56 protein-coding genes (2 of these 56 only partly in view) are annotated in these 55,521 nt (G+C 63.4%); 24 read left to right on the top strand and 32 right to left on the bottom strand.

Annotation, left to right across the window (positions count from 1 at the left end; genetic code table 11):
• Positions 1–299 carry the 5' portion of a response regulator transcription factor gene (locus EN818_RS24755; RefSeq protein WP_095806965.1) on the bottom strand. Its footprint begins 421 nt before the window's first position, so the window shows 299 of its 720 coding nt (coding positions 1–299); it begins with the start codon at positions 297–299; the stop codon falls past the left edge of the window.
• Positions 286–819, bottom strand: coding sequence for a MarR family transcriptional regulator (locus EN818_RS24750; protein ID WP_095806964.1), 534 nt, complete (start codon positions 817–819; stop codon positions 286–288). The genes EN818_RS24755 and EN818_RS24750 overlap by 14 nt, the downstream gene beginning before the upstream one ends.
• Positions 820–1,079: 260 nt before the next feature.
• On the opposite strand from EN818_RS24750, the gene EN818_RS24745 reads away from it, so the two are divergent.
• Both EN818_RS24745 and EN818_RS24740 read left to right on the top strand, forming a co-directional pair.
• Complete coding sequence (locus EN818_RS24745) at positions 1,080–1,973, top strand: branched-chain amino acid aminotransferase (protein WP_095806963.1); 894 nt, start codon at positions 1,080–1,082, stop codon at positions 1,971–1,973.
• A gap of 184 nt (positions 1,974–2,157) precedes the next feature.
• A complete protein-coding gene (locus tag EN818_RS24740) occupies positions 2,158–2,799 on the top strand; it encodes an MBL fold metallo-hydrolase (protein ID WP_095806962.1) in 642 nt (213 codons plus the stop codon).
• 69 nt (positions 2,800–2,868) lie between these two features.
• Here the strand turns inward: EN818_RS24740 and EN818_RS24735 are convergent, their stop codons facing one another.
• The 3 genes from EN818_RS24735 to EN818_RS24725 all read right to left on the bottom strand — a co-directional run bounded on the left by EN818_RS24735 (position 2,869) and on the right by EN818_RS24725 (position 4,114).
• Positions 2,869–3,270 (bottom strand): BA14K family protein, encoded by a 402-nt coding sequence (locus EN818_RS24735; protein WP_095806961.1) that lies wholly within the window; start codon positions 3,268–3,270, stop codon positions 2,869–2,871.
• Between the two features lie 192 nt (positions 3,271–3,462).
• Complete coding sequence (locus tag EN818_RS24730; RefSeq protein ID WP_095807042.1) at positions 3,463–3,675, bottom strand: cold-shock protein; 213 nt, start codon at positions 3,673–3,675, stop codon at positions 3,463–3,465.
• Between the two features lie 226 nt (positions 3,676–3,901).
• On the bottom strand, positions 3,902–4,114 hold the full coding sequence (locus tag EN818_RS24725; RefSeq protein ID WP_006202520.1) for a cold-shock protein: 213 nt from the start codon (positions 4,112–4,114) through the stop codon (positions 3,902–3,904).
• 584 nt (positions 4,115–4,698) lie between these two features.
• On the opposite strand from EN818_RS24725, the gene EN818_RS24720 reads away from it, so the two are divergent.
• On the top strand, positions 4,699–6,321 hold the full coding sequence (locus tag EN818_RS24720; protein ID WP_095806960.1) for a tetratricopeptide repeat-containing sulfotransferase family protein: 1,623 nt from the start codon (positions 4,699–4,701) through the stop codon (positions 6,319–6,321).
• 97 nt (positions 6,322–6,418) lie between these two features.
• Here EN818_RS24720 and EN818_RS24715 read toward each other — a convergent pair whose 3' ends face one another.
• The 5 genes from EN818_RS24715 to EN818_RS24695 all read right to left on the bottom strand — a co-directional run bounded on the left by EN818_RS24715 (position 6,419) and on the right by EN818_RS24695 (position 14,015).
• Positions 6,419–6,772: a DUF1428 family protein gene (locus tag EN818_RS24715; protein WP_095806959.1), complete on the bottom strand. Its 354-nt coding sequence runs from the start codon at positions 6,770–6,772 to the stop codon at positions 6,419–6,421.
• A 174-nt stretch (positions 6,773–6,946) separates the two neighbouring features.
• A complete protein-coding gene (locus EN818_RS24710) occupies positions 6,947–7,363 on the bottom strand; it encodes a glyoxalase/bleomycin resistance/extradiol dioxygenase family protein (protein ID WP_095806958.1) in 417 nt (138 codons plus the stop codon).
• Between the two features lie 239 nt (positions 7,364–7,602).
• Positions 7,603–9,129 carry an ABC-F family ATP-binding cassette domain-containing protein gene (locus EN818_RS24705; protein ID WP_095806957.1) on the bottom strand — a complete coding sequence of 509 codons (1,527 nt, stop codon included), beginning with the start codon at positions 9,127–9,129 and terminating at the stop codon, positions 7,603–7,605.
• A 331-nt stretch (positions 9,130–9,460) separates the two neighbouring features.
• Positions 9,461–12,643: an excinuclease ABC subunit UvrB gene (gene uvrB, locus EN818_RS24700; protein WP_135904615.1), complete on the bottom strand. Its 3,183-nt coding sequence runs from the start codon at positions 12,641–12,643 to the stop codon at positions 9,461–9,463.
• A gap of 118 nt (positions 12,644–12,761) precedes the next feature.
• Complete coding sequence (locus tag EN818_RS24695) at positions 12,762–14,015, bottom strand: hypothetical protein (RefSeq protein ID WP_095807041.1); 1,254 nt, start codon at positions 14,013–14,015, stop codon at positions 12,762–12,764.
• A 159-nt stretch (positions 14,016–14,174) separates the two neighbouring features.
• Here EN818_RS24695 and EN818_RS24690 point away from each other — a divergent pair, with 159 nt between their 5' ends.
• Both EN818_RS24690 and EN818_RS24685 read left to right on the top strand, forming a co-directional pair.
• Complete coding sequence (locus EN818_RS24690) at positions 14,175–15,224, top strand: CapA family protein (protein ID WP_095806955.1); 1,050 nt, start codon at positions 14,175–14,177, stop codon at positions 15,222–15,224.
• An 81-nt stretch (positions 15,225–15,305) separates the two neighbouring features.
• Complete coding sequence (locus tag EN818_RS24685; protein WP_129553839.1) at positions 15,306–16,277, top strand: DUF3137 domain-containing protein; 972 nt, start codon at positions 15,306–15,308, stop codon at positions 16,275–16,277.
• A 9-nt stretch (positions 16,278–16,286) separates the two neighbouring features.
• Here EN818_RS24685 and EN818_RS24680 read toward each other — a convergent pair whose 3' ends face one another.
• From EN818_RS24680 to EN818_RS24670, 3 genes are all read right to left on the bottom strand, one after another.
• Positions 16,287–16,781, bottom strand: a complete 495-nt coding sequence (locus tag EN818_RS24680; RefSeq protein ID WP_095807040.1) for a DUF2314 domain-containing protein — start codon at positions 16,779–16,781, stop codon at positions 16,287–16,289.
• A gap of 52 nt (positions 16,782–16,833) precedes the next feature.
• Complete coding sequence (locus tag EN818_RS24675; protein WP_135904613.1) at positions 16,834–17,091, bottom strand: SemiSWEET transporter; 258 nt, start codon at positions 17,089–17,091, stop codon at positions 16,834–16,836.
• 114 nt (positions 17,092–17,205) lie between these two features.
• Positions 17,206–17,727, bottom strand: a complete 522-nt coding sequence (locus EN818_RS24670) for a hypothetical protein (RefSeq protein ID WP_095806952.1) — start codon at positions 17,725–17,727, stop codon at positions 17,206–17,208.
• A gap of 852 nt (positions 17,728–18,579) precedes the next feature.
• Here EN818_RS24670 and EN818_RS24665 point away from each other — a divergent pair.
• Entirely contained in the window at positions 18,580–19,518 is a 939-nt protein-coding gene (locus EN818_RS24665; protein WP_095806951.1) for a diacylglycerol kinase family protein, read from the top strand.
• 71 nt (positions 19,519–19,589) lie between these two features.
• Here EN818_RS24665 and EN818_RS24660 read toward each other — a convergent pair whose 3' ends face one another.
• From EN818_RS24660 to EN818_RS24650, 3 genes are read right to left on the bottom strand one after another with little or no spacing between them, the layout of a single operon-like run.
• Positions 19,590–20,510, bottom strand: coding sequence for an NAD(P)-dependent oxidoreductase (locus EN818_RS24660; protein ID WP_095806950.1), 921 nt, complete (start codon positions 20,508–20,510; stop codon positions 19,590–19,592).
• Positions 20,507–21,718 carry a mandelate racemase/muconate lactonizing enzyme family protein gene (locus tag EN818_RS24655; RefSeq protein WP_129553840.1) on the bottom strand — a complete coding sequence of 404 codons (1,212 nt, stop codon included), beginning with the start codon at positions 21,716–21,718 and terminating at the stop codon, positions 20,507–20,509. Before EN818_RS24655 ends, EN818_RS24660 begins: the two co-directional genes overlap by 4 nt.
• Complete coding sequence (locus tag EN818_RS24650; protein WP_095806948.1) at positions 21,715–23,331, bottom strand: GMC family oxidoreductase N-terminal domain-containing protein; 1,617 nt, start codon at positions 23,329–23,331, stop codon at positions 21,715–21,717. The genes EN818_RS24655 and EN818_RS24650 overlap by 4 nt, the downstream gene beginning before the upstream one ends.
• A 190-nt stretch (positions 23,332–23,521) precedes the next feature.
• On the opposite strand from EN818_RS24650, the gene EN818_RS24645 reads away from it, so the two are divergent.
• Positions 23,522–23,917, top strand: a complete 396-nt coding sequence (locus tag EN818_RS24645; RefSeq protein WP_095806947.1) for an acyl-CoA thioesterase — start codon at positions 23,522–23,524, stop codon at positions 23,915–23,917.
• A 450-nt stretch (positions 23,918–24,367) separates the two neighbouring features.
• On the opposite strand, the gene EN818_RS24640 is transcribed toward EN818_RS24645, so the two are convergent.
• On the bottom strand, positions 24,368–24,760 hold the full coding sequence (locus EN818_RS24640; protein WP_165350004.1) for a helix-turn-helix domain-containing protein: 393 nt from the start codon (positions 24,758–24,760) through the stop codon (positions 24,368–24,370).
• Between the two features lie 89 nt (positions 24,761–24,849).
• Between EN818_RS24640 and EN818_RS24635 the strand changes: the two genes are divergently transcribed.
• Complete coding sequence (locus EN818_RS24635; protein WP_095806944.1) at positions 24,850–25,455, top strand: NADPH-dependent FMN reductase; 606 nt, start codon at positions 24,850–24,852, stop codon at positions 25,453–25,455.
• A 143-nt stretch (positions 25,456–25,598) separates the two neighbouring features.
• Here EN818_RS24635 and EN818_RS24630 read toward each other — a convergent pair whose 3' ends face one another.
• The 6 genes from EN818_RS24630 to EN818_RS24605 all read right to left on the bottom strand — a co-directional run bounded on the left by EN818_RS24630 (position 25,599) and on the right by EN818_RS24605 (position 31,843).
• Positions 25,599–26,900 (bottom strand): glucoamylase family protein, encoded by a 1,302-nt coding sequence (locus EN818_RS24630; RefSeq protein ID WP_095806943.1) that lies wholly within the window; start codon positions 26,898–26,900, stop codon positions 25,599–25,601.
• A gap of 120 nt (positions 26,901–27,020) precedes the next feature.
• Positions 27,021–28,334, bottom strand: coding sequence for a hemolysin family protein (locus tag EN818_RS24625; protein ID WP_095806942.1), 1,314 nt, complete (start codon positions 28,332–28,334; stop codon positions 27,021–27,023).
• Between the two features lie 196 nt (positions 28,335–28,530).
• The gene (locus EN818_RS24620) at positions 28,531–29,238 is read right to left on the bottom strand and encodes an LssY C-terminal domain-containing protein (RefSeq protein WP_095806941.1); all 708 of its coding nucleotides are present in this window, start codon (positions 29,236–29,238) and stop codon (positions 28,531–28,533) included.
• Positions 29,239–29,386: 148 nt separating this feature from the next.
• Positions 29,387–30,211: an extensin family protein gene (locus EN818_RS24615; RefSeq protein ID WP_095806940.1), complete on the bottom strand. Its 825-nt coding sequence runs from the start codon at positions 30,209–30,211 to the stop codon at positions 29,387–29,389.
• Positions 30,212–30,319: 108 nt separating this feature from the next.
• Positions 30,320–31,342 (bottom strand): extensin family protein, encoded by a 1,023-nt coding sequence (locus EN818_RS24610; protein WP_135904611.1) that lies wholly within the window; start codon positions 31,340–31,342, stop codon positions 30,320–30,322.
• Positions 31,343–31,417: 75 nt separating this feature from the next.
• Positions 31,418–31,843, bottom strand: coding sequence for a DUF3775 domain-containing protein (locus tag EN818_RS24605; protein ID WP_095806938.1), 426 nt, complete (start codon positions 31,841–31,843; stop codon positions 31,418–31,420).
• 178 nt (positions 31,844–32,021) lie between these two features.
• Here EN818_RS24605 and EN818_RS24600 point away from each other — a divergent pair, with 178 nt between their 5' ends.
• A complete protein-coding gene (locus tag EN818_RS24600) occupies positions 32,022–32,564 on the top strand; it encodes a tetratricopeptide repeat protein (protein WP_095806937.1) in 543 nt (180 codons plus the stop codon).
• A gap of 272 nt (positions 32,565–32,836) precedes the next feature.
• Complete coding sequence (gene greA / locus EN818_RS24595; RefSeq protein WP_095806936.1) at positions 32,837–33,310, top strand: transcription elongation factor GreA; 474 nt, start codon at positions 32,837–32,839, stop codon at positions 33,308–33,310.
• Between the two features lie 290 nt (positions 33,311–33,600).
• On the opposite strand, the gene waaC is transcribed toward greA, so the two are convergent.
• The 3 genes from waaC to rfaD are packed head-to-tail and all read right to left on the bottom strand — an operon-like array spanning position 33,601 to position 36,544.
• Positions 33,601–34,617: a lipopolysaccharide heptosyltransferase I gene (gene waaC, locus EN818_RS24590; protein ID WP_095806935.1), complete on the bottom strand. Its 1,017-nt coding sequence runs from the start codon at positions 34,615–34,617 to the stop codon at positions 33,601–33,603.
• Positions 34,614–35,621: a lipopolysaccharide heptosyltransferase II gene (gene waaF / locus EN818_RS24585; protein WP_095806934.1), complete on the bottom strand. Its 1,008-nt coding sequence runs from the start codon at positions 35,619–35,621 to the stop codon at positions 34,614–34,616. The genes waaC and waaF overlap by 4 nt, the downstream gene beginning before the upstream one ends.
• Positions 35,594–36,544, bottom strand: a complete 951-nt coding sequence (gene rfaD / locus EN818_RS24580) for an ADP-glyceromanno-heptose 6-epimerase (RefSeq protein WP_135904609.1) — start codon at positions 36,542–36,544, stop codon at positions 35,594–35,596. The genes waaF and rfaD overlap by 28 nt, the downstream gene beginning before the upstream one ends.
• A gap of 235 nt (positions 36,545–36,779) precedes the next feature.
• On the opposite strand from rfaD, the gene EN818_RS24575 reads away from it, so the two are divergent.
• The 5 genes from EN818_RS24575 (at position 36,780) to EN818_RS24555 (ending at position 40,739) form a co-directional block, all read left to right on the top strand.
• Entirely contained in the window at positions 36,780–37,214 is a 435-nt protein-coding gene (locus EN818_RS24575) for a thioesterase family protein (protein WP_095807038.1), read from the top strand.
• A gap of 58 nt (positions 37,215–37,272) precedes the next feature.
• Positions 37,273–37,902, top strand: coding sequence for a LysE family translocator (locus EN818_RS24570; protein WP_135904607.1), 630 nt, complete (start codon positions 37,273–37,275; stop codon positions 37,900–37,902).
• A 144-nt stretch (positions 37,903–38,046) separates the two neighbouring features.
• Positions 38,047–39,537 (top strand): D-glycero-beta-D-manno-heptose-7-phosphate kinase, encoded by a 1,491-nt coding sequence (rfaE1, locus tag EN818_RS24565; RefSeq protein WP_095806932.1) that lies wholly within the window; start codon positions 38,047–38,049, stop codon positions 39,535–39,537.
• Between the two features lie 7 nt (positions 39,538–39,544).
• Positions 39,545–40,117, top strand: coding sequence for an SIS domain-containing protein (locus tag EN818_RS24560; protein ID WP_095806931.1), 573 nt, complete (start codon positions 39,545–39,547; stop codon positions 40,115–40,117).
• Positions 40,110–40,739 carry an HAD family hydrolase gene (locus tag EN818_RS24555; RefSeq protein ID WP_095806930.1) on the top strand — a complete coding sequence of 210 codons (630 nt, stop codon included), beginning with the start codon at positions 40,110–40,112 and terminating at the stop codon, positions 40,737–40,739. Before EN818_RS24560 ends, EN818_RS24555 begins: the two co-directional genes overlap by 8 nt.
• A 74-nt stretch (positions 40,740–40,813) precedes the next feature.
• On the opposite strand, the gene EN818_RS24550 is transcribed toward EN818_RS24555, so the two are convergent.
• Positions 40,814–41,290 carry an Lrp/AsnC family transcriptional regulator gene (locus tag EN818_RS24550; protein ID WP_095806929.1) on the bottom strand — a complete coding sequence of 159 codons (477 nt, stop codon included), beginning with the start codon at positions 41,288–41,290 and terminating at the stop codon, positions 40,814–40,816.
• A 276-nt stretch (positions 41,291–41,566) separates the two neighbouring features.
• On the opposite strand from EN818_RS24550, the gene trxB reads away from it, so the two are divergent.
• Both trxB and EN818_RS24540 read left to right on the top strand, forming a co-directional pair.
• Entirely contained in the window at positions 41,567–42,541 is a 975-nt protein-coding gene (gene trxB / locus EN818_RS24545; RefSeq protein ID WP_095806928.1) for a thioredoxin-disulfide reductase, read from the top strand.
• A gap of 72 nt (positions 42,542–42,613) precedes the next feature.
• Positions 42,614–43,510 (top strand): LysR family transcriptional regulator, encoded by an 897-nt coding sequence (locus tag EN818_RS24540; RefSeq protein WP_095806927.1) that lies wholly within the window; start codon positions 42,614–42,616, stop codon positions 43,508–43,510.
• An 805-nt stretch (positions 43,511–44,315) separates the two neighbouring features.
• On the opposite strand, the gene EN818_RS24535 is transcribed toward EN818_RS24540, so the two are convergent.
• Entirely contained in the window at positions 44,316–46,367 is a 2,052-nt protein-coding gene (locus EN818_RS24535; protein ID WP_095806926.1) for an elongation factor G, read from the bottom strand.
• 332 nt (positions 46,368–46,699) lie between these two features.
• A complete protein-coding gene (locus EN818_RS24530) occupies positions 46,700–47,482 on the bottom strand; it encodes an alpha/beta hydrolase (RefSeq protein WP_245518826.1) in 783 nt (260 codons plus the stop codon).
• 223 nt (positions 47,483–47,705) lie between these two features.
• Between EN818_RS24530 and EN818_RS24525 the strand changes: the two genes are divergently transcribed.
• Both EN818_RS24525 and EN818_RS24520 read left to right on the top strand, forming a co-directional pair.
• Positions 47,706–48,257, top strand: coding sequence for an isoprenylcysteine carboxylmethyltransferase family protein (locus tag EN818_RS24525; RefSeq protein WP_095806924.1), 552 nt, complete (start codon positions 47,706–47,708; stop codon positions 48,255–48,257).
• An 82-nt stretch (positions 48,258–48,339) separates the two neighbouring features.
• Complete coding sequence (locus tag EN818_RS24520; RefSeq protein WP_095806923.1) at positions 48,340–48,735, top strand: cupin domain-containing protein; 396 nt, start codon at positions 48,340–48,342, stop codon at positions 48,733–48,735.
• Positions 48,736–48,795: 60 nt separating this feature from the next.
• Here EN818_RS24520 and EN818_RS24515 read toward each other — a convergent pair whose 3' ends face one another.
• Positions 48,796–49,998 (bottom strand): pyridoxal phosphate-dependent aminotransferase, encoded by a 1,203-nt coding sequence (locus EN818_RS24515; RefSeq protein WP_095806922.1) that lies wholly within the window; start codon positions 49,996–49,998, stop codon positions 48,796–48,798.
• A gap of 203 nt (positions 49,999–50,201) precedes the next feature.
• On the opposite strand from EN818_RS24515, the gene EN818_RS24510 reads away from it, so the two are divergent.
• The 3 genes from EN818_RS24510 to EN818_RS24500 all read left to right on the top strand — a co-directional run bounded on the left by EN818_RS24510 (position 50,202) and on the right by EN818_RS24500 (position 52,646).
• Positions 50,202–51,098, top strand: a complete 897-nt coding sequence (locus EN818_RS24510) for an EAL domain-containing protein (protein WP_095806921.1) — start codon at positions 50,202–50,204, stop codon at positions 51,096–51,098.
• Positions 51,095–51,955: an EAL domain-containing protein gene (locus tag EN818_RS24505; RefSeq protein WP_129553841.1), complete on the top strand. Its 861-nt coding sequence runs from the start codon at positions 51,095–51,097 to the stop codon at positions 51,953–51,955. The genes EN818_RS24510 and EN818_RS24505 overlap by 4 nt, the downstream gene beginning before the upstream one ends.
• Positions 51,956–52,037: 82 nt before the next feature.
• A complete protein-coding gene (locus EN818_RS24500) occupies positions 52,038–52,646 on the top strand; it encodes a glutathione S-transferase family protein (RefSeq protein WP_095806919.1) in 609 nt (202 codons plus the stop codon).
• Positions 52,647–53,019: 373 nt separating this feature from the next.
• Here the strand turns inward: EN818_RS24500 and EN818_RS24495 are convergent, their stop codons facing one another.
• Entirely contained in the window at positions 53,020–53,232 is a 213-nt protein-coding gene (locus tag EN818_RS24495; RefSeq protein WP_095807037.1) for a cold-shock protein, read from the bottom strand.
• Positions 53,233–53,511: 279 nt separating this feature from the next.
• Here EN818_RS24495 and EN818_RS24490 point away from each other — a divergent pair, with 279 nt between their 5' ends.
• Positions 53,512–53,841, top strand: coding sequence for a hypothetical protein (locus tag EN818_RS24490; protein ID WP_095806918.1), 330 nt, complete (start codon positions 53,512–53,514; stop codon positions 53,839–53,841).
• Positions 53,842–53,875: 34 nt separating this feature from the next.
• Here EN818_RS24490 and EN818_RS24485 read toward each other — a convergent pair whose 3' ends face one another.
• The gene (locus EN818_RS24485; RefSeq protein WP_129553842.1) at positions 53,876–54,445 is read right to left on the bottom strand and encodes a methylated-DNA--[protein]-cysteine S-methyltransferase; all 570 of its coding nucleotides are present in this window, start codon (positions 54,443–54,445) and stop codon (positions 53,876–53,878) included.
• Positions 54,446–54,622: 177 nt separating this feature from the next.
• On the opposite strand from EN818_RS24485, the gene EN818_RS24480 reads away from it, so the two are divergent.
• Positions 54,623–55,521, top strand: partial view of a transglycosylase SLT domain-containing protein gene (locus EN818_RS24480; protein WP_095806916.1) — the 5' portion only. It continues 79 nt past the right edge of the window; the window shows 899 of its 978 coding nt (coding positions 1–899); its start codon is at positions 54,623–54,625; its stop codon lies beyond the right edge, outside the window.

Below are 55,521 nucleotides of genomic sequence, written 5' to 3'. Positions count from 1 at the left end.
GTCTCCGAGAGCGCCGTCAGCATCAGGATCGGCACGTTCTTCTCGGCCCGCAACGCCTTGGTGAGGTCGACGCCGGTCTCGCCGGGCATCATCACGTCCAGCACGAGCAGGTCGAAATCGAGCCCTGCGAGCTTGCGCCGGGCCTCGCTGGAATTGCCGGCGACGGTGACGCGAAAGCCATTCTCTGACAGATACTGCTTGAGCAGGTTGCGGATGCGGGTATCGTCGTCGACCACCAGCAGATGCGGCGCATCATCGTCGGGCGCCGCCGGATGATCTACCTTCTCACTGGTCTCCATGGTTTTTCCCCGATGTCTGCGCAGGCACAATGTCGATCTGCGCTCTTAGTTCCGGATTGACCATCGCCTCCAGAAATCTTTCGATCGAAGCGCGTTCGGCGGCACCGGAATCCTCCAATGCAGCACGGATGCGGCGCGACTGTGGCCGGGCGAGCGCTAGCGCCAGGGCGCGGCCCTTGGCGGTGGGGTAGAGCTCGCGCTGGCGGCGGTCGCGCGGACCCTGCAGCTGGACGATATGGTCGGTGTCGATCAACTGCTTCAGCACCCGCGCCAGGCTCTGCTTGGTGATCTTCAGCACGTCCAGCAACTCGGCAACCGTGAGGCCGGGCCTGCGGTTGACGAAATGCAGCACGCGGTGATGGGCGCGGCCGAAGCCGTAATCGGCCAGGATCTGGTCGGGATCGGAAGTGAAATCGCGGTAGGCGAAGAAGAACAGCTCGATGATGGCGAAGTCGATACCGTCCTCGTCGGTGACCGCCGTCCTGATCGGTTTTCCGGCTGCGGGGTTTCGATCCGTCATCTCTTCTCCATGCGAAACGGAAATTATGTCAGCACTGTTGACGTAATTTCCCGGTAATGGTAATTTTTGACAAGCTTTTCGGCGGATTGCGATCGAAAAGGCAAGCGGAAGTCGTTTTTCTGGAACTTCCTGAGTTTGCCATGCTTTGATTATCCGCCTACGCTTGCGGGCACCGGCTGACGTTCCAGACGCCGTCGCGCGGCTGACACGAAACGCTGAACGACACAATGATATGCGGGCCGCGCCCGCGGGAGGTTCCCATGGCATCCGTTCCCTTCGATCAACTGGACGGCTTTATCTGGATGAACGGCGAGTTCGTCAAATGGACCGACGCCAAGATCCACGTGCTGACCCATGGCCTGCATTATGCCAGCGCCGTCTTCGAGGGCGAGCGCGCCTATGGCGGCCAGATCTTCAAGCTGACCGAGCACAATGAGCGGCTGCACGAGTCGGCGCGCCTGCTCGGCTTCAAGATTCCCTATTCGGTGGCCGAGATCGACGAGGCCTGCCGCACGCTTCTGAAGAAGCAGGGTTTCCAGGACGCCTATGTGCGCCCGATCGCCTGGCGCGGCAGCGAGCAGATGGGCGTCTCGGCGCAGAACAACCGCATCAACTGCGCCATCGCCATCTGGCAGTGGCCGAGCTATTTCGATCCGGCGCAGAAGCTCAAGGGCATCCGTCTCGACATCGCCGAATGGCGCCGGCCCGATCCGCGCACCGCGCCCTCCAAGTCGAAGGCCGCCGGCCTCTACATGATCTGCACCCTGTCCAAGCATGCGGCGGAAGCCAAGGGCTATGCCGACGCCATGATGCTCGACTGGCGCGGCCAGGTCGCGGAAGCGACGGGCGCCAACATCTTCTTCGTCAAGGACGGCAAGATACACACGCCGACGCCCGACTGCTTCCTTGACGGCATCACCCGCCGCACGGTGATCGGGCTTGCCAAGGACCGGGGTGTGGAAGTGATCGAACGCGCGATCATGCCGGACGAACTCGAGGGTTTTGAGCAGTGCTTCCTCACCGGCACTGCTGCCGAAGTCACTCCGGTCTCCGAAATCGGCCCATACCGATTCGAGGTCGGCGAGATCGCCAAGACATTGATGAACGACTATTCCGCTGCCGTGCAACCAAAGCACGCGATCGCCGCAGAATAGAAACAGTCGCAGGTTCTGACGCAACGGGGCGGTTTTCGAGCCGCCCCTGTTTGTTTTCACTAGAGAATTCCAGGAATGGTGCGTAGCGGTTTCCGTCCGGAATTGTGCAAAAACAAACACTTAGAGCGGCTCAGCGATTCTGTGCAGAGCTGAGGCGCTCCAGCCAGACTTGGAAAGGAAAGCCATGGGTCAGCTCAACGCCGGCATAGTGCCGGTCACGCCCTTCCAGCAGAATTGCACCATCCTGTTCGACATGGACGACAAGGCCGGCGTCGTCGTCGATCCCGGCGGCGATGTCGACAAGATACTGGCGGTGCTCAAGGACAATGCCATCACCGCCGGGGCGATCTGGATCACACATGGCCATATCGATCACGCCGGCGGCGCGATGGACCTGAAGGATGCGCTCGGCCTCGACATCATCGGACCGCACGAGGCCGACCGGCCGCTGCTTGCCAATCTCGAAAACCAGGCCAGGCGCTTCGGCCTTACCGACCCGGTGCGCAACTGCGTGCCGGACCGTTTCCTCAGCGAAGGCGACATGGTGTCGTTCGGCGAGCATGTGTTCGAGGTGCTGCACTGCCCGGGCCATGCGCCCGGCCATGTCGTCTATTACAACCGCGTGGCTAGGTTCGCCCATGTCGGCGACGTGCTGTTCAGCGGCTCGATCGGCCGCACCGATCTGCCGGGCGGCGATCACGCCGCGCTGATCGCCTCGATCAAGGACAAGCTGCTGCCGCTCGGCGACGATATCGGCTTCATCTGCGGCCACGGGCCGGGCGGCCGCTTCGGTGAGGAGCGACGGACCAATCCGTTTCTCATCTGATCTGCGTAACCGGCAAAGAAAAGCGCCGCTCAATGGCGGCGCCTTTGCTGGGGCAGGGAACTTAAATGTTTAGTTGGCGACGCAGAAATGCTGCTCGCCGTCATTGCCGGTAAAGGTACCGGTGCGCGAATTGAAGGTGCGGTAACGGTCCGAGCAATACTCGTACCAGGCACGGGTCCACGGTTCGGCATAGCGGTCGGCATAGACCACGCGCGGCGCATAGTAGCGGCGGACCGGCGGGTCGACATAATAGCCATCATCATAGGCTGGATCATAATATCTCGGCCCGGGATTGCTGAGCGCGCTGCCGATCAAGGCGCCTGCCGCCAGGCCGACGACGCCGGCCGCGAGCGCATCACCATGGTGGTGACGATGCCAACGCCAGTCATCCGCATTGGCCGCGGAGAAGGTGGCCAAGGTGGTTGCGGCAATGCCCGCGGTCAAAATGGCGGTCTTGAGAATTCGGTTCATTTTCGGTCTCCTTCGCGCCGGCCCGGGTATGTTCGGGGATGCGGACCGGCTTTAGCAAAGATTAATAGAAGACCGTGGCTGAACGGAGGCTGAACGGAATTCGGCTGGACAACTTCGCGGCTTGGGCAAAATCTTACCCGGGCGAGAGCGTACCCGCCTCATCAACCTCCGTCCGATCTGTCCTGAGCCGGGTTAGCTGATCGACAGATTGACGGCCTTCGGACCCTTGCCGCGCTTGTCCGGCTCGGTGTCGAATGTCACTTTCTGCCCATCCTCAAGACCGGGAAGACCCGACGCCTGCACAGCCGAAATGTGGACGAAGACATCCTTCGCGCCATCATCCGGCGTGATGAAGCCGAAGCCTTTGGCATGGTTGAAGAATTTGACGGTGCCGGTCTGCGGCATGGGAAACTCCTTTGATCCCATCAAGTCAGTCTCGGGCCGGCAAATGCCCGAGAGGAAATTTGTCCTTTATTTTAGCGCTATCGGCAAGAGAAAGTTTTCGCTCCCTCGGGCGGGATTTTGCGGCCGCGAAAAAGGCGCGACGGAACCGCCGCGCCTTCGAAATTCAGCCCGGCACTGAAGCCGGTTCACGATCGTGCCGGGCCCTTGATCGCGGGCCGGCGGACAATCAGGCAGCGCGCAGATTGACCGCCTTCGGGCCCTTGCCCATGCGGTCCGGCTCGACGTCGAAGGTGACCTTCTGGCCATCGACGAGGGTGCGCAAACCCGAAGCCTCGATCGCCGAGATGTGGACGAACACGTCCTTGGCGCCGCCGTCGGGCGTGATGAAGCCGAAGCCTTTGGTGGCGTTGAAGAACTTTACGGTGCCGGTCTGGGCCATTGGGGAAACTCCTTCACCCGTATCAGTGTTGTGGTCTGCCCGCTGCCTTGCGCCTTGGGCAAGTCCTGGTGGTTGCTTCGGCAGTCATGCATTTGCGCATGGTCAAACCCCCCGCCGAAATACGGGGCCGTCAGAGATTCACACTATCGGGGAAAGGTCGTCCAAAACGTGCCGCTCTCCGGGTCGCAAATGCCCGAACACGAAATTTATTACACGGAAACGTGATAGTGGCAAGACAACCTTCGCGGGCGGCCCCCGGCACGCCTGACGCTGCCTCTCGAATAGACCTCATATCTGGGGTCAGCGCACGCTCAAGCATAGGTCAGTATAGCCCTCCTGGCGCTTTGATTTTCCGCGGCGCCAAACGTGCAAACTGGAGTTGCAACCGATGTCGGAACGACGAGGATCGGCGTGCCGTGCAGGCTCATACGTCAGGCCAGTCTTGAATCTCCGGCCCGCATGGCTTAGTTCGGCGGGCGGACAAACACGGCAGGTTTCCCATTAACAGAGATCAGAGAAGAGCGGCGGGCGCGAGTGGCAAAGCCGGTTCGGCAAGCCCGCTCGATCCTTATGCGCAGAGAGCGCTGCAACTGCATCAGGCCGGGCGCCGGCAGGAAGCCGAGTCGCTTTACCGGCAGGTGCTGGGACAGAAGCCGGACCACGCCGCAGCGCTGCACTTCCTCGGATTGCTGCTGCATCAGACCGGCCGAAGCGAGGAGGGGCTCGACCTCATAGAGCAGTCGGTGACGCTGCAGCCCAGGAATGCGGACTTCCTCAACAATATGGGGACCGTCATGCGCGACCTCGGTCGTGTCGCTGCCGCCGTCGATTTCTTCCGCGGCGCGGTGGACATCCGTCCGGACCAGCTTGCCGCGCGCGACAATCTCGGCTCGTCGCTGAAACAACTCGGCCAGTTCGAGGCGGCCGAGGAGATCTATCGCGGCACCATCGGCCGCAACCCGTTCCATGTCCGCGCCCGTATCGGCCTTGCGGAAACACTGCAGGAAGCCGGGCGGCTGGACGACGCGATCGCCCTGTTCCGCGAGTCGCTGTCGATCCGGCCCAAGGATGCGGAACTGCTCTACGGGCTTGGCGTGGCCATGATGGAGAAGGGCAAGCTCTCCGAGGCTGCCGATCTTGCCCGCCAGGCGGTGGCGATCGCTCCCGCGATGGCGAAGGCCTGGCTTTTGCTGACGCAAGTCAAGCGCCAGACGGAGCGCGATGGCGAGCTTGCCGGCATGGAGGCCCAGCATAGCAAGGCGCCGCAGGACAGCCTCGCGCGCATGCAGCTCTCCTTCGGCCTCGGTAAGGCCAATGACGATCTGAAGGACTACGGCCGCGCCTTCGACTATTTCGCCGAGGGCAACGCCATTCGCCGCAAGGGCATCGACTACGATCCGGCCAGGACGCGCGATGAGTTCGAGGCGATGAAGGCGGTGTTCGACAAGGCCTTCTTCGACAAGCACCGGCCGAGCGACATCTCCGACGACGCGCCGATTTTCGTGGTCGGCATGCCGCGTTCCGGCACGACGCTGGTCGAGCAGATCATCGCCAGCCATCCGCAGGTGTTTGGCGCCGGCGAGCTCAGCATCCTGAAGACGGTCGTCGGCAAGCAGTTCCCGATGAGCATGCCGGGCGGCTTTCCGTCGGGAATCGCCGACATGCCGGACACGGCTTTTGCCGAAGCCGGGCAGGCCTATCTCGACATGCTGCACACCCGCTATCCGGGCTTCCGTCATGTCACCGACAAGATGCCGGGCAACTTCCTGCTGGTCGGCTTCCTGCATATGATGCTGCCGAAGGCGAAGATCGTGCATTGCGCGCGCGACGCGGCGGCCACGTGTCTCTCGATCTTCAAGGTGCATTTCCGCGGCGACAGCCATCGTTATGGCTACGATCTCGCCGAGCTTGCCGACTTCCACAACCTCTACACCGACATCATGGCGCATTGGCACAAGGTGCTGTCCGGTGTCGTGCACGATGTGCGCTATGAGGATTTCGTCGCCGACCAGGAAGCGCAGACGCGGGCGCTGATGGCCCATCTCGGCCTGCCCTGGGACGACAAGGTGCTGTCGTTCCACGAGACCGACCGTGCGGTGCGAACGGCATCGGCGGCGCAGGTGCGCCAGCCGATGTATCAGGGCTCCGTCGACCTGTGGAAGCGCTACGGCGACCGGCTGAAGCCGCTGCTGGACAGGCTGAGCTAGTCACTCGTCGCCGTTCGGCCGACGCCTCTCGGCTTCGACGAGCATCTCGGCCAATCGCAAAGGATTGTGATCTGCCGACGCTGGCGTTGTCTCGCGCCTACAGCTCGATGAACGGCTGAAAGCCGCCGAAGATCATGCGCTTGCCGTCGAAGGGCATCGTCGCCCAGTCCGCCTTCAAGCGCTCGTCGGCCATCACCTTGGCCATCACAGCGTCGCGGTTCTGCCTGGATGCATAGACGACCCAGGCGAAGATAACGATCTCATCCTCCTTGGCCTGCACGGCGCGCGGAAACGAGGTGAGTTCGCCGTAGGGCACGTCGTCGCCGGTGCATTCGACATAGGCGAGCGCGCCGTGTTCCTTCCAGACGGCGCCGGCCTTTTCAGCCATCTTCTTGTATTGCTCGAGATTTGCCTTTGGCACGGCAAGCACGAAGCCATCGACATAGGACATTGGGGTTCCTTTCTTAGCGACCAACCTTCTCAGGTTCTTGAGAGAAGGCGATGCGAGGTCGAACGAGGATTGCAAGATGCGCCGCTACCTCTCACACGGATTGCCAGCCGAATTGCGAAGGGCTATTCAGGGCGATCCGGCCTCTCAAACTGGGCAGAGGCAGACAAGCCGAGTTTACTTCACCGGCGCATTCATCGCCCAGGCGACGCCGAAGGGGTCCTTCACCTGGCCCCAACGGTCGCCCCAGAACATCACCTGGAGCGGCGTGACGACTTCGCAGCCGGCGTCGACCGCGCGCTTCCACCAGGCGTCGATGTCGTCGCTGCCGAGATGGAGCTGCAGCGTGTAGCCCTGCGCCGCCTGATGCGGATGGCCGTGCTCGGGATAGGCGTCGCCCAGCATCAGCGTCGAGCCGTTGACGTGGAGATGGATATGCATGGTGCGGCCTTGTTCGTCCGGCGGATAGGCAAACACCTCCTCCGCGCCGAAGGCCTTCTTGTAGAATTCGGCGGCCTTGATGGCGCCGTCGACCTGCAAATAGGGGGTCAATCCGCCAAGCACTTTCGCCCGGGGTGGGGTCTGGTCAGTCATCTGCGGGGTCCTCTTCTCGGTTGATTGGCGTTGCGACCATAGGACGGACGAGGCGACACCTATCCTACACGGTCGCGAGGAATTTTTAGAAGGCCTGCGCTGGATGAGCCGGGCAACAACGGTTCGTTAGACCGAAAGGCGCAAAACGAACTTGCATCGGCAGGCTCCAATAAGAGCGCAATTGTCGCGCCGCGAGGGCTGGAGAAGTGGCTAGGCCCGCCGGAGTGCCGGCCGCTCGCTCAACTGGGCGTTTCAGCTACGGAGCGGAAGAACGCCTCCGGGCTGTCGATTTCCATCAGCCGCCGTTTGTCAATCAGCCAGAAGCGGTTGCCGACGGCGCGGATAAAGGAACGGTCGTGAGAGGCGAGCAGACAGCTTGCCTGATGCTTCAGCAATTCTTGTTCCAGCGCTTCCTGGCCGTCGATGTCGAGGTGGTTGGTCGGCTCGTCGAGCAGGTAGAAGTTTGGGTCGGTGAGCCTGAGCGCCAGCATCATCAGCCGCGCCTTCTGCCCTCCAGATAGCGCGCCGATCTTGCGCTCCTGCATCTCGACGGCGACTCCGGCGCCGGCAAGAAGCGAACGGGCGCGTTGCTCGCCGACGTCGAAGGTTCGCGAAAGCATTGCCAGCGGCGTGTCGGCGTCGCCGATGCTCGACAGTGCCTGGTCGCTGTAACCGAGCACCGTCGATGGCGTCACTTTGATGTTCTGCACTGCTCCGGGCTCGACGATGGCGTTGCGGATCATGGCGATGAAGCGCGATTTGCCGACGCCGTTGCGGCCGAGCAGCACGATGCGGTCGTCCTGGCAGATGTGGCGTTTGCCCGTCCTGAACAACAGCGTGCCGTCAGGCATTTCTACCGCCGCATCGTCGAGTGTGATAAGCACTTTGGCGTGGGTGCCGCGGTTCGCCAATCTGATCGCGCCGGCCGAGCGCTCGCGATGTGCCGGGGTGGCTGCATCTTCCAGCTTCTCGGCGCGTTCCTTGAGCTGTTTTGTCTTCACTGTCAGCAGGTCGCTGCCGGAATTGATACCTATGTTGTTGAGCTTGGCGGCCTGGCGACGCAATTGCCGGGCGATCTTCATGTCGCGCTTGAACCTGCGCGCCGTCGAGGCGTCGAGCTCGTCGAGCGCATGTTTGGCGCGAGAATAGGGCAGGGGGAACACCGGCGATTGTTCCGGGCGCAGGAACAGTGTGCGCTTGGTGGTGGCGTCGAGGAAGGCGCGATCGTGGCTGGCGACGATCACCGGCACCTCGCGCGGCAAAGCGTTGAGCCAGCCTTCCAGCTGACTGATCCTGGCAAGGTCGAGATGATTGGTCGGCTCGTCGAGCAAGAGCACGTCCGGATCGGTGACCCAGGCGCGGGCGATCAGCGCCAGCCGCTGCCAACCGCCGCTCAAGGCCCGCATCGGCCGGCCGCGCATTTCCTCGGGCACGCCGAGTGAATCCAGCACCACGTCGACGCGCCAGAGTTCGCTGTCGGGCTGCTCCGGCGGCAAGGCACCGGCGACGACCTGATGGAAGCTGCGGTCGAACAGCGCGCCGGGCACGGACTGCTCAACGCGGCCGACGCGCAGGCCTCTCGACCTGGTGATGTCGCCGGCGGTGGCTTCGACCTCGCCGGCCAGACATTTCAGCAGGGTGGTCTTGCCACGGCCATTGGCGGCGACGATGCCGAGCCGGTCGCCGGAGCCGATGGTGAGGTCGAGGTTGGAAAAGAGCGGCGCACTCATAGTGACGCCGAGCGATCTAAGGCTGATCAGGGCCATGTCGATTTCTCTGGTCTGCCCGGAGAAACTCCGGTTGATGCACTTTGACGGTGTGCCGGCAGGCCATCAGGCCAAACTCGGCGGCACCACGAAGGGCAGACCAAAAATCGAAGCGGGGAAAATCCCGGACCGTCCTGGTCAGCCCTGCAAGCAAGCTCGCAGGGCACAGACAGGGCCGCGCTGACGGTGGTGATCGATAGACACGCAGCCCTCCTTTCCAGACGTTCGAGTTAGGAGGTTGGGTATACCGGGAAGGGGCGAATGGCAAGGGCCATGTCGGCCGGGAACTGGCCGGGTCATAGCTCCCCAAGGAGAGAAGGTGAAGACGCTGTCAGTGCCCTGGGCGCCCCGTCTTGCCGGGCCGGCGTTTCTGTCGACGCTCGTCGGCCGGATCCTCGTGAGAGCCGATGCCGACGCGCTGACGGACAATTGGTTTGTCGTCGCGTTCTTTCGCGCCTCCCTCTGTCCTGCCCGTCCTTCGCTGCGGCTGCGCTGCAGCTCCGGAAGGTGAACCGGACATCTTCCCGATTTGGGGGGAAATCGGCTGGGGATTCGCCGGGACCTTTCCCTCGACGGGCTTTTCCGTGCGGCGCACGGTCATCTCGTCGAGTGAGTTCTTCTTGAACAGCGATTTGCTGGGGTCACCGGGAATGCCGAAGTCGGAGCCGTGCGCCTCGGCGGCCGACTGCTTCTTGAACAACGAGCGCGACACCGCGCCCGCCGGCGTCGGCATGTCGGTGCCAGGCCCCATGTCGTCGATCGAGGGCTTGGCGAAGAGCGGCTTCTTCACCGGCATTGCGCCATCGGCGCCCATCTCGTCGAGATGCGGCTTGCGAAACATGTTGGGCCGGGCAGCCTTCGCCGCCTCTTCGGCGGCGCGTGCTTCGTCGAGCCTGCGGAAACGCTCCTGTTCTTCGGCCGTACGGTGTTTGGCAACGCCCTTGTTGTGCTTGCCCTTCTCACGGCCCGAGGCGGGACTTTGGCCCTCCACCTCGCGCGCCAGCGGGTCGTCGGAGATGGCAAGTTCCATCTCGCGAAGCCGCTTGATCTCGTCGCGGATGCGGGCCGCCTTCTCGAAGTCGAGATTGGCGGCGGCATCACGCATTTGCTTGTCGAGCGCCTCGAGATGGGTCTTGAGGTTGTTGCCGACCATCGCGCCGGCATCGTCGGTGAACTGCGAGATGTCCGCGCGCACATGGTCCTTCTCGTAGACCGAGTCGAGGATGTCGGCGATGCGCGACTTGACCGATTCCGGCGTGATGCCGTTGGCGGCGTTCCACTCCATCTGCTTCTCGCGGCGACGGTTGGTCTCCGCCATCGCGCGCTCCATCGAGCCGGTGATCTGGTCGGCGTAAAGGATGACCTTGCCATCGACGTTGCGGGCGGCGCGGCCGATGGTCTGGATCAGCGAGGTTTCCGAGCGCAGGAACCCTTCCTTGTCGGCGTCGAGGATGGCGACGAAGCCGCATTCGGGGATGTCTAGGCCTTCGCGCAAAAGGTTGATGCCGACCAGCACGTCGAAGGCGCCGAGGCGCAGGTCGCGCAGGATCTCGATACGCTCCAGCGTGTCGATGTCCGAGTGCATGTAGCGGACGCGGATGCCGTTCTCATGCAGATATTCGGTAAGGTCCTCGGCCATGCGCTTGGTGAGGACCGTGACCAGCGTGCGATAACCCTGCCCGGTGGTGTCGCGGATTTCGCCGACGAGATCGTCGACCTGGGTCTTGGCCGGACGCACCTCGACCGGCGGGTCGATCAGTCCAGTCGGGCGGATGACCTGCTCGGCGAAGACGCCGCCGGACTGGTCGAGCTCCCAGCCGCCGGGCGTCGCCGAGACCGCGACCGAGAGCGGGCGCATGGCGTCCCATTCCTCGAAGCGCAGCGGGCGATTGTCCATGCAGGAGGGCAGCCGGAAGCCGTACTCGGCCAGCGTCGCCTTGCGGCGAAAGTCGCCGCGATACATGCCGCCGATCTGCGGCACGGTGACGTGACTTTCGTCGATGAAGATCAGTGCGTTGTCCGGCACATATTCGAACAATGTCGGCGGCGGCTCGCCCGGCTGGCGGCCGGTGAGATAGCGCGAATAGTTCTCGATGCCGGCGCAGGAACCGGTCGCTTCCAACATTTCGAGGTCGAAGCGCGTGCGCTGCTCCAACCGCTGCGCTTCCAATAGACGCCCTGCCTTTTCAAGCTCTTGCAGGCGATGTTGCAGTTCCTGCTTGATCGACTTGATAGCCTGATTCAAGGTCGGGCGCGGCGTCACATAGTGCGAGTTGGCGTAGATCTTGACGCTCTTCAGCTCACCGGTCTTCTGGCCGGTCAGCGGATCGAACTCGGTGATCGCCTCGATCTCGTCGCCGAACATCGAGATGCGCCAGGCGCGGTCCTCGAGGTGGGCTGGAAAAATCTCGATCGTGTCGCCGCGCACGCGGAAGGAGCCGCGCACGAAGTTAATGTCCTGTCGCTTGTATTGCTGGGCGACAAGGTCGGCGAGCAGGGCGCGCTGGTCGAGCCTGTCACCGATCTGCATCTGGAAGGTCATCGCCGTATAGGTCTCGACCGAGCCGATACCGTAAATGCAGGAGACCGAGGCGACGATGATGACGTCGTCGCGTTCCAGCAGCGAGCGCGTCGCCGAGTGGCGCATGCGGTCGATCTGCTCGTTGATCGAAGATTCCTTCTCGATGTAGGTGTCGGTGCGCGGAACGTAGGCCTCCGGCTGGTAGTAGTCGTAATAGGAGACGAAATACTCGACCGCGTTCTCGGGAAAGAACTTCTTGAACTCGGCGTAGAGCTGCGCGGCCAGTGTCTTGTTGGGCGCCAGGATCAGCGCGGGGCGCTGCGTCTCCTCGATCACCTTGGCCATGGTGAACGTCTTGCCGGAGCCGGTGACGCCGAGCAGCACCTGGGTGCGGTCGTTCTGGTCGACGCCCTCGACAAGGTCCTTGATCGCGGTCGGCTGGTCGCCGGCCGGCTCGAAGTCCGAAACCATCTTGATGGCGATGCCGCCCTCGGACTTTTCCGGCCGGGCCGGCCGGTGCGGCGTCCAGAGCTGGCCGTCCTTGTGCAGCGGGTTGCCGGATTCGATCAGCGCCGAAAGGGCGGCGACCGTGGCGGTGACGCCGCTGGACGAAACCTGCTCGGCGTCCTCCAGGCTGATATCGAGCCCGGCGACCGGGTTGAGGCCGGCGGCCGCGCGTTCCTTCGCGGAGGCGGCGCCGCCCATCGAAGTGCCGCGCGCGGTGCGCCCGGGGGCAGCGGAGCGTTCGGGGATCTTCTTGGGCGTTTTCGCCTTCGGCTGTTTTTCCGCCTCGCGCTCGATCTGCCCGGCCCAATCGGCGATCGAGCCGGTCAGCGGCGCGCCCGCGAACTCGGCCTGAGGTGCTTCGGAAAAGCCGCCACGTTCCAACGGTTCGGCGGCGTCGAGGAATTCGGTCAGTGGGCTGCGCCGCTTCGGCGTGCCATGATCGTCCGGCGCCTGGGACGGCGTTTTCTTGTCGGGGAGTTTGGCCATGGGCGGAATATGGGAGGACTCGCCCGAAATGGAAAGAGCGGAGTGGTGAGGCAAGCTACCGGCACCGACGCTGCTGACAGAGGGCTGTCAGGAGTGGTGTCGAGCAGCTACGCCACCTTCAATTGAACCACAGCGCGAAAGTCAGGAAGCCGGCGCCGCCGAACTCATGCTGTATCTGATCGAAGTCGTCGCTGGTGAGGATCTTGCCGCTCTCGAGATAAGGCGCGATGGCTGGGCCGGTGATCGACAGAACGAGGTCGAAGGGTTTCGGCTCGTCGAAGAACCGCTTCATGTTGATGCCTTTGCCGGCGATGCGGAAATGCGGCAGCAGCACGCGACCTTCCAGAAGGTCCTCGGCCAAAGTTAAAGTGGCGAGCCATGCCTGCAACTGCTCCTCGCCGACCTCGAGGCCGGTGAGAGGATTGAGGCCCTTCTGCTGCGGACCCGGCAGCCATTCGCGGTCATTGTCCGTTTCAGCGCGGATGGCTTTCCAGTCCTCGCGCGAAAGCCGGATCATCTCCAGGAGATGGCGACGCGCTGCTTGCCGACGCTCCGGCTCGATCACCGGCCAGTTGACGAGATGCACCAGCGAGATGAAGTCAGCGAAGCGCCATTCCGACGAGAAGATGTTGCCGCTCATGCCACCGTCCAGCGGCACGAGCGAATCCTGCAGCGGCAGTCGCGCGCGCGGGAAGAGCATGTGGAAGGAGCCGTCGAAGGCATTGCGGAAGTCATGCGCCAACCAAAAATCGGCCTGGGCCATCAGGAACTCGGCGTAGCCCTGAAGCCAGTAGCCGTCGGCGCGGTCGAACCGGAAAGTGAGTGAAGGGACGGCAGAATCCGGTGTGCCGCCGCGCGACAGGGCAGCCATGATCGCTGCGGCACTCTCATCCGGTGCGATGTTGCCGTCCTCGTCGAGATCGATGCCGACGCGCGTGAGGTCGACCACCATGCCTATGTCGGCATCGCCGGGCACGGAGCCGAGCGTAGCGGCGGATTTCTCCAGCCGGTCGCGGAAGGCAGCCAGGATGGCGCGGAATTGTTCATAAGTCAGCGGCTGCGGGTTGGGATTGTCCGGCACCGGAAGCCGCATCAGCGGCAGCATGAAGGACTGCGGGCTCTCGAAACCGTGGCGGTGAAGGCCACTCGCCAGGATTTCCAGGGCGGTGAAGAATTCGCCGGCGCCGGCGGCATAGGCCGATGCCGGACTGCCAGGAGCTGCAGCCTCCAGCGCGGAAAGAGCGGAGTTCCGCTCGGAAACGGTCTTCGCCTCGAACAGTGTTTTGGCGGCCCCCGGCATTTCCGCAGCGACCGAGGAGATCGGCAAGGAAAAAAACAAGGCGACAACCACCAGGCCGACCGTGCGCGTCATCGTCATTCTCCATTCACAACGCAGCCAACATACACCTGTTTGGCCGTTGATGCCTGTCGGGAGGTGGATCTGCGCCTGGTGTTAACCGAACGCCTGCCCGTGGGACCGCTTCAACCGCTCGGAGGAACCGTCTACACAAGGCAAACGAATGGGCATCGCGTGTCGAACTATCCGCTTTCCTACAAGCTGTCCTGGCTGCCGCGTTTCCTGAAGCCGTCGCTTGGCGGCGACAGGCATGGGTTCGCAGTCTCGTCCGCAATGCTGATCGATCCGCCGCCAGTGCAAAGGGTAAGGCTTGCTTTCATTGGCGACATTTCGGCGGTGGCCAACAGCGGCACGCCGGAATTCGATCCGATGATCTCGGCGCTGCTCGCTTCAGCAGATCTGGTTATCGGCAATTGCGAGAGCCCGATCGTCGAGCGGCCACGAGCGGTCCTGGGCACCAGGCTCGGAGCCCGCCACGCAATGACCGAACGCTTCCTGGCTGATGCGGTTGCGGCTGCTGGGATCGCCCGTGACAAGCTGGTCTTGTCGCTCGCCAACAACCACGCGCTCGACCAGGGAGTCGTCGGCTTCGAAGAGACGGTTGCGGCGCTCGACAGGCTGGGCATCCGCACCATCGGCACCGTCGCGGGCGGACAAGTCCAGCGCCTCGCGGCTGGGCCGCTGTCGATCGGCTTCGCGGCCTTCACGCTCTGGCGCAATGCCGGGGAAGAGGCATTCCAGGGTCGAGTTTCGATGGCGAGCGACCCGGCTGAATGGCCGCGCGAAGCGCTCGCGGAACTCGACCTTGTGTGTGCGGTGCCGCACTGGGGCTGGGAGTTCCGTCACTTTCCCCGGCTAGGCGAGCGGGAACTGGCTAGACGGCTGGCGGGGCATGGCGTCGGCCTGATCGCCGGTCATCACGCCCATGTCGTGCAGCCGATCGAACGGATCGGCCGCAGTCTGGTGGCCTACGGCCTGGGCGATTTCCTCGGCACCGCCTTTGCCAGGCAGCCATGGCCGGGTCGCATCGGCTCGATCCTGGTCGTCGACATCAGCGCCGATGCCGGAACGCGCGGTGCAATCGCCGCCTACCGCATGCATTTCTTCATGCGTCTCCGCGCCGGCGACGATGAAAGGCTGGTTGCGCTGGAAGGGCTGAAGGGGGACTTGAAACGCAAAGCCGAAACGCGCCTTGGCGTGATCTTTCCAGGCCCGCGGTCTTGAATGCAGATCCGCCAGGCATGGCGATTTTCGCGTGAAAAGCCGCTATGATGGCCGTTGTCCGGCAGCGGTTGGGGGGAAGCCATGGAAGCAGCGGATTTCATGCCGAGCGAGGCGGTCATCGCCGGCATCAGGCGCGACATCGAGGCCTATGAGGCGAAGCGGGCCACGGCCTACCGGCAGGTCCGCTGGCGGGTGCCGCTGTTCCTCGGCCTGCTCGTCCTCTTTATCGGCGTTGTCGCCTGGCTTTTCAGCAAGCTAGCCGATCCCAACGAGCGATGGTTCTCGACTCCGCATGTTTTTCTCTATTTCGGCGGGTTCGTAGCGGCGATGCTGCTCTATTTCCAGGCGATGAAGCCGGCAACGCGGCTGCAGCAGTCCTTCCGCGACACGCTCCTGCCGATGATCTTCGGCTTCGTGCGGGAGGTGCGCTACCAGCACGGTGCGCGGCCGAACTCCTTCGACAGGCTGCCGCGCGAGACGGTCGGCGCCTTCAACCGGCAGAGCTTCGACGACACTATATCGGGGCGCTACGAAAATTTTCCGTTTGAGCTTTTCGAGGCAAGGCTGTCGGAAGGATCCGGCAAGAGCGAAAGGACGGTCTTCAAGGGCGTTGTCGTCGCCTTCGAAACCATCGAGCCATTCCCGGGCATGCTGGTGGCGGCGCGCAAGGCCAACAGGGTGGTCGGTTTCTTCCGCGGCATATTCTCGAACAGACTGCAGGAATTGACCTGCGGCGTGCCTGAACTCGACGATGTCTACGAGTTCCGCACCGACAATGTCGAAGCGGCACGGCCTCTGGTCACAGGGCGACTGGCGCAGGCCCTGACCTGGCTTGTCGAGACCTCGCCGCAGGATCAGGCGAGAGTGGCGCTGAACGGCAGCGACGGCTTCCTGTTGATGCCGCGAGCCAAGAACTTTTTCGAACTGCCGGATATTTCGATGCCGATCGACTACAACACGCATGTCGCGCCGATGATTGCCGACCTCGGCACGATGCTGGCGACGGCAGCGCTGGTGCGCAAGATCGGAGCGCGGGACGAGCAGATCGGATAAAGCGCCAGTTCAGCAGTCGAAGCCGAATTTGCTGCGCATATAGTCCGCCTCGTCTTCCGACATCCTCTTGAGCATCACGCAGACGGTGAAGCTGCCGACCTGGTGGCCCGCCTTTGTGTATCCCCAGTCGGAGATGTCATTCCTGGTGAATTCAATGATCTGGCCGAGCACCACGGTGTGGACCTCGGCGGGCTGGTTCGACAAGATTCCGACGAAGCCGGTTTCGGTGCGGCGGAAGGGCACGACCCAGAAATGTTCGGTGACGTTGCCGTCCTTGATCTTGACCTTCAGCTTGAAGCGCGAGGTGCCCGGCGGCGGCGCGTCGGCGAGGGCCAGGAACTCGTCCAGGCTGGCAAGCGCCTTTTGCGTGGCCGCCGCCATTTCCGGATCGCCGGGGGCAAAGATTGTGACGTGATCGTCACTCGCATCGGTGGCCTGCGCCCCGGCCGGCTGCGAGGCAAACACCCACAGCAGGCACAGTACGGCACGAACGGCAAATCTCATGAAACGGTCCCCCTCCCGGATGCGCGGATCATCCAGCATCGAGCCGGAATTTTCAACCGAAGCGAAGCTTCATGCCAATGATGGCGATCACGAACAGGAAGGTGATGCCGTTGGCCAGAATGACCGGCCACGACGCAATCATCACGCCGTATAGCGTCCACAGGAAGACGCCGGTGGCGATGGGGCCGGTGGCAAAGAGCGAAATGTCGCCCGCCCGCCGCTCGCGTGCGACCTTGGCGACCTGCGGAATCCAGCCAAGCGTGGTGATGAGCGCGGCCAGCGCACCGATGAATTCAATTGCGGGATGCAAAGCGGGAAACTTTCGATAAGCACGATTGTGCTGCGCAGCATATGCCAGAGCGGGCGAGTCCTGGAAAGGACTTCGTTCGGCTGGACCAACGAAGGGTTCGTTGGTTCTAGGCGCCTATAGCCCACTCGGCAGCAGCCCGGCCAGCCAGTTCGCCGAGCGCTTCGCCATGTCTACCGTCGCCGAGGCGGCGCGACCGAGATCGGTCTTGACCACTGCGTAGCCGGCTTTGGTGCGGTAGAGCACGGCGCTGCCGCCGTCGAGCGCAGCCTCGAAGGCAACCGGTCGCGCGGCTTCGGTCTCGCTGGCCGTCACCGTCGCTCCGAGGGGCACGCTTGGGCGATGGCTGAGTTCTGGCGGCAATGGAGCGGTGGTCTCGACGGTGCTGTCGACCGGCTTCAGCTCCGGTCCCGATGCTTTCGCGGCGAGTTCGGAGGACGATGCCGAGCCCTTGGTGCGGCAGATGCCCGAAACCAGCGGATAACCGAAGTTGCGCTGGTGCAGCATCTGGCTCTTCATCGCCGCCTCGCAGTCGGCGATCGTCGCCCATTTGGCTGGCGTCTCGCCAATAAATTCGCAGAGCTTGGCGTCGCAGTCGCAACCGACAATGGTCATTGCGACAAGGGCGGTCTTGATCACGGTCCTGTCCCTTCGGATTCCTTCGCGACGATCAATGGCCGTCGAACAAGGCGGGATTTGGCCGCGATTATGAATTGTGCATGACGGCGCGGTGCTCGGCCTCCGACTGTTGCACGATAGCATCGGCAGCAGCCCAACCGCTAAGGATGCAGGGCGTGAAACAGCGAGAGATCACGGACCGGGCAGGACCGAAAGACAGTCGGCGCTGGGATCTCTCCCAGCGCCTCCCTGTCAGATCAGGATCCGGTCTCGGCAGCAACTCCCGAAAGATGTCGCGCCAGGCCAGCCTTGATTTTGACGGCCCTGCCAGTCGCCACCCAGGGCGGCGCCCGTTCCAGACCACGCCGAACTCCACTCTCGCGAGCTTCGCTCAGCGCGCCATCGAAGGTTTCACCGCCTTCATGGCAGCATCGGTCCGCCGTCGGCGTTCGCACGCTTTCCGCGGCCCCGTATGCATCCATCCCTCCAACAGGCGAACCTGCTCTTGATCAGGGCCATACGGGCCTCAGGAAATCCGCCTTGCGCTTTGCCTTTCGGCGGGGCGTCAGGTAGCCGCCTGAGATGGGTTGAATGTACGCCGGGTAAGGGCCTTGCGGAATGCCCGCGAAGCTGTGGATAGCGGGATTATCGGGGACCATCGTGAACAAGTCCACCGACTCAAGCTCCGAACCGCTTGGCCAGCCTGCTCTCGTTATTCTGCGGCCCCTGGACACTGGAGCCTTGCCCTCCCAGCCGGCCCGCGTTTCAATGCCGGCAAAGGAATTGCCGGGGCCGCTCCAGGCTCTTGATGATGCATGTCGCTGATCCAAACCGCCGTACGGTTTCGAGCGACACTGCTTCGGGGAGGTGCGTTTGAAGGTCGGAGTGGTTCTCAATCCGATTGCCGGGGGCGGCAGGCTCAAACACCATTGGCCGGAGGCGGCTGCATCGCTCAACAGGCATTTCGGCGAATTCGATCTGCGCGAGACACAGACCAGCGGCGATGCGGAACGGCTGGCGATCGACCTCGCGGCCAATGGCTGCGAACTGGTGATCGCGGCAGGCGGCGACGGCACAGCCAGCGAGGTTGCCGACGGCCTGCTGCAGGTCAAGCAGGAGAGCGGGCGCACGAGCGCGCTCGCGCTCCTGCCCTGCGGCACGGGGATCGATTTCGCGCGAGGGCTCGGCTTGCCGCGCGGCATCGACGCCACGCTGAAGCACATTGCGGAGGCCGACACGCGAAAAGTCGATGCCGGGCGCGTCTGCTATATCGATGATCACGGCGCGCTGGCCAGCCGCCACTTCATCAACATCGCCAGCCTCGGCCTCTCCGGCGCGACGGACCGCGCGGTCAACGCTGACAAACGCAAGGGCAGGGTCTCAGCCAAGGCGCTGTTCTTCTGGCGCACGGTGCTGGAGTTCATGCGCTACCGCTTTCAGAATGTCAGGATCACCATCGATGACGGCGATGCGGTCGAGGCGCGCATGGCGCTGGTGGCGGTAGCCAACGGAAAGTTCTTCGGCGGCGGCATGATGATCGCGCCGGACGCCGACCTCTCCGACGGAGAGTTCGACATCGTGATCGTTCGGGCGGCGAACAAGCTGGGGCTGATCCGGGACATTCGCCTGCTCTATGGCGGCCGTCATCGCAACCATCCTGCGATCGCCATATTGCGTGGCCGCAAGGTGCTGGTGGAACCGGTGGGCGATGCCGAGAAGAACGGCGCCCTGGTCGACATAGACGGCGAGTCGCCGGGGCGGATCCCGGCAACCTTCGAGATCCTGCCCGGGGCGCTGACGCTGAGATGTTGAATCAACTCCCTCTCGGGCAGATTCCGCGAGCGCCGCTAGCTTGCTGAAATGGCTGGCAAAAAATTTGCCGGCTATGGCTGCAGCGTGGCCGGAAAGCCCGGAGCGCGAAGCTCGGTTCCGACCGCATCCTCGAGCAGCTTGACGATCTGCGTCGACCAGGCGTCGCCGCCATAGGTCCGCTTGCCCTGCTCGAAAATGGCGTTGACGCGAGCGGCGAGATCGAGCGGGACGCCGAGATCCTTGCCCATGGCAAGCGCGAAGCCGAGATCCTTCAGCGCCAATTCCATGGTGAAGCCGATGTCGTAGGAACCGTTCAGCACCAACTGGCTCTCGGTCTCATGAACGAAGCTGTTGCCGGAGGAAGCGACGATGGCGTGGTAGGCTTGCGCGAGATCGAGCCCGCCCTGCTTGGCCAGCATCAGCGCTTCGCCGGCGGCAACGAGGTGGATGAAGGCCAACATGTTGGTGATGACCTTGATCACCGCCGCGGAGCCGACCGGGCCCATCAGGAAGGACTTCGCGCACATTGCCTCGATCGCCGGCCGGTGCCGCTCGTAGAGCGCGGCATCGCCGCCGACCAGCGCGGTGATTCTTCCTGCCGCCGCCAGATGCACGCCGCCGGTGACCGGACATTCCAGCGTTTCGATGCCCTTCGCCGAAGCCAGTTCCGCCAGCCGCAGGATCTCGTCGCGGCCGTTGGTCGACATCTCGATCCAGGTGCCGCCCGCGGGCAGGCCTTGAAGCAATCCGTCGGGGCCGGCGAGCACCGCCTCGCTCACTCTTGGAGAGGGCAGGCAGGTGATCGCATTGCCGGCACAGGCGGCCTCGGCAGGACTGACCGCCGCCGTGGCGCCGAGCGCAACAAGACGCTCTATCGCCGCTGGCTCGCGATCGAAGACGGTGACGGTAAAGCCGTTGCGCAGCAGGCTGGCGGCGAGATTGCCGCCGAGATGGCCAAGGCCGATGAAGCCGTAGGCGAGGCGCGCGGTCACGGCATCAGCGGCGTCTGCATCATCTGCAGATGCAGGTCTTTGCCGTCATAGGGATGCGCCTCGCAGACCGCCTCGTTGAGCTCGACCCCGAGACCCGGCTCCTTCGACGGGATGACGTTGCCGTCCTGCCATTCAATCTTTTTCTTGAGCAGCGTGGCGTGAAAACCGTCCCACTGCTTCAGTGATTCCAGGATGAGGAAATTGGGCAAGGTCACCGCGAGCTGGATGTTGGCGGCGCCGACGATCGGCCCGCAATAGCAATGCGGCGCGACCTGGATGTGGTAGGCCTCGGCCATGGCGGCGATCTTCTTGGTCTCCAGGATGCCGCCGGAGCGGCCAAGGTCCGGCTGCAGGATGGTCGCGGCCCGGTTCTCGATGATGCGTGCGAACTCGAACTTCGTCGTCAGCCGCTCGCCGGTGGCGATCGGGATCGACGTACCGCGCGCGACCTGCGCCATCACTTCAGGCATGTCAGGCGGCACCGGCTCCTCGAACCACAGCGGATCGTAAGGTTCGATCGCGCGCGCGAGCCGCAGCGCGCCCGAAGCGGTGAACTGGCCATGCGTGCCGAACAGGATGTCGGCCCTGGTGCCCACCGCCTCGCGGATCGCCTTGACCATGCGCGCAGAGAGGTCGATGTCGACAAGGCGCGGCTGGTGCCCGTCAAAAGCGGTGTAGGGGCCGGCTGGGTCGAGCTTCACGGCGTTGAATCCCTGCTCGACATATTCCAGCGCGCAGGCGGCGGCCATGTCGGGATCGTTGTAGACGTTCTTGCCGCGCGCATCCTCGGAATGAACGCTGCCGGTTTGCGGATAGAGATAGGTGTAGGAGCGCAATGTCTCGTGCACCCGGCCGCCGAGCAGCTTGTAGACAGGCTTGTCCGCTTCCTTGCCGATGATGTCCCAGCAGGCCATTTCGAGCGCCGAGAAGCAGCCCATGCCGGACACGTCGGGGCGCTGGGTGAAGCCGGAGGAATAGACGCGGCGGAAGAGGTTCTCGATGTCGTGCGGGTCGCGGCCGACCAGATAACGCTCGGCCATGTCCTCGATCATCCTGGCGGTCACATGGCCTGAGAAGGTCGCGTTGTAGGCCTCGCCGTAGCCGACCACGCCGCCATCGGTGGTGAGCTTGACGAAGATGAAATACTTGCCGCCGATGCCGGGTGGCGGATTGCCGACAACCCAGGTCTTGACGTCGCTGATCTTCATTTCTGATCCTCCAGAACCAGCTCGGCGCCTTTCCATCCGGTGAGGATCGAGGCGGCGTTGGTGTTGCCGGTGATGTTGTCGGGAAAGATCGAGGCGTCAATGACGCGCAGGCCGCTCAACCCGTGCACTCGGAGCCGCGGATCGACCACGGCGCGCGCGGCGTCCGGCCCCATGCGGCAGGTCGAGACGGGGTGATAGACGGTGCCCGAACGCTTCCTGAAATCCTGAATCAGATCGGCATCGGAAGTGATTGAGGGTCCAGGCAAAACCTCTTCCTCGATGATCTCGGCCATTGCCGGCATCGAGGCGATCTTGCGCACGAATTTCACCGCCGCCAGCATCTCGTCGACATCGGCATTCGTCGAATAGGCATTGGGCGTGATCCGTGGATAGTCGCGCGGATTTTTCGAGCGGATCATGATCTCGCCGCGGCTCGACGGGCGGCAGTTGGAAAGGCCGATGGAAAAGCCCGGCCATGGATCGGGCGTCAGGATCGGGCGCTCGCCGCTCTTCGGAATGACCGTGGAGAAGGCCTGGAAATAAAGCTGCATATTAGGGCGCGCCAAGGACGGGTCAGTGCGGAAGAAGCCGCCGGCATTGTTCATCGACAGCGACAGCGGGCCGGAGCGCAGCAGGATGTATTGCATGCCGACCAAGAGCTTGCCCCACCAGGGGCGCAGGATCTGGTTGAGCGTCGGCAGCTTGCCCTTGAAGGTGTAGTTGATGCCGACATGGTCCTGCAGGTTCGCCCCGACATTCTCGTTGGCGTGGACAACCGGGATATCCAGGCTGCCAAGCAGCGCCGAGGGACCGACGCCGGAAAGCTGCAACAGTTGCGGTGAATTGATCGAACCGCCCGACAGAATGACCTCGCGGCCGGCGCGCGCGGTTCTCGTCTCGCCGTTCTGCTGGTACTCGATGCCGACGGCGCGCCTGCCTTCGAACAGGATTTTCGTCGCCAGCGCGTTGGTCTCGACGCGGACGTTGCCGCGTTTCATCGCCGGACGCAGGAAGGCGCGGGCTGCGGACATGCGGCGGCCGTTCCTGGTTGTGATCTGGTAGACGCCGACGCCTTCCTGGGAGGCGCCGTTGAAGTCTGGATTGAGCGGCAGGCCGGCCTGCTGGGCCGCCGCCAGGTAGCGCTTGGTCAGCGGGTGCACCGCGCTCGAGCAATCGGTGATGTGCAAGGGACCGCCGACGCCACGCCACTGGTCGGCGCCGGCTTCGTTGTCCTCCAGCGCCTTGAAGGCGGGGAGCAGGTCGTCATAGCTCCAACCGGGATTGCCGGCGGCGGCCCAGGCGTCGAAATCCTCGCGCGCGCCGCGGATGAACACCATGGCGTTGATCGAGCTCGAACCGCCGAGCAGCTTGCCGCGGGGCCAGTGGTCGGTATTGCCGGCAAGACCGGCGTCGGGCTCGGCCTTGTAGTTCCAGTTGACGGCCGGATCGAAGAAGGTCTTGCCGTAGCCGAGCGGCATCTGGACGTAGAACCTGCGATCGGTTCCGCCGGCCTCCAGCACCAGCACCGAGAAGCGGCCCGAGGCCGACAGTCTTTCGGCAAGGACCGAGCCGGCCGAGCCGGAGCCGACGATGATGAAATCATAGGTCTGCATGATGGGCGGGCGGGCTCCGAAATCCGGGGCCTAGCCTAGACATTGCCGGCTTATGGCGTCGCCGTGGCTTCCGGCATGGCTTGTGAAAAAAGCGACCGAGTGAGCGGTGCGCTTTTCGCTTTCAGCAAAGCTTGCGACATTGCAACCGCATTGCTACGGCTTCGGGAAAGCAGCGGCTGAAGGACCTCGCATGGTACACTATACGGATGGAAAGCCGCTCGGCGACCTGACGCTGAGGACGCTGGCCATGCCGTCCGACGCCAACGCGGCCGGCGACATTTTCGGCGGCTGGGTTATGGCGCAGATGGATCTTGCCTGCGGCATCCGCGCGGCCGAACGGGCCAAGGGCCGCGTGGTCACGGCCGCAGTGAAGGAAATGTCCTTCGCCAAGCCGATGAAGATCGGCGACACGCTCTGCATCTACACCCATGTCGAGCGCGTGGGCCGCACCTCGATGACGCTCAAGGTCGAGGCCTGGGCGCAGCGTTATCTCTCCGACCTGATGGAAATGGTCACCCATGCCGACTTCGTCATGGTGGCGCTGGACGGTGAGGGCAAGCCGAAGCCGGTTCCGGCTGAGAGCTGATCGCGAGATTCCTGCGGGTCAGGTAACGGCATCGGCGACGCCCGCGTGATGCTCTTCACAGTCGGCATCGCACATTTGCGTGACCATGACCGCCTGGCACGGCAGGAAGACAGTGCGTCAACTATCGCTGAACAACGTGGTCGCAGCGACGCTTGCGGCAGTGTTTTGCCTGCTCGAAGCGACTGCCTATACGCAGATCAAGGAAGCCGACGGCCACATGGGCTGCGTCTCCCGAGGCCGGGGCATTGGCACGCCGGCGGGCAGCTGTGCAATCTGCCCGGCGACGATTTTGCGAGGACCGGCAGGAGCGGCAAGCGATTGTGTCAGGGGCGAGCAAGCAGCGAACTCTGCGATCGACCGGCCGGAGCTTGGAATGACGCCGGACCGATGGCCTATGCAGGTCGGAGCATCGAACCCGCAAGACGATTGATACAGCACAGGGCGCTAGGCCTAAGTCGTTGGAAAGAAACGGCCGTAGCTTTGCATTTCATCGAATTTCGCGCGCGCGGCCTTGACCCTTTGAGTGTTCTTGCGCGCCCATTCGCCGAGCGCGCCGACGGGCACCAGCAGCTCGTGCCCGAGTTCGGTGAGCTCGTAGTCGACACGCGGCGGAATGGTTGGAAACACCTTTCGCGTGACGAAGCCGTCGCGCTCCAGACCACGCAAGGTGGTGGTCAGCATCTTCTGCGAAATGCCGCCGACGGCCGCGCGCAATTCATTGAAGCGCATTGCTCCGCCGCCCAGCTTGCCGACCACCAGAACAGTCCATTTGTCGCCGACCCGTTGCAGGATTTCCGACACGGCCCGGCAGTCCTCGGTGTTGTACGGGTGCCTCGGTAACAAAAATGTGCCTCCTTGCATCGCGCTTTGTCAGTATCACATATAGCGCCGGTATCCAAACGATACCTAAAATACCGCAAGGAGAGTCCCGTATGTCCAAACCCAAAATCGCCATCGTCGTCGGTTCGACGCGCGCCGCCCGCTTCGCCGACGTGCCGACGCAGTGGATCGCCAAGATCGCCAGGACCCATGCCGACATCGATGTCGAAGTCGTCGACCTGCGCGACTTTCCGCTGCCCTTCTTCGACGAGGTCGCATCCTCCGCCTGGGCGCCGTCGCAGAACGAGGTGGCGCAGCGCTGGCAGAAGAAGGTGGCCGAGTTCGACGGCTTCATCTTCACCGCCGCCGAGTACAATCACGGGCCGACAGCGGTGCTGAAGAACGCCATAGACTATGCCGCCAATGAGTGGAACAAGAAGCCTGCCGGCTTCGTCGGCTATGGCAGCGTCGGCGGTTCGCGCGCCGTCGAGCAGCTGCGCCTGCATGCCGTCGAGCTGCAGATGGCGCCGGTCAAGTCGGCCGTCCACATCGCCTGGGGTGATTTCCTGGCCGTTCGCCAGGGCGAGAAGAAGCTGGAAGACATCGAGCATCTGAACCAGTCAGCCGCAACTCTGATCAACGATGTTGCCTGGTGGGCCAAGGTGCTCAAGGCGGCCCGTGCCGCCGATGCGATCGCCGCGGAAGCCAAGGCGGCCTGAGCCGCCGATCAAGTTTATCCTCCCAAGGGATACAGGGCGGCGCTTGCGCCGCCCTTTTCATTTCCGGGGAGTGGCCAACTCGCCGGATGACGCATGCGGCCGATCAAACTGCCGGGTGCGACGGGCTCACTCGTCGCGCTTTCCTACAGCCAGCCGCCCGAAAAGCCGGCGCGTCGCAGCCCTGTGGTGATCGCCGGCACGCGGCTCATCAGTTGCCAGAGGAAGCCGGACCGATGGTTCTCTATCATCAGGGCGATCGGCCCCTGATTTATGCCGACATGGTCAGGCGACACCCAACCGCAGGCCCGACCGTCAATGGCGGCGATCGTCGGGTTGAAGCTTGCGGTGAAGCCGTAGGGGTTGCCCTCGTGCAGATCGATCTCGTGGAAATAGCGCAGCGTCGGCAGGACGATCTCCGGCGCGAACGGCAGCGAGGTGATCGCCGCCCATGGTGATAGGGTGCCGTCATCTGGACCGAAAGGCGCGCCGCGGGCGTGATAGCCGTAGAAGCGGCGCCCGCCGATCCTGATTCGACGTTTCGTCGGGCTCGGGCCGTCACTGGCGGTCAAGCCCCAGCAATTCTCGTCATAGCCGGCGAAGCCCTTCGGATTGCGGATGGCGTAGTCGCGCTGCAGATAGGTCGCCTGGCGGCTGTTCTCAAAATAGTCGCTGCCGTGATCGCGCATGAAGGCATCGCGAATGCCGCGAAAATCAATCCAGATGTGCGAGAACTGGTGGATGAAGAGCGGACCAGCATAGACCAGTTGCCGGCCGTAGATCTTCTTCCACTTGTAGGTGGACAGCCAGGCCGCATAGCTCTCCGGGGGCAGCGGAAAGGTCGGCGAGCCGAGGCCCAGCATGTAGAGGATGAGCGCCTCGTCATAGCCTTCCCAGCGGTAGCGCAGAAACCCTTTTTCGGGCCGCCAGCCATGGGTGACGGTGGCGCCGCCATTCTGCGCCCAGCGCCAGTCGGTGCGGCGGTAGAGCGCATCGGCAATCCGGCGAATTTCCAGTTCGGATTCGTCGTCCCCGTCGAAGTAGGCACCGGCGACCAGGACACCGGCAAGCAGAAGCGCTGTATCGACTGTGGACAGCTCACAATTCCAGACGCGGCGTCCGGTCTTCATGTCGAGGAAATGATAGTAGAAGCCCTTGCAGCCTGTGGCGTCGGGCTCTGGCCCCTGCGGCGCGTCCCGGAAGAAGCGAAGCGTGGCGAGCGTCCGCTCGACGGCGGCAGCACGCGTCATGTATCCACGCTCGATGCCAACCGGATAAGACGACAAAGCAAGTCCGACGGCGGCTATGCTGGCGGGCGATCCTGCGGTGTTGCGGTCAGCGACCAGGCCGTTGACCGGATTGGCCTCGTTGAGGAAATAGTCGAACGACAGGCGCTGGACGTTCGCGAGAAGCTCGTCGGTCAGCGGGTGGTCGCTCGATACATCCATGGTTGCCGAAATAGACGCTGTCGCTGCGCTTTGCACCTTTGTGCCGGTCAATCATAAGTGAGGAAAGCAGAGCCTCATAGCGCGTCAATGGATCAACGGTCGGGCAAATTTGCCGATTGCTCACCGCCGCGCCATCGGGCGGTGGCCGTCCGGCAGGCGGGTGGCAATCAGCTTGTCGATGCGCCGGCCGTCCAGATCGACGACCTCGAAGCGCCAGCCTTCAGCATCGACGCATTCGCCGGTCGTGGGCAGATGATGCAGATGCGACAGCACATAGCCGGCGACCGTCTCGTAGTCGCGGTTCTCCGGCAGGTCGATGCCCAGCACGTCTGCCATCTCGTCGGCCTGCATGTAGCCGGCGAGCAACCATGAGCCGTCCTCGCGCTTGACAGCGTTTTCCTCTTCGCCGGCATCGACATCGGATCGGAACACGCCGGTGATCGCTTCCAGTATGTCGGCCGGCGTGACGATGCCTTCGAAGTGGCCATATTCGTCATGCACCAGCGCCATCGGCACGTCTGATTCCTTCAGCCTCTGCAGCACGTCGAGAGCGTCGGCCTGGTCATGCACAATGGGCGCCGCGCGTACATGCTCGCGCAGTTCCAACGCCTTGCCGCCGAGGATCGCTGCCAGCAGATCGCGCGTCTGAACGACGCCGATCATGGCATCGACATTGCCGTCGCCGGCAGGCAGACGCGAATGTTGGGTCTCCATCAAGAGGCGCCGGATGGCTGCCTCGTCCGATTGCAGGTTGATCCAGTCGACCTCGGTGCGCGGGCTCATCACGCCGCGCACCGCCCGGTCGCCAAGACGCATGACGCCGGCGATCATGCGCCGCTCGTCGGATTCGATGGTGCCGTGATGCTCGGCCTCGGCGACCAGCATCTTGATCTCCTCGTCGGTGACCTTCTCCTCCGACTCGCCGCGATGGCCGAGCAGCCAGAGCACGGCCCGGCCGGAGATATCGAGCAGGAAGACCAGAGGCGCCGAAACGGTGGCGAGGATTGTCATGGCTGGCGCGGCGCGGACCGCCACGCGCTCGGGGTCCCGCAACGCGATCTGCTTCGGAACGAGCTCACCGACGATCAGTGAGGCATAGGTGATGAGAGCCACGACGATGCCGACGCCAAGCGGGTCGGAAATGTTTTCCTGGACGCCCGCGGATGCCAGGAAGGCAGCCAGCCGCTCGCCCAGGGTGGCGCCGGAAAAGGCGCCGGAAAGCACGCCGACCAGGGTAATGCCGATCTGCACCGACGACAGAAACTTGCCGGGGTTGGAGCCGAGCGCCAGCGCGCGGCCGGCGCCTTTGACGTTTCTGTCGATCATCGCCTTGAGGCGCGCCGGTCGCGACGAGACGATGGCCAGTTCGGACATTGCCAGAAGGCCATTCACCAAGATAAGGGCGGCCACGATCGCGATTTCAACGTAAAGCATGCGCGGTCAATAGCATTGCTGCAGTGCATTCGAAAATAGCGCTTTGGATGTTTTTCCATTCTTGCGCATTGCCAATAAGAAATTGCCCGAAACGCTAGAGTGCGTCGCGCGGAAACGGATCCAGGCGACGCGCTTAGGTCTTTGCTTTTATGCATGTCGTTGCCCAGAACTGCGGCACACTTATGGGCGACATGCATCAGGGCAATTGTCTGAGTACGCCGACTACAGCCATGCCGTCGGTGAAATAAGGGTCACCGCCGCCATTGCGTCCGATTTTGGTGGCGCCGATGCCGGGTATTTCGGTGGTCGAGATCAGCATGCCCGCCGCCCTCAGGTCACCGATCAGGAAGTTTCGCTCGGCATCGATGTCGGGACCGATGTGATGGGTGATCGCGCCTGTGTCGTGGCTGAAGCCGACGCCGCGGTCGAAGCTGGCAGAGCCCAGCCAGAGCGGACGGCCGTCGTAGCCGGCCGTGTTGGTCTGCCAGAAGCGCACATGGTGGCGCCGGTCGGCGCTGTCGCCGACCGGCTTTTCGAAGGCGAGATCCTGGGCGCGACCCTCGAACAGCAGTCGGCTCACCGGCGCATCGGGATAGGGACGGGAAAACAGCACACTTTCGCCGATGTCGATTGCGGTCCTCAGCGTCACCGCATCGGCCGTGTCCCAGCCGGCAACGGCAAAGGCGTGGACGACTTCCTTTTTGGTGCCGACCAGCCCGACATTGATCGGGTCGCCGGGAATGCCCTGCGGAGTGTGCGTCACCATCTCGAAGTGCGCGGTGCGGAAGCCGCGTTCCCGCCAGGTCCAAAATTCCGGCGCAGCGAAATAGGCAAACGCCAGATAGAAAGCGCAGAACGCCACCAGCCAGATCGTTGCGCGCCGCCTCAGCCCTCGCTTGCTCACAAGGCCACTCCCAAGACCACACCCGGCCACTCTATGCGGCGTCGGGTTGATTGGGCAGGGGCTCTAACTATTTGCTTTTGCGCAATTCCAGACGCAGGGCTACGGCAAGGCCGCCGAGCCTAAGCGTTTCCCTTTCCCGGACGTGCTCCTAGCGGCAGGCGCGGTGGCCGCTCCTGCGGTACTTGACGTCGAAATGGAAGTGGTTGCGGTGGTCGTAATTATAGCCGGGGCCGAGCACCGTGTTGAAATACTGGCATCCATCGGCGCGCACATTGTTGAGAAAGCCGCGGGTGCGGAATGCGAACAGGCCGGGCTTGCGGACGTCGATGTCGTCGCCATTGTTGAGCTCGATACTCATGACGTCGAGCGCGTTGCCCTTGCCGTGCTCCGACAGGACGCCTTCGCCGGCAATGTTGCGGCAGGAGTAGCTCGAGCCCTGGTGGATGGTTCTGACACCGGAGAAATAGCGCCAGCGGGCGGCCGGCACGAGCTCGTTCCTTGTCCAGGCGGCAAAGGTGGCGGCCATGTTGCAAGTCAGCGTGGCGGCCGGCTTCATCTGGACGCTGCCGATGGCCGAGACCTTCACCGGGAAATCGATGCCGCACTGGCCTTCATGGATCGGCTGGATGTCGGTGTAGACGACGCCGAGACGCCTCAACTCGTTGCGGCAGTCGATCTCGCTGGCGGGCATCTGCTCGAGCGGCGACATCGGCTCATCCATGCGCGGATAGGCGGCTGTCGTCAGATAGGGATCGGACGGGACGAGGCGCTGCATGCCGGAATATTGCGGCACTTCGGCTACCGCCGCTGTCTGGCTGCCCACGTCGACGGCCGGCTGGAGCGAGAAGACGTCGCCGGTCGTGCAGGCCGACACGGCCGCGACCGCAAACGCAGCGGTCAGCCTGACGGCGACGATACGGGCGCAATTGTTCTGCCGCGCCACGGCAAGCATGGCGCCAAGTCTCGTGGCCATCGAAAGGCATCCTGTCCCCGGATGGCACAAGTCTAGTCGGCAAGAGTAAAGGAAAGATCAGCGCCGGCGTTCATGCCTGCGGCCGAATTACGGCACTGTTCTTGATTTTCACTGGCAGAACGTGCCGCCGTGGCGGCGCGGCTCGAGATCAAGGTGGAAGTGCAGCGAATGGTCGGGATCGCTGCCTGGACCGAGCACGGTCTTGAACGGCCCGCAGGCAGCCTTGCGCACGGTGTTCAGGAATTTTGCATCCTGTTCGGGCGGCACGGGACCGACTTCGATTTTGCGGCCGTCCGACAGCGTGAAGGAGGCGATGTCGAGCGCATTGCCGAAGGCGTGTTCCGACAGCCTGCCGCCGTTATGGCGCGGCCGGCAGACATAGGCGGACGCCTGGCCGATCGACTTCAGGTCCGTCCCAAACTCGGCCTTTGCCGCCGGCTGGATGACATCGGCGGCAAAACGCGCCGCAGCTTCGGCCATCTGGCAATTCAATTCGGTGCCGGAGCCGATAGCGATGGATTTGCCGAGCGTCTTCAGCACGATAGGGTAGGGGATCGAGCAGCCGATTTCGGCGTCGTGCTCGGCCTGGTGTTCCTCGAAGTCGACGCCGAGCGCTTTCAGCCGTTCACGGCATGTCACCTCTTGCTCCGGCATCTTGTCGGCGGGAAGCTCGGCTGAACGCGGATCGGCGGGAATTTTCTCCTCGCCAGTTTCACCCTTGCCAGTCTCGTCCTTGCCACTCTCGTCCTTGCCAGTCTCGCCCTTGTCAATCTCGGGGGGCTTTTCCGCAGGCACTGGTGCCGCGTTTGGAGGCTCCGCTTCCGGCTCTGTCGGCTTTTCAGGGGGCGTCGCAACGACTGCCGGCGTTTGTGGCACGAAGTCATCGTGGGTCGACGGCTGCTGCTGGGCACCCTGCTCAGAAGTCCCCGTACCGGTGCTGTCGGCAGCGTCGGGCCGCGGCTCCGGAATAGGCGCCGTCGGCGGCATTTGCGGCGTGGCATTCCGGCTGACGGGCGGCAGATGGCTCTTATGCCGGTGATGGTGCCGGGCCTGCGCGGGCAAAATCAGCATGGCGGCCGCGGCCAAGCGCAGCGCCAGTCTGCAGAATCCTGAAAGGCCAAGCGTTGCCATCGCCCGGAAACGGCGCCGGCGGGTTGAAGTTGCCGTAAAGATGCGCCGTAGCGATCACAATCGATTACTTGGGCGTTACGCGCCGATGGCTTCGAGGCCTTCTTCCAGCCAATCGGCGAGCAATGGCAGGCCAAGCAGATATTTTGCAGTGCGCTTGTTTACACGCTCACGCGCGGCGGCCACCGCGTCCGCCCACTCGGAGGCGTCGTAATCCCCGCGGCCGACCCAGGCCAGCGCGATGAGCTCGGCCGCCTCATCGACATTGAGGTCATCGATGAGTTGGCGAAACTCTTCCCCGGTGAGGTCTTCCGACGATTCCTCGATCAGGCCGTCATGATGGTGGTTGTCGTGCCTGTCGCCGTCGAACTCGACCTCATGCTCGGCGCCGTCGTCGTAATCCTCGTTGACGGCGGCGCTCAGCGCCTTGGCCTTGAGGATGAACAGGCGCACCGTGTCCGGGTCGATGGAAAGCTCCCATTCCTTCTCGAGGCGCTGCTGCACTGGCCTTTCTCCGCGTGATGCGCTTGATCCGATGATAGCGGATTTGCGGCCGGCGTCACGTCCGGACACAAAAAGCGGCTACCAAGCCCGCAAAATAGTTCGGTGCCGGCGCCTTTTCGGGGATGAAACGGAGCAAAAGCGGCGTTAGTCTCGCATTGTCACGCTCAAGGAGGCTTCGATGCGCAGACGTTTGCTTGTTCAGGTCATGGCTGTTGCCGTTGCCTTGCCGCTGTTTGCGGCGCCCGCCTTTGCGGCAGGCGAAGGCGGTGGTGGCGGCAACAGTGGCGGCACCACCCAGTGCAAGAAGGGCGAAGTCTGGGACAAGAAGAAGAAGAAATGCGTCGTGCCGCAGTACGGCATGCTCGATGACGACAGCATCTATGAGGCAGGTCACGACCTCGCGATGGCCGGCCGCTATGACGAGGCGATCTCGGTGCTGACGCTCGCCGCCAACAAGCAAGATCCGCGCATCCTCAACTATCTTGGCTATTCGCACCGCCACTCCGGCCGCATCACCGTCGGCCTCGGCTATTATGAGGAAGCGCTGCGCATCAACCCCGACTACACGCTGGTGCGCGAATATCTCGGCGAGGCGCATCTGCAGATGGGCGACCTTGCCGGCGCGCAGAAGCAGCTCAGCGAGATCGAGAAGCGGACCGGCAAGGGCTCGCGCGAATACGGGATGTTGGCCGAGCAGATCGATCATTTCCTGAAAAGCTGATTGAAACTCCGGAGCCCGCGAACCGGCTGTAAGCAATTACAGCCGGTTTTGCTGTTCCCTGCTGCAATTGACGCCGGGTAAGCCTGCGAAAGCAGCGATGTTTTTGCCAAACTTGTTTTTTGGGCGTGAAAATCGCGAAAAGATCGCTATATTCGGGGAAATTGTGGTGAAACGGTTCCGTTAGCCCGAGGCTGCCGGACCGTTTTCTTTTTGTACCCATCGACAGGGCCATTCCCGGCAAGCGGGGGTGGCGGCAGGAAAGGGCAGGCAACATGAACAAGGTCCCGATGACAGGCGAGGGGTTCGCGTCATTGAAGGAAGAACTGCGCTGGCGCCAGCAGGAAGAGCGTCCACGCATCATCGAGGCGATCTCCGAAGCGCGCTCGCATGGCGACCTGTCAGAAAATGCCGAGTATCACGCTGCGAAGGAGGCGCAGAGCCATAATGAGGGCCGCGTCAACGAACTCGAGGACCTGATCGCGCGGGCCGATGTCATCGACGTCTCGAAGCTCAGCGGCGACAAGGTGAAGTTCGGCGCGACCGTGGTGCTGGTCGACGAGGACACCGAGGAAAAGAAGACCTATCAGATCGTCGGCGACCAGGAAGCCGACGTGAAGTCCGGCCGCATCTCGATTTCCTCGCCAATCGCGCGCGCGCTGATCGGCAAGGAAGTCGGCGACGCGATCGAGGTCAATGCGCCCGGCGGCGCGCGGGGTTACGAGATCGTCCAGGTGCAGTTCATCTAAATTGAAAGCCAATGCATGTCGCCCAGAAGTGTGTAGCGGTTCTGGGGCAACGACATGCATCAAATCAAAGACTTAAAGCACGCCGCCCGGATACGTTTCAGCGCGACGCGCTTCTAGGCCTACAGTCCTTTTGCAATTTGCAAACGCCGGCGCCGCCCTCATTTGGCTGCCGCCATCTTCTCCCCGTGAACGGGCGTGAACGGGGAGAAGGGGCCTGTCGTTGATGAGTTCGCCAATTTTCAGCATTTGCAGATGGGTGCCCGCATCTCGGCCAGCCTCTTTCTCCCCGTTCACGGGGAGAAATGCCCGGTAGGGCAATGGGGGGCAGCGCCGGCCGTCTGATCGAGTGTCTGCCGCTGCATCAGCATTTCAGCCTCAGCCATCACCTTGGCGGGCGTGACCTTGCCGCCGTCGGATGCCAGCAAGGTCGAGGAGTACGGGCCGCGCGGGCCGGTGAGACCCGGCTCGGTCGCCAGGAATATGGCCACGGTCGGCAGGCCGAAGGCGCTGGCGAGATGGGTGAGGCCGGTGTCGGCCCCGATCACCAGCGCCGACCGGCCGAGGATGGCAGCGATCTCGACAAGGGGTGATCTGGGGATCAGCACGGTGCCTGGCGCGGCGCTGGCGATCGCCTCGGCCACACGCTTTTCCGCTTCGTTCGACCAGGTGACGACCGGGGTAAGGTGCCGGGACACCATTTGCCGTGCCGTCTCGGTCCAGTCCTCCACCGGCCATTTCTTGTCTTCGCGGCTGGTGCCGTGGAGCAGGAAGGCAAGCCTGCCCTCGGGCAGGGGAAGCTTGCCTTGCGGCGGCACGATGCCGGAGCCAAGGCGCGAAAGATCGGGCTCGTAGCCAAGCGCCAGCCCGAACAGCCGCCGCGTGCGCTCGATGGCGTGGAGGTCGCGCGGTACGGCGTACCGGCGGTTGTAGAACAACGTCGCTGAGGGCTCGCGTGCACTCGATCGATCGAAGCCGGCGGTCGCCGTGCCGGCCTGTCTTGCGACGACCGCTGATTTCAACAGCCCTTGCGCGTCGATGACCAGGTCATAATGCGCCGTGCGGAGCGTGCGGCGCAGGACGGCCATCTCGCGCCACGTCTGGCCATTGAAAAGCGTCCTGCGCCAGCGCCGGATCGCTACCTTGTGTATGGATTTTATCGCCGGGTGCATGGCGACTATGCCGGCGAAAGCCTCCTCCACGCACCAGTCGAAGCTTAGGCCGGGGCAATTTTGAAGCGCATCTTCGACGGCCGGGAAGCTATGGATGACATCGCCCATCGAGGACGTCTTGACGATCAGTACCCTCATGCGGCTGCCGCAACCTCAAGCAATCGGTCGGCCGCCGCTTCGACCCTCGCGACGTCGAGCGTCTTCAGGCAGTTGAGATGGCCAAGCGGGCAGGTCTTGCTGTGGCAGGGCGAGCAGGAGAGGTGGAGCCAGATCAGCTCCGAACGGTCGCTCAGCGGCGGCGTGTTCTCGGGCGATGTCGAGCCGTAGACGGCGACGATCGGCGTGCCGACGGCTGCCGCGACATGCATCAGCCCGCTGTCGTTCGAAACGGCGAGCTTCGCCGCGGCGATCAGGTCGATAGTGTCCTCAAGCTTTGTCTTGCCGGCGATGTCGACGGCGCCAGGCGCCAGCGCGGCAATCTCGCCGGTGACGCTGGCGTCCTTCTTCGAGCCGAGCAGAGCGACGCCGAGCCCTTTCGCCATCATGGCGCGAGCCAGTTCGGCATAGTATTCGCCGGGCCAGCGCTTGGCAGGGCCGAACTCGGCCCCCGGCATCAAGGCGACGAATTTTCCCGAAGCGAGCCCGAACCGGTCGAGCAGGGCCGCCTGGTTGTCCGCATCGACTATGAACTGCGGCGCGCGAAACGTGCCGCCCTGGGCCAGGCTGAAATAGGCGCGTGCCGTGCGCCGCTTGAGGGCGTCAGGCAAGGGGACGATGTCGGTCAGCAAGCCGTAGCGCATCTCCCTGAGATGGCCGACACGGCGGGGAATGCGGGCAAAGAACGGGATCAGTGCCGATTTCCAGCTCCCCGGCAGCACATAGGCGATGTCGTAGCGGCCGCGCAGCAGGCGGCCGAAGCGCCGGCGGCTGCCGAATTCGAGCGCGCCTGGCATCAGCGGGAAGTCGATCTGATAGCGTATTTCGGGCATGCGCTTGACCAGCGGCGCCGCCCAGCCGGGCGCCAGCACGTCGATCGCGGCGTTTGGATGCTGCTCTTTGAGCGCAGAGAACAGGCACTGCGACATGACCATGTCGCCCACCCAGCGTGGGCCGATCACGAGGATCGTTGGGCTCTCAGCCATTCGACATAGTCTCTGACACCGGTTTCGACAGTCCGGAATTGTCCATTGTATCCTGCCGCGCGCAAGCGGGACATATCCGCCTGCGTGAAACTCTGGTAGCTGCCCTTGAGATGGTCGGGGAAGGGGATGAATTCGATCTCACCCTTACCGAGCGTGCCGATCACCGTTTCGGCGATAGCTCGGAACGGTTGGGCCCGGCCGGTGCCGCAGTTGAAGATGCCGCTCGTGCCGCGCTTCCACAGCCACAGATTAACGTCGGCGACATCGCCGACATGGATGAAATCGCGGCTCTGCTCGCCCGGGCCGAAGACGTCATAGGCGCCGAACAGTTTCGGGTTTTCGCCGCGCCCGACCTGGTTGAACAGGTGAAAGGCGACCGAGGCCATGGCGCCCTTGTGCGCCTCGCGCGGCCCGTAGACGTTGAAATAGCGCAGGCCCGCCACCTGGGAATGATCGGTGCCGAGCACGTTGCGGCGGACATAGTCGTCGAAGAGCTTTTTCGAATAGGCATAGACGTTGAGCGGGCGTTCGAACTCAGGCTCCTCGCGGAACTCGCTGCCGCCGCCATAGACCGAAGCGGAGGACGCATAGAGGAAGGGCACGCGCAGCCCGAGGCAGGCATGCAGCAGCCGCTTCGAATAGGCATAGTTCACCTCCATCATGAACTTGCCGTTCCATTCGGTGGTGGTCGAGCAGGCGCCCTGGTGGAAAACCGCCTCTATGCGGCCGAGCCGGCCGTCTTCGAGCCGGGCCAGGAACTCGTCCTTGTCCAGATAGTCGGCAATGTGAAGGTCGGCCAGGTTGGCGATCTTGTGGCCATCGGTCAGATCGTCGACGACGACGATGTCGTCACGACCTTCGGAATTGAGCGCGGCGACGATGTTGGAGCCGATCATACCGGCGCCGCCAGTGACGATGATCATGAAGGCCTCTGCTTGCGTTGCCGAATCCGGCCCTTATAGGCGAGGCCGGTGGTAGTGTCGATAAAGGTCGCTGCCACGGACCATCGGCTACGACGAATGTAGGGCTGGATCGGCGGAACGGCTTGCGCCATAAGCTCTGCCGCGCGCCGAACTGCTTGTCAGTCGAAGCAACTACGGCGCTTTCGAGTGCCGCGGCAAGAACCGTCGGCGTGCGCTTCTTGCCCTTGGTATGATCATGACATCCGATTTAAAGCCTGGCCTTCGCCATCTTCAAACCGTGCGGGTCGACGATTCCCTGACGGTGCCGGCCATGACACCGGCCTTCGCGGGCTTCAACGACATGCCACCGGTCTTCGCCACCGCCTTCATGGTCGGCTTCATCGAGTGGGCGTGCGTCGAGGCGTTGCGTCCGTTCCTTGGCAGCCATGAGAAAACGGTCGGCACGCATGTCGACGTAAGCCACGTTGCCGCCACGCCCGTCGGTATGACGGTCACCGCCGATGTCGAGCTTGTCGCCGTGGAGGGGCGGAAGCTGCGCTTCAAGGTGTCGTGCAGGGACGAGAACGGACTGATCGGGGAAGGTTTTCACGAGCGCGCGGTAATCGACCGTGAGAAGTTCATGGCGCGCGTTCTGGCCAAATCAGGGCGGACCGGTTCATCGCCACAGTGAGGCCGCAAAGTTCCCGCTTCAGTCGGCTCCCGCCGCCCGGCATATCGTGAGGGACCAGATGCCGTCGACAGAGCTGCTCATCGCGTTTTTGGCCACCACGGCGATCTTCGCCTATATTCCCGGCCCTGCCATGCTCTACGCCGCTGCGCAGACCATGGCGCGCGGACGCTGGTCGGGGTTGACGGCGGCTCTGGGCATCCATCTCGGCGGCTATGTGCATGTTTTCGCGGCCGCCGCTGGCCTGTCCGTCCTGTTCCATGCGGCGCCGCCGCTCTATCTGGCGGTCAAGCTCGTCGGCGCGCTTTATCTGGTCTGGCTCGGCGTCTCCATGTTCCGCAAACGCACGGATGGCGATATGGCGCTGCCCGCCATCGAGCGGAAATCGGCCCGCCGCGCTTTTTTCGAGAGCATTGCCGTCGAGGTGCTCAATCCGAAGACAGCGATCTTCTTCATGGCGTTCCTGCCGCAGTTCATCGATGCCTCGGCGGCGTTCCCGATTTGGATGCAGTTCATCGTGCTCGGAACCGTCGTCAACCTGATGTTCTCCTCGGCCGACATTGTTTGCGTCTTGCTGGCCGGCGCGATGATTGCGCGGCTGCGGCGCTCGGGCCGTGCGCAACGCTTGATGCGCGCGGGAGGTGCCGTGCTTGTCGGCCTCGGCGTTCATGTTGCCCTGCAAAAGAGCTGATCCGACTGCCAGCTAGTCGCAAGCCGGCCCAGGCCCGCCGTTGCGCTGGCCCGATTTGCGGTATATCGGCATCGCGAAGAACGACCGGCGCTGCGACTTTGGCGCTGCAACTCCAGACCAGCCTTTCGGGCGCATGCCAGTGAGATGATCAAGCACCATCTGCCTTCTCCGGAACCATTGCATCGCACCATCGCCCGCTTCGGCGAGGTCACGGTGCTGGTGGTCGGCGACTTCATTCTCGACCGCTTCGTCAGTGGCGTGATCGAACGGATCTCGCCGGAAGCGCCGATCCCGGTGCTGCATGGGCGGGGCGAGATGCTGGCCATGGGCGGCGCCGGCAACGTGGTCTCCAACATCGTCTCATTGGGTGGCGCGGCAATCCCGGTGTCGGTAATCGGCGCCGACCAAGCCGGTGACAATCTCGTTCGCATGCTCGGCGACCTCGGCGCCGACACCGACGGACTGGCGCAGCATCAGGACCGCATGACCTCTTCGAAAAGCCGGTTCAGCGCGCTGAACCAGCAGGTGCTGCGTTTCGACGAGGAGGAGATCAAGCCGCTTTCCCGCGGCGAGCGGGCGATGCTGGTCGAGCATTTCCAAGCGGCACTCGCCCGCGCCGACGTCGTCATCCTGTCGGACTACGGCAAGGGTATCCTGCTCGACGGGGTCGCCGGAGAGTTGATCGCGATCTGCCGCGATGCCGGAAAGCCGGTCCTGGTCGACCCGAAGGGCCGCGACTACGGGCGCTATGCCGGCGCCACGGCCGTGACGCCGAACCGCAAGGAACTCGGCGAGGCGGTCGGGCATGCGGTGTTTGGCGATGACGAGATCGTGGCGGCGGCGCGCGACCTGATCGCCGCGCATGGCTTCGATTTCATCGTTGCAACGCGTAGCGAAAAGGGCATGAGCGTCGTCACCGCCGAAGATGCCCGCCATATCGCGACGCAGGCGCGCGAGGTGTTCGACGTTTCGGGCGCAGGCGACACAGTCATCGCGACCTTCGCGCTTTCGCTCGCGGCGGGCGCCGACCGCGTCCATGCCGCCGTCATCGCCAATGCGGCCGGCGGCGTCGTGGTCGGCAAGCGCGGCACGGCGCGGCTGTCGGTCGAAGAACTGTCCGGCGCGCTGTTTCGCTCGCACGGACCGGTCGCTCACAAGGACGCCGTTCTCGATGCCGGCGCAGCGGCCAGGATGGTGGCCGCCTGGAAGGAGGAAGGCCTGACGGTGGGCTTCACCAATGGCTGCTTCGATATCCTGCATGCCGGCCATGTCAGCCTGCTGCACGCCGCGCGCAGCCAGTGCGATCGGCTGGTGCTGGGGCTGAACAGCGATGCCTCGGTGCGACGGCTCAAGGGCTCCGGACGTCCGGTCAACGACCAGCACGACCGCGCCTGCGTGCTGGCGGCTCTTGCTTCCGTGGACGCGGTCGTCGTGTTCGAGGAGGACACGCCGCTCGAACTGATCGAAGCGCTGAAGCCCGACATCCTGGTCAAGGGCGCTGACTACACGATCGAGACCGTGGTCGGCGCCGAGGTGGTGCAGAAGGCCGGCGGGCGCGTGGTGCTGGTCGACCTCGTCGCCGGCAAGAGCACGACCGGCACGATCGGCAAGCTGCGCGCCGGCGGCACGAATTGAGGATTTCATGTCAGAACTGAACGACTATCTGGTCCGCTCGGCGGCAGCGATCACGGCGATGGTCGAGCGCGACCTCACCGAGGAGATGGAACGCGCGGTTGCAGCCGTCGTCGAGGCGCTGTCGCAGGGCAAGGCTTTGCTGATCTGTGGCAATGGCGGTTCGGCGAGCGACGCCATCCACATCGCCGGCGAACTGGTCGGCCGCTTCTTGAAGGAGCGCAAGGGTTACAATGTCATTGCGCTGCCGGCCAACGCGGCGGTGCTGACGGCTTGGGGCAACGACTACGGCTTCGACACGGTTTTCTCGCGCCAGGTCGAGGCGCACGGCTCGGAAGGCGCTGTCCTGCTCGCCATCTCCACCAGCGGCAATTCGCCCAGCATCCTTGCCGCCGCCGAGCAGGCGCGGGCCATGGGCATGACGGTGATCAGCCTCACTGGTGACACCGGCGGCAAGCTGAAGCCGTTGACCGACATCCTGCTCAACGTGCCGTCGACCTCGACGCCGATCATCCAGCAGGGGCACCTTTGCCTCTATCACCATCTGTGCGAAGCGGTGGAAGCGCGTCTCAGCAATGGCTGAGGGTGCCGTCCATCCGCTCGCCGAGCCCGGCCTCTGGATCGAACGAGTCGGAAGCAGCAGCTTTCCAGCCGGCCTTCCGGCGCTCTTTCTCGATCGTGATGGCACGATCAATGTCGATACCGGCTATCCCGACGATCCGGACGACATTGTGCTGCGCGACGAGATCGCGCCTGCCATAGAGGGCGCGAACCGACAGGGCATCCCGGTTATCGTGATCACCAACCAGTCCGGCATCGCGCGGGGCTATTTCGGCTGGGACGTATTCGCGACCGTCAACCGGCGGGTGCTTGGCCTGCTTGCCGAGCGGAATGCCGCCGTCGACATGGTGCTTGCCTGTGCCTATCACGAGGCCGGCTCGGGACCGCTGGCGGTCGCCGACCATCCGATGCGGAAGCCTAACCCCGGGATGCTGGTCGAGGCTGCGCGCCGGCTCGGCATAGATCTGAAGCGTTCGCTGATCGTCGGCGACAAGCCGGCCGACATGGAAGCAGGCCAGCGCGCCGGCCTTGGACGCGGCTGGCTGGTCGACGGCAAGGGTTCGATGATGGGCGGGCTCTCCGTTTCGCCATTATGCGATGCGCATGATCTCGACGGACTGCTCGCCGCGATACGGGCGCTTTGATCGCATAGTGATTCAGGGCCGAGCGCCAAGCCGCTGGTTTTGCGGCGCTTTTGCTGGAAGCTCGGCGCCTCCAGTCAGCCCGGAAAGGCCACCAGCCCTTCGTCCTTGACGCGGCGGATCGTCAGCGCGGTGCGCACCGTGTCGACATTGGGGGCCGAGGCGAGCTCCTCGATGACGAACGTCTGGAAGGTGCCGAGATCGCTGGCCACGCAGTGCAGCAGGAAGTCGGATTCGCCTGACACCATCCAGGCATCGCGCACGATCGGCCAGCCGCGCGTGCGCTCGGCAAACGTCTTCAACTCGGCATCGGCCTGATGATGCAGACCGATCAGGCAGAAGGCAACGACATCCATGCCAAGTGCCGGGGCGTTGAGGAGCGCGCGATAGCCGCGGATGATGCCGGCCTCTTCCAGGCGCCGGACGCGGCGCAAGCAAGGCGGCGCCGAGATGCCGACCCGGTTCGACAGCTCGACATTGGTCATACGGCCGTCATTCTGCAGCTCGCGCAGGATTTTCCAGTCGATGGCATCGAGATCGGCTTTGAGCGGCATGGTCGACTTTCGCGCAAGAATCTTTCGCGGTTTGTAATTAGACTTTGCGTCGCATTCCATCCCTTGCGGATGATTTTTGCTGGTCTTGGCCGCGATATTGCCCGATATGGCGGGCAGCGCTCCGCATGGCTGCGCGCTGCCAACTATCGTGCGCGGAACCGCGAGGCACGTCGGAAGCTTTCCGGGGACGAAAGGTAAGTTGCCTTGCTGGCTTGGCGGGCAACACTTACATTACCGACGACAAAACCACGGCTTTGGGCCGCAGGGGACTTTTCTATGAACACCAAACATGCTCCCGTTCTCATCATCGGCTCCGGCCCGGCCGGCTATACCGCGGCAATCTACGCCGCCCGTGCCATGCTGAAACCGATGCTGGTCGCCGGCCTGCAGCAGGGCGGGCAGCTGATGATCACCACCGATGTCGAGAACTATCCGGGCTTTGCCGATCCTATCCAGGGTCCCTGGCTGATGGAGCAGATGCTCAAGCAGGCCGAGCATGTCGGCACCGAAATCGTCAACGACATCATCACCGAGGTCGACCTCAATGTGCGGCCGTTCCTCGCTACCGGCGATTCCGGCACGGTCTACACGGCCGATGCGCTGATCATCGCCACCGGCGCGCAGGCCAAATGGCTGGGCATCCCCTCGGAGCAGACCTTCATGGGCTTCGGGGTGTCGGCCTGCGCTACCTGCGACGGTTTCTTCTACCGCGGCAAAGACGTCGCGGTGGTCGGCGGCGGCAATTCCGCGGTGGAGGAAGCGCTTTACCTCGCCAACCTCGCCAAGAGCGTCACCGTCATTCACCGGCGCAGCGATTTCCGCGCCGAGCGGATCCTGCGCGAACGGCTGTTCAAGAAGGACAATGTGCGCGTCATCTGGGATACGGTCGTCGACGAGATCACCGGACAGCCGGGCAAGGCCCCGTTGCCGCCCTCGGTCGAGGGGCTCTCCCTGCGCAATGTGGTGACCGGAGAAGTCTCGCGGCTGAAGATCGACGGCGTGTTCGTGGCGATCGGCCATGCGCCGGCGGTGGAACTGTTCGTCGGCAAGCTGAAGCAGAAGCCGAACGGCTATCTGTGGACGGCGCCGAATTCTACCCGCACCGACGTTCCCGGTGTCTTCGCCGCAGGCGATGTCACCGACGACGTCTATCGGCAAGCGGTGACGGCGGCCGGCCTCGGCTGCATGGCCGCGCTCGAGGCCGAAAAATATCTCGCCGGGATTGAGGTTCACCGCGAAGCGGCGGAATAAGCAATCGGCTGAGAAAAGCCGTTTAAAAGCCTGATTTTTCATTCAGACGCCAAAGGCAACAAGAGGGGAATCATGGCGCTGGACTGGGACAAGCTACGCGTGTTTCACGCTGCGGCGGAGGCTGGGTCGTTTACCCATGCCGCCGAAACGCTGCATTTGTCGCAGTCGGCGATCTCGCGGCAGGTCAGCGCGCTGGAGCACGACGTCGGCGTGCCGTTGTTCCATCGCCATGCTCGCGGCCTGGTGCTGACCGAGCAGGGCGAGATGCTCTTCCGCACGGCCCACGACGTGCTGATGAAGCTGGAAACCATCAAGTCGCGGCTGACCGAGACGAAGGATCGCCCCTCCGGCGTGCTGAGGGTGACGACTACGGTCGGCCTCGGAGCCGGCTGGCTGACAGAGCGCGTGCAGGAATTCATCGAGCTTTATCCGGAGATCAGCTTGCAGCTGATCCTTGCGAACGAGGAACTCGACCTCACCATGCGCCAGGCCGACTGCGCCATCCGGCTGCGGCAGCCGCAGCAGCCGGATCTGATCCAGCGCCGGCTGTTCACCGTGCATTTTCATCTCTACGCCGCGCCTTCCTATGTGGCGAAGTTCGGCAAGCCGGCCTCGGTCGCGGAGCTGAGAAATCACCGCATCGTCACCTTCGGCGTGCCCGTTCCCTCGCATCTGTCGGAACTCAACTGGCTGGAGACCGTCGGCGATTTCGAAGGCGGGCAACGGGTGCCGACACTGCAGATCAACGACATCCTGTCGATCAAGCGCGCGGTCCAGGGCGGCGCCGGCATTGCCATGCTGCCGGACTACGTCATCAACAAGGATTCCAACCTGATCCAGCTGCTGCCCGAGACGGAGGTGCCGTCCTTCGACACCTATTTCGCCTATCCAGATGCGATGAAGAACCAAGCGAAACTACACGTCTTCCGCGACTTCATCATCGCCAAGGCGCGCAGCTGGTCTTACTGACATACCAGGCGGCGCGGACCGCTCGTCGCTCCCCCCGTAGCCCTATGCGATGATGGTCAGCCAGCCGCCATGATTGCAGCCTGGGACCGCGCGGGTGCTGCGCCAAAGGTCAGCGCGCGGCCGAGGCTGGAAGAGCCCGCCTGACCCTGCTGCCGCAAAAATAAACGCGACCTGCCTGAAACCACATCATTTCCGATTTTGCGTATTTCCGAACAGAATCCGCGTCGACTTGCATATCAGCGATCGCTTTCGGGCCGGAAAGGCCCCGAATTCGGCGATTTTTCTGGTCCTATCGGTCTTCGGCATGGGTTGGACCACAGCCTGCGTCTTTTTGCATGCGTGTGTTGCAAAATAGATGCTTGTTTCTTGGGCATGATGAGCACATATATAGTTCATCTCCAGGGCGCGTTCTCCTCCCATTAGCGCCCTCGAGTGTTCCCCTCTGGAGGTTAGCCCTAATCGGCACTTCCAATCAAACTCAGCCGGATCTTTACTGATCCGGCTTTTTTGTTGCCCGCAGCACGACGATACCGAAAATGCCTCCATCAGAGCCACGTAACAGTGACATGTAACATCGGGTAACATGTCGAAGACGCGCTCCGACAGCTAAGCACAGCATAGGACGCGGTTGGTCAGTTCGGGAGATGGGGGCATCACTCGGACGGGCCGGGCTCAGGCAGCTACCGCGTCCGAACCATTTTTTCCTGCTGCGGCGGACCTGCCATCTGCCTCACAGGAAGACGGTCGCAAAATGAACGGCGTCCGGAGGATCCGGACGCCGTCTTCCTGTCATCATCAAAATCAGTCAGGCAGCCTTACCGTTGGTGTTCATCGCCTCGTCTGCCAGGCGGCCGGTCAGCTCGGCCATGTGGTCGAACGACGCCTTGTAGCTGGCAACGCCTGCCGTCGCCGAGCGCAGCTCGATGATCAGATCGCCGATTTCGGCCTGAGGCATGGTCGCCTCGACCACATCCCAGCCCGGCCAGTCGGGCCGCGCGTCATAACCGAGGATCTGGCCTCGCCGTTGCGGGATCAGCGCGATGATCTTCGAGGTCGCATCGGACGGTGTGACGATTTCCACCTTCATGATCGGCTCCAGCAGGACCGGCGAACAGGCCGCCATGCCTTCCTTCATGGCGAGCTTCGCTGCCATCTGGAATGCCATGTCGGAGGAGTCGACGGCGTGGTAGGATCCATCCGACAGGTTGACAGCGACATCGACGACCGGGAAGCCGAGCGGGCCTGTCTTCAGATAGTCGCGAATGCCAGTCTCCACCGACTGTATGTAGGTCTTCGGCACCACGCCGCCGGTGATGGTGTCGGTGAACTGGAAGCCCGAGCCGCGCGGCAACGGCTTGATCTCGATCACTACGTCGCCGAACTGGCCATGGCCGCCGGACTGCTTCTTGTGGCGGCCACGCTGCTGGGCGGATTTGCGGATCGTCTCGCGGTAGGGCACCACAGGTGCGTGACCCTCGATCGGGATCTGGTTCTTGCCTTCAAGGCGCTCGCGCACGACACGCAGGTGCATCTCGCCATGTCCCGACAGCACGGTTTCGGCCGAGTCCTGATTGTGGCGCAGGCTGAGCGATGGATCCTCCTCGGCAAGCCTCTGGATCGCGGCCGACATCTTGACCTCGTCCTTGCGCTCCTTGGGGCGCAGCGCGAAGGCGAATACCGGTTGCGGCGGCTCCAGGGTGATCAGCGGCTTGATGCCGCCCTTGACCGAACTCAGCGTTTGGCCGGTCTTGACATTGTCGAGCTTGCCCAGGGCGACGGTGTCGCCCGCCTTGGCCGATGTCAGCTTAGCCTGGTCCTTGCCCAGCATCCTGTAGATGCCGGAAACCTTGGCCGAATCGCCGTTGGAGAGGAAAAGTTCGGCTGCGTCGGCCAACTGGCCGGAGAGCACGCGCGACACCGACAGCTTGCCGCCATGGGCCGTGTGGATGGTCTTCATGACCTGCACGACGGTCTGGTTGCCGTCGGGTGCTCCAAGGCGCTTTCTGGTCGCCTCGACATCCGGGGCGTCGTGACGGATCGCCTTCAACAGCCGCATCACGCCATTGCCCTTCTCGGCTGTGCCGATCAGCACCGGCGTCACCGCGCCGCCGCGCAGATCGGCCGCCAAATCATCGAAGATCGCGTCCTTCGGCGGCTCGATCTCCTCCAGCAGCTGTTCCATCAACTGGTCGTCATGGTCGGCCAAGGTCTCCAGCATCGAGAAGCGTGCCTCCAGCTCGCGCGCCCTCTCGTCGCCCGGAATTTCGGCAACCTCGCTTTCGGCATATTCGCGGTAGACGTAGGCGCGCTCCAGCGCCAGGTCGATCGAGCCGATGACGACGCCGTCCTTGCGCAGCGGGATCTGGCGCAGCAGCAATGGCACCGAACTCGCGGGCTGAAGCAGCTTCAGCGTCTCGCGCACGCCGGCGATCGCCTTGTCCACTTTGTTCAGGAACAGGATGCGCGGCACGCCGAGATCGTCGAGCTTGCGCATGATGAGCTGGAGGGCGGGAATCTTCTTTTCGTCCGCTTCGGCCACGACAACAGCGACGTCGCAGGCGGCAAGCACCGGCTCGGCCTCGAAGGCGAATTCGATGGAGCCGGGGCAATCGACGAAGGTGAATTGCTCGCCCATGAACTCCGTGGTGGCAAAAGTCGCCTCGACGCTCATGGCGTGGGCGCGGGCCTCGGGCGAATGATCGGAAACGGTGTTGCCCGATGAAACGGGATTCTGGCGGGGGATGGCGCCCGTGCGGGCGAGGATTGCTTCGAGAAGTGTCGTTTTACCGCTTGCGAAGGGACCGACTATGGCAATGCATTTCGGTCCCGTGCGTCGTCCTCCGGCGCGAGTACCCATGGCTGACCTCCACTCAGGCGTTTCCCTGTGAGCGGCGGCCGGCCTGTTCGGCCGTCGCGGGCGGGGCTTTTTACTCACCACCTGCCCAATGCCATCGTCACACGGGTTCGTGGGGAGGGCAAGAAAAATAGGAACTGCGCCGGCTTGGTTTGTCAGGCGTCTGCCTGCGCACTCAGGGCGGGCGCTTACTGTCGGCTGCGCAGGGCGCTCGTATTATCGCGCGGCGCCGGTTTGGCGAGACTCGCCCTGGACCGCTTGCAGTGTCCGGGGCGAGCGTGAATTCTTACGCCGTCCTCACTCTCAGCGACGGTCGCAACCGTCCGCAGTTGCGGTCAGCCGACCCGAAGCTCGCGTGCGGCCGACCTCGCCACGCCTTCTTCGCGTGTCGCCACCGTTTCGGCGAAGCGCGCGAGCAACGGATTGAAAAGTTCCGGGCGTTCCCAGAACGGGGCGTGTCCCGCGCCGGGGATGACGTGACAGTGTTCCCAGAGGGAGCGGCAAGCCAGCGTTTCGAAGTAACTCAGCCGCACGAAGAGGTCGTTCTCGCCGTTGACGATGGCCACGGGGAATTGAGCCTGCTCGACCACCTGTTTCTGGTCGGCGCCCCGACCGGTGAACATGCCGCGCGTCACTGCAGAGCGTAAGCGACCATCTGCCCGCAATATGGCCCGGCGAAATGACGGACCAGCGCTGTCGCCAAAGCACAGTGCCTCGAACCTTTCGGCGTCGCGATCCGAGTAAACCTTCTTGGAAGCGAGCAACATGTCCCAGCTGGCATGGAAGCCTCGAAGCATCCCGAAAGGTCCTTTCGAGACCGGCGGCGCGCCGGTGAGCATCAGCCCTGCGAACGCAGGATGAAAGCTTGCCAGTTCCATGGCGACATGGCCGCCGAGCGACCAGCCGAAAACGATGGCGCGGTCGATAGCCATGCGATCGAAAACCTCAGCGGCCGCTTGGGCGAGACCGCCGAGCGAGTAAGTCGCGACCGGATCGCTGGCATCCGATGAATCGCCGTGTCCAGGCAGGTCGAATGCGATCAGCCGATGCCGATCGGCCAAAGAGCTTTCGAATTGTCGCGCGAACACTGCGCGCGAACTGCCTGATCCGTGGATCATGACGATCGGCAAGCCACTTCCAGACGAATCGCTGACGCGCAAATCAGCTTCTGGTGTCCGGATCGTTCGCTCGGCCACAGGCATGCCGGATTGAACCTTCTGATTGCATTGCCGGCAATTTCGCATCTCCCCGGTCTACACCTCCTTTAAATTTTTGGTTAAGGAAGGATGTATGCCCGTGGCCGGATGTGCTCAGCCTTTTCATGGCTGATTTAGGAGGGACATGGAGTTTTGGCTCGATCTTCTTGTGTCGACCGCCAGCATCATCACGGTCGGCCAATATCTCTGGTCGATGCGGGCTCATTTTCAGTCGTCCGAAATGTCGTTGGGCGCTGCGATCATCTCGGCGTCCGTGGCCATCACGACCCTGTTCTTTCTGGCGATCATCTGGATCCTGCCACAGCCACCGCTGGCCAAGATCGTCGGCCTGATTGTCCAGCTTGTGAGCTCCATGCTGTTCTGGTGGGCGATCCTGCGGTCGCGCAGGGCGCGGCTGAGCTTTGCCTTCGACGCCGGCAATCCACAGGGTCTCGTGACCGAGGGACCCTTCTTCTATATCCGCCACCCGTTCTATACTTCCTACATCGTATTCTGGGCCGGGTGGGGCACCGCCACTTGGTCGGTATGGGCCGTGATGCCGGTTGTCGGCATATTCGCCATCTATCTGATCGCGGCGCTCGACGAGGAGAAGAAGTTCTCGCGTACCGAGCTCGCCGGCGCTTACGACGCCCATCGGAAGCGCGCGGGGCTGTTCTGGCCGCGACTGCGTTGGTGATGCCGTCGGCGCGAAGGGACCGGCGGTCGGCTCGAAGAGATGGCCATCCGGTTGGGTGCAGCCAGTTCGAGGGATCAAGACCATGAAGATCATTGCCTGCGGAAGCGTGCCGACCGTCATCGCGCCGGAAAAGTATTTCACCGGCCGAGTGCTGCAGACGCCGATCATTGAAAAGGAGGATCCGGCGCGGCTGAGGGCGACGCTGGTCAGTTTCGAGCCCGGCGCGCGCACGCATTGGCACACGCATCCGCTTGGCCAGACGCTCTACATCACGGCCGGCGCTGGTCTGGCGCAGACCTGGGGCGGTCCGATCGAGGTGATCAGGGCAGGCGACGTCATCTCCTTCGCGCCTGGCGAAAAGCACTGGCATGGTGCCGGTCCGAAGAGCGCGATGACCCATGTCGCGATGCAGGAGGCGCTGGACGGCAGCCACGCAGACTGGCTTGAGGCGGTCTCCGACGAGCAGTATGGCGGCTGAGAGCGCCCGACAAAACCCGGCCTCAGACCGGGTTTCATTGATCGATGACTGCGTTGCAGCTCAGACCAGCGACGCCGTAAATCGCTGAATGCGCGTGCAGGCTTCCTCCAGCAGCGCGTCCGAGGTGGCATAGGAGATGCGGAAGTTCGGGCCCAGGCCGAAGGCCGAGCCGAACACCACCGCCACACCCTCGGCCTCGAGCAATTCCGAGCAGAAGGCCTCGTCGCTCTCGATGAGCTTGCCACTCTTTGTCTTCTTGCCGATCAACTGGGCGCAGGAAGGATAGACATAGAAGGCGCCCTCCGGCGACGGGCACGTGATGCCGCGCGCCTGATTGAGCATCGACACGACAAGGTCGCGCCGGCCCTGGAAGATCGCCTTGTTCTTGGCGATGAAGTCCTGCGGCCCGTTCAGCGCCTCGACGGAAGCCCATTGCGCGATGGTGCAAGCGCCTGAGGTCTGCTGGCCCTGGATCATGTCCATCGCCTTGATCAGCGGAACCGGGCCCGCGGCATAACCGATGCGCCAGCCGGTCATGGCGTAGGCTTTCGACACGCCGTTCATGGTGAGCGTGCGCTCGTACAGCTGCGGCTCGACCTCGGCGATGGTCTTGAAGACGAAATCGCCATAGGTCAGATGCTCATACATGTCGTCGGTAAGCGTCCAGACATGCGGGTGCTTGAGCAGCACGTCGGCCAGCGCCCGGAGCTCGCTCTCGGTGTAGGCGGCGCCCGAAGGGTTGGACGGCGAGTTCATCAGCAGCCACTTGGTCCTCGGCGTGATCGCCATCTCCAGCACCTCTGCCGTCAGCTTGAAGCCGTTGTCGATCGAGGTGTTGGCAAACACGGAGGTGCCGCCGCAGATCGCCACCATTTCAGGGTAGCTCACCCAGTAGGGACGCGGGATGATGACCTCGTCGCCGGGGTTCAGGGTCGCCATGAAAGCGTTGAACAGGATCTGCTTGCCGCCGGTGCCGACGATGGTCTGCTCCGGCCGGTAGTCGAGATTGTTCTCGCGCTTGAACTTTTTGGCAATCGCCTCGCGCAGCGGCGCGATGCCGGAAACCGGCGGGTATTTGGTCTCGCCGCGGCGGATCGCGTCGATCGCCGCATTTTTGATGTTGTCCGGCGTATCGAAATCCGGCTCGCCGGCGCCGAGGCCGATTATGTCACGACCGGCATTTTTCAGCTCGCGCGCTTTCTGCGTCACCGCGATGGTCGCGGAAGGCTTTACGCGGGAAAGGGCGTCGGCAAGAAAGGCCATGACAGAGTGTCTCCAGGAAGGCGCGGCCAGGAGCGGCCGCGGCGCCTCTCATGTCGCATCATCGGCCCAAGCGCAAGCCTTGTCGGATGAAGCAGCGCGCAAGCTGCGGTGAGCGGCAATTCTAAGTTCATCAACGACCGGTAAACCCTTCGCTGGCAGAATGGCGGACTGATTTCCGCCAAGTTTTGCGGAGCGAGGAACCCTTGTCGCGCAGCATCGGGCTTGCCCACATCATCCGCCTGGACGACGGCACCTCCACCGCTGTCTGGGGCATCCATTCGCTGCAGAGCGCGTTCCAGCCCATCTTCGCCTTCAGCGAAGGCAAGCTTTCGCTCGTCGCCTTCGAAGGGCTGATCCGGCCGTTTCGCGACGGCGAGCCGCAGTCGCCCATGAGCTTCTTCAACACCTGTCCGGCGAGCGATCGGCTGCATGTCGAGGCGTTGACGCGCACGCTGCATCTGTTGAATGCCGGAGCCTGCCTGCCGGACGAGGCATCCATCTTCGTCAATTTCGACCCTTCGGTGTTCACCGAGCGAGCCGTTGTCGACAAGGCGCTGCGCGACATGCGGCTGGTGCTGCACGAGGCCGGCATCGAGCCGCGCCGCATCGTCTGCGAAGTCACCGAGCAGAAATCGGCATCGCAAGAGACGCTCTACAGTTTTGTCGAGGCGCTTCGGGCCAATGGTTTCCGCATCGCCGTCGACGACTACGGCGCTGAGGAGTCCGACATCAACCGCGTCAAGGAATTGAAGCCGGACATCGTCAAGTTCGACGCCCACTGGATCTCCCAGCTGATGGAATCCGGCGCCGGCTTTGCGCTGCTTACGGCGATGGTTGAGAGTTTCGAAAGTCAGGGCATCCGCACGGTCTTCGAAGGCATCGAAGAGAACTGGCAGCTCGAACTTGCCGAGAAGTCGGGCGCCTCGATGGTGCAGGGCTATGTCCTCGCCCGGCCAGAACTTGCCCCCACAAGCTTTCGCAGATTGACCAAGGACCCCCAGGCCTCGGCGGCAGAAATCAAGTCGCAGGCCACGGCCATCCCGGCATCGGCGCCAGCGGCTCGGCAGGCGAGGGTGTTCGGACGCAAGGCATCGCCATGAACAGGCGCCCCGACAGACGGCGCAACGTCGCCGAAGCGATCTTCGCCGACGAGATCGGCCTCCAGTTCGGCATCTATGGCGAGTTCCGGCTGTGGAGCGCCTATCAGCCGATCTTCGCGCCCCGGGGCAGGACGCTCAAGCCCGTCGCCGTCGAAGCGCTGATCGAGCCGCGGCGGGTCGCGCAGCCAGTGGCACCGTCGGTGTTCTTCGACAGCGTGCCCGCGCCGGATCGCCTGTTCGTCGAAACCATGTGTCGGAGGCTGCATCTCGGCAACTACAGCAATATCGGCGTCGACGACCTGACGTTGTTCTTCAACTACGATCCGTTGATCAACGATCACCTCGGGCGGGCGCTGGCCGAGATCCGCGTGATGACCAGGCAGCTCGGCGAATTTGGCCTCGAGCCGGCACTGCTGGTCTGCGAAATCACCGAAAAGCTGGCCGATGACGATGTTCTGGTCAGCCTCGTGCGCGAGATGAGGCGTGGCGGCATTCGCATCGCCATCGACGATTTCGGCACCGGCCATTCGACCGAGGAACGGATCAACTTGCTTTCGCCCGATATCGTCAAGATCGACGGCGGCTGGTTCGCCGAGTTCTGCCGCCATGCCGCGGCCGAGCGGTTCTTCCGGCCGCTGGTGTCGATGCTGCACGACCGCGGCGCCAAGGTGCTGGTCGAAGGCATCGAGCAGGCCGCTCATCTGCGCGTCGCGCTGGATGGCGGCGTGGACCTGCTGCAGGGATATTTGCTCGCTCGCCCGGCCCGTGCCGGAACGATCTTCAACGAAGAGCCGCTGTCGATCGACTCGCTGCTTGAGGCCAACGACAAAGTCGTACCGTTGCATCAGCGCCGCTGATGGTTGCGCCAAAACAAATCACTGGATGCCGCTGCTCCCAGCACGATAGCTTTCTTCATTTGCCACGGCGATGGAGGGGCCCATGATACTTTACAGCATGATCGACAGCGGCAATTGCTACAAGCCGCGGCTGCTGATGGCCAAGCTCGGCATCGCCTTCACCAATGTCGAGGTAAGCTCGCATACGGGCGAGACGCGCAAGGCGGAGTATATCGCCAAGAATCCGAACGCCATGGTGCCGTTGCTCGAGCTCGATGACGGCAGGCGTGTCGCCGAGAGCAACGCCATTCTGCTTTATCTCGCCGAGGGCACGCGCTTCCTGCCCGCCGACAGGTACGAGCGGGCGCTGGTTTATCAGTGGCTGTTCTTCGAGCAATACAGTCATGAGCCTTATATCGCTGTGCGCAAGGCGCTGCTCACCTTCCCCGAACGTGCCAAGGACGCGACGCCGGAAAGGCTGGCGCTGACGCTGGAGCGCGGCAACAAGGCGCTCGGCGTGATGAACAGGCACTTGGAAGCCAACGCCTTTTTCGCTGCAGGCAGCTACAGCGTCGCCGATATCGCGCTTTATGCCTACACCCACGCCGCCGAGATGGGCGGCTTTCAGCTCGATGCCTATCCGGCGGTGGTGGAGTGGCTGAAACGGGTCGAGGCGGACAAGGGGCATGTGCCGATCGAGTGGCTGCCCTGAGGAATTCTTTCGCGCGAAGCGTGGCGAATGGGGAAAGCTTCTGTGACGGCGCCTTCTCCCCGTATAGAGACGGGAGAAGGAAGCAGCTCCGCCATTTCGCCAATCACCACGTTCAAAATCCAGACAACAAAAAAGGCGGGACAATGCCCGCCTTCCTATGTCGGTAGCCTGATCGGGAGCGTCGGGGCCGGGCCGGCAGCAATCTGCTGCTTCGACTTGTCGGGTCCTTCCGCTCCGGCGCGCTTGTCGCGCGACCGTCAGTACATCCGTGACTTGCCGCGCGCCCCAGGCTCTCGCCCAGTGCGCGGCCTTGCTTAGTCGCATTCTTGCGACGCCAAGCGATAACGCTTGGCCGCATAATGCTTAAGCGAAATCAGGCTGCCTTGCTCAGAGATCCAGCAGCGGACTTGCCGGTACGGCGGTCCTGCTCGATCTCGAAGTTGATCTTCTGGCCTTCAATGAGGCTGGTCATGCCAGCGCGCTCGACGGCGGAGATATGGACGAAAACGTCCGCGCCGCCATTGTCGGGCTGGATGAAGCCGTAGCCCTTGGTGGCGTTGAACCACTTGACCGTTCCAGATGCCATTGAGAATGTCCTTCGCATTTGCTTCGTTTGACCGGATCGGATCCGGCCGGTGGTATCGAAATTTTGGAGATAGACGTCAGCAAACGCGAAGATCGCGAGGCCCGATCGATCGGCCAATTTCAATGGGTCGCATATAGGATGGTTCGCGGATGAAAACAAGATGAATTGGCAAGGGCGGTTCCGCCGTCTTGAATGAGGTCGCCGGCCGTGTGGAAATTTAGCGTCCAGGCGTGCGTTATAGAGAGCAACGGCGTTCTGCCGGTCTTTGGGAGAGCAACCATGAGAACCATTGTGCTTGCCGCCTGCCTGATGCTGGTCGCCGCCGAAGCGCAGGCCGTCTCGCGCTACGACCCGACGCGCATGAGCTGCGATCGCGTGCGGGCGACGATCGCCAGGCAGGGCGCCGTCATCCTGCGCTATCAATCGACGCGGGTGCCGGGACTGCCGCTCTATGACCGTTATGTGCGCGACGAGCGCTTCTGCACGATGGGCGAGGTGCGAGCGAGGGCCTATGTGCCCAGCGCCGACACCAGGTCTTGTCCCGTCTATGTCTGCAAGCGGCCGGATTTCGAGCGGCGTTTCCGCCGCCGCCTGTTCCCGCAGGACTAAACGGCCGATCGCCGCCTGGCAGTCCTGTTTGGATTCAGAACCCGAATGAAGCCTGGGCGGCGGGCGGCCGCCCGAGGCGTACGCCCTCCGTGGCCAGCATCTTTTCCTTGGTGGCCGAGCCGCCGGGCGCCGAAAAGCCGCCGATCTTGCCGCCTGCGGCGAGGATGCGATGGCAGGGAATAACCAGCGGCACCGGATTGGCGCCAAGGGCGGCTCCGGTCTCGCGGGCAAGCCCGGCATGGCCGGCGCGCTTGGCCAGTTCGCCATAGGTGGTGGTTTCGCCGAAGCCAAGCTTGCGCGCGGCATCGTAGATGGCGAGGCGGAAGTCGTCGACGCCGGCGAGATCGACCGGCACGCTCGAGAAATCGACATCCTCCCCGGCCGCGTAGGATTTGATGGAGGCGATCAATTCGACCACCCATTGCGGTTGCCGGGTCGAGGCGGAAACCCCGGCATGGCGAAACAGCCGACGCTCGACCGCTTCGCGGCTGTGCTCGGGCAGGCAGAGCCGGATCAGGCCATTTTCGCTCCAGGCTATGCCCATGAAGCCGATCACTGTTTCTAACACTGCGTGGCCGGCCGTGATCGATGATGCATTTTCCATGGCGCGCTCCTTTCCGCAAACCGCGAAAAACCGCGTACATGCACGGTACAGATAGGGAACAATATTGCAGTTTGCTGCGAGTCCCGCCACCCGAAAACCGCGGGGTGGTCCCGATTGCCCGGCCGGAATCGCTGGTGTAAGGACTTCTTAACAACCGACGAAGCGGACCTGCAGGGCTTGGCAGCGAAAATCATCCTCACGGCGATCGGCGTGCTCGTTGGCGCGGCTGGCCTCAGCGGCTGCACCTCGACCTCGCAGACGAAGGCCACGCCGGCGCTTGCGGCGGCGTCCACGCCTGCCGTCGAAGAGGACACGCCGACCGTCGCGCTGCCCGAAACCGTTGCCGTGCTGCCCGAACCTTCCGGTCTTGCGCAGGTCCAGACAGCAGCGCTGACCGGCGATGCTTCAGCAACCGGGACTCCGGGTGCGCTCCCGCCGCCGGAACAACCCGGCGTGGCGCTGCCGCCCCCGGCTCAGCCCGGCGCGGCGCTGCCGCCGCCAACGCAGCCCACGGCCTTCGCCGGCTCGACGCCTGTTGCAGGACAATTCCCGCCACCGCCGGTGCTGATGGCCGGCGCGTCGCCGACCGGACCCGGCTCGCTCAAGCACGCGGCCGTCTATGCGACGGCCGGCGTCGCCATGCCCGTCACCGGTCAGACGGCAAAAGTTGCGCCAATGCCGGGCGTCCAGCAGGTCGCCTATGTGTCGCCGGAGAACCCGGCGCTGCTTGCCGCACCTGGTCAGCCAGTGAAGCACGCCATCGGTCCGCGCGGAGAGATCGAGCGGCTGATCGAGAAATATTCGGCGATCTATGAAGTGCCGATTGATCTGGTGCGCCATGTCGTCAACCGTGAGAGCACCTTCAACCCGAAGGCCTACAATCACGGCCATTGGGGGCTGATGCAGATCAAGCACGCGACGGCGCGCGGCATGGGCTATGATGGTCCGGCCAGCGGCCTGTTCGACGCCGAGACCAACCTGAAATACGCCGTCAAATATCTGCGCGGCGCCTGGCTGGTGTCGGGCGGCAATGAGAAGCGCGCCGACCAGCTCTACCAGAGCGGCTATTACTACGA

It is taken from the genome of Mesorhizobium sp. M3A.F.Ca.ET.175.01.1.1, from assembly GCF_004791945.1.
Classification (GTDB): Bacteria; Pseudomonadota; Alphaproteobacteria; order Rhizobiales; family Rhizobiaceae; genus Mesorhizobium.
This window is presented reverse-complemented; position numbering and strand designations above follow the sequence as displayed.

Excerpts from the sequence above, each read along its gene's own strand:
- EN818_RS24750 (WP_095806964.1), bottom strand. The coding sequence starts at position 819 with ATGACGGATCGAAACCCCGCAGCCGGAAAACCGATCAGGACGGCGGTC.
- EN818_RS24745 (WP_095806963.1), top strand. The coding sequence starts at position 1,080 with ATGGCATCCGTTCCCTTCGATCAACTGGACGGCTTTATCTGGATGAAC.
- EN818_RS24740 (WP_095806962.1), top strand. The coding sequence starts at position 2,158 with ATGGGTCAGCTCAACGCCGGCATAGTGCCGGTCACGCCCTTCCAGCAG.
- EN818_RS24735 (WP_095806961.1), bottom strand. The coding sequence starts at position 3,270 with ATGAACCGAATTCTCAAGACCGCCATTTTGACCGCGGGCATTGCCGCA.
- EN818_RS24730 (WP_095807042.1), bottom strand. The coding sequence starts at position 3,675 with ATGCCGCAGACCGGCACCGTCAAATTCTTCAACCATGCCAAAGGCTTC.
- EN818_RS24725 (WP_006202520.1), bottom strand. The coding sequence starts at position 4,114 with ATGGCCCAGACCGGCACCGTAAAGTTCTTCAACGCCACCAAAGGCTTC.
- EN818_RS24715 (WP_095806959.1), bottom strand. The coding sequence starts at position 6,772 with ATGTCCTATGTCGATGGCTTCGTGCTTGCCGTGCCAAAGGCAAATCTC.
- EN818_RS24710 (WP_095806958.1), bottom strand. The coding sequence starts at position 7,363 with ATGACTGACCAGACCCCACCCCGGGCGAAAGTGCTTGGCGGATTGACC.
- EN818_RS24705 (WP_095806957.1), bottom strand. The coding sequence starts at position 9,129 with ATGGCCCTGATCAGCCTTAGATCGCTCGGCGTCACTATGAGTGCGCCG.
- uvrB (WP_135904615.1), bottom strand. The coding sequence starts at position 12,643 with ATGGCCAAACTCCCCGACAAGAAAACGCCGTCCCAGGCGCCGGACGAT.
- EN818_RS24695 (WP_095807041.1), bottom strand. The coding sequence starts at position 14,015 with ATGACGCGCACGGTCGGCCTGGTGGTTGTCGCCTTGTTTTTTTCCTTG.
- EN818_RS24685 (WP_129553839.1), top strand. The coding sequence starts at position 15,306 with ATGGAAGCAGCGGATTTCATGCCGAGCGAGGCGGTCATCGCCGGCATC.
- EN818_RS24680 (WP_095807040.1), bottom strand. The coding sequence starts at position 16,781 with ATGAGATTTGCCGTTCGTGCCGTACTGTGCCTGCTGTGGGTGTTTGCC.
- EN818_RS24655 (WP_129553840.1), bottom strand. The coding sequence starts at position 21,718 with ATGAAGATCAGCGACGTCAAGACCTGGGTTGTCGGCAATCCGCCACCC.
- EN818_RS24650 (WP_095806948.1), bottom strand. The coding sequence starts at position 23,331 with ATGCAGACCTATGATTTCATCATCGTCGGCTCCGGCTCGGCCGGCTCG.
- EN818_RS24645 (WP_095806947.1), top strand. The coding sequence starts at position 23,522 with ATGGTACACTATACGGATGGAAAGCCGCTCGGCGACCTGACGCTGAGG.
- EN818_RS24635 (WP_095806944.1), top strand. The coding sequence starts at position 24,850 with ATGTCCAAACCCAAAATCGCCATCGTCGTCGGTTCGACGCGCGCCGCC.
- EN818_RS24630 (WP_095806943.1), bottom strand. The coding sequence starts at position 26,900 with ATGGATGTATCGAGCGACCACCCGCTGACCGACGAGCTTCTCGCGAAC.
- EN818_RS24625 (WP_095806942.1), bottom strand. The coding sequence starts at position 28,334 with ATGCTTTACGTTGAAATCGCGATCGTGGCCGCCCTTATCTTGGTGAAT.
- EN818_RS24615 (WP_095806940.1), bottom strand. The coding sequence starts at position 30,211 with ATGGCCACGAGACTTGGCGCCATGCTTGCCGTGGCGCGGCAGAACAAT.
- EN818_RS24610 (WP_135904611.1), bottom strand. The coding sequence starts at position 31,342 with ATGGCAACGCTTGGCCTTTCAGGATTCTGCAGACTGGCGCTGCGCTTG.
- EN818_RS24600 (WP_095806937.1), top strand. The coding sequence starts at position 32,022 with ATGCGCAGACGTTTGCTTGTTCAGGTCATGGCTGTTGCCGTTGCCTTG.
- greA (WP_095806936.1), top strand. The coding sequence starts at position 32,837 with ATGAACAAGGTCCCGATGACAGGCGAGGGGTTCGCGTCATTGAAGGAA.
- waaC (WP_095806935.1), bottom strand. The coding sequence starts at position 34,617 with ATGAGGGTACTGATCGTCAAGACGTCCTCGATGGGCGATGTCATCCAT.
- waaF (WP_095806934.1), bottom strand. The coding sequence starts at position 35,621 with ATGGCTGAGAGCCCAACGATCCTCGTGATCGGCCCACGCTGGGTGGGC.
- rfaD (WP_135904609.1), bottom strand. The coding sequence starts at position 36,544 with ATGATCATCGTCACTGGCGGCGCCGGTATGATCGGCTCCAACATCGTC.
- EN818_RS24575 (WP_095807038.1), top strand. The coding sequence starts at position 36,780 with ATGACATCCGATTTAAAGCCTGGCCTTCGCCATCTTCAAACCGTGCGG.
- EN818_RS24570 (WP_135904607.1), top strand. The coding sequence starts at position 37,273 with ATGCCGTCGACAGAGCTGCTCATCGCGTTTTTGGCCACCACGGCGATC.
- rfaE1 (WP_095806932.1), top strand. The coding sequence starts at position 38,047 with ATGATCAAGCACCATCTGCCTTCTCCGGAACCATTGCATCGCACCATC.
- EN818_RS24560 (WP_095806931.1), top strand. The coding sequence starts at position 39,545 with ATGTCAGAACTGAACGACTATCTGGTCCGCTCGGCGGCAGCGATCACG.
- EN818_RS24555 (WP_095806930.1), top strand. The coding sequence starts at position 40,110 with ATGGCTGAGGGTGCCGTCCATCCGCTCGCCGAGCCCGGCCTCTGGATC.
- EN818_RS24550 (WP_095806929.1), bottom strand. The coding sequence starts at position 41,290 with ATGCCGCTCAAAGCCGATCTCGATGCCATCGACTGGAAAATCCTGCGC.
- trxB (WP_095806928.1), top strand. The coding sequence starts at position 41,567 with ATGAACACCAAACATGCTCCCGTTCTCATCATCGGCTCCGGCCCGGCC.
- EN818_RS24540 (WP_095806927.1), top strand. The coding sequence starts at position 42,614 with ATGGCGCTGGACTGGGACAAGCTACGCGTGTTTCACGCTGCGGCGGAG.
- EN818_RS24535 (WP_095806926.1), bottom strand. The coding sequence starts at position 46,367 with ATGGGTACTCGCGCCGGAGGACGACGCACGGGACCGAAATGCATTGCC.
- EN818_RS24530 (WP_245518826.1), bottom strand. The coding sequence starts at position 47,482 with ATGATCCACGGATCAGGCAGTTCGCGCGCAGTGTTCGCGCGACAATTC.
- EN818_RS24525 (WP_095806924.1), top strand. The coding sequence starts at position 47,706 with ATGGAGTTTTGGCTCGATCTTCTTGTGTCGACCGCCAGCATCATCACG.
- EN818_RS24520 (WP_095806923.1), top strand. The coding sequence starts at position 48,340 with ATGAAGATCATTGCCTGCGGAAGCGTGCCGACCGTCATCGCGCCGGAA.
- EN818_RS24515 (WP_095806922.1), bottom strand. The coding sequence starts at position 49,998 with ATGGCCTTTCTTGCCGACGCCCTTTCCCGCGTAAAGCCTTCCGCGACC.
- EN818_RS24505 (WP_129553841.1), top strand. The coding sequence starts at position 51,095 with ATGAACAGGCGCCCCGACAGACGGCGCAACGTCGCCGAAGCGATCTTC.
- EN818_RS24500 (WP_095806919.1), top strand. The coding sequence starts at position 52,038 with ATGATACTTTACAGCATGATCGACAGCGGCAATTGCTACAAGCCGCGG.
- EN818_RS24495 (WP_095807037.1), bottom strand. The coding sequence starts at position 53,232 with ATGGCATCTGGAACGGTCAAGTGGTTCAACGCCACCAAGGGCTACGGC.
- EN818_RS24490 (WP_095806918.1), top strand. The coding sequence starts at position 53,512 with ATGAGAACCATTGTGCTTGCCGCCTGCCTGATGCTGGTCGCCGCCGAA.
- EN818_RS24485 (WP_129553842.1), bottom strand. The coding sequence starts at position 54,445 with ATGGAAAATGCATCATCGATCACGGCCGGCCACGCAGTGTTAGAAACA.